This window comes from Pedobacter arcticus A12, assembly GCF_000302595.1.
Lineage (GTDB): Bacteria > Bacteroidota > Bacteroidia > Sphingobacteriales > Sphingobacteriaceae > Pseudopedobacter > Pseudopedobacter arcticus.
Genome location: NZ_JH947127.1, coordinates 230,685 through 288,355, shown reverse-complemented (window position 1 = coordinate 288,355; position 57,671 = coordinate 230,685). Strand labels below are relative to the sequence as shown.

The window sequence follows — 57,671 nt, the reverse complement described above, 5'->3', positions numbered from 1 at the left end:
AACGTTTTATAAGGAATTATTTTAAATAAACTTAGTTAAATATAAATTACATTTCGATAGTGTGTCCAATTAGATTCAATATTAGATGATTGCTTCTTTATGTTTTTGAAATCGTTTGAGTTGTTATATGCCAACTTGTAATATGTACTTTTAATATACCAACATTAAGGACGGTAAATAATCACTTCAAACGTAAGTATATCAAAGTATTATGTGTTAATTTATATTTTCCGTTTGTTATAAAATATCTACTCCAGTCTTAACTGATGATTTTTCAGGCAGTAACAACTTTGATTTTGAGAGGATTATGATGATTTTTCAGGCAGTAACAACTTTGATTTTGAGAGGATTAAATAGCGTTGTATTTCTCCACTCACTTTCAGTGGTAAATATCGAGATTTGATTATTTGAACTGCTTTATAGATTGAAAAAGATTTTCGATAGCGTCATTGATGAAAATAAAAAGACTTTTAAAAAAAATATCAAAAGATGAAGGGTTTTCTTTAATTCTTGGGAATTCCCTATTATCTGTTTTTAGCTTTCTAATTTTAATTATTCTCTCCCACAATTTGTCAATTGGTATATACGGCAAGTTAAGAGAGATATTGTTATACTCTGGGCTGATTATTCAATTTAGTACAGCGGGATTTTCTCAAACCATTTATTATTATTTAAATGTTAAAGCTTGCTTAGAAGAAAGGAAGCTAATTGTAAAGCAGGTACGTATTTTTCAAATTATTTTACTCTGTACTTCCGTCTCTATTCTAGCCTTTATATTGACTACTTATCTTTCCAACGAAAGTAAGCTTAGTTTGATAGACTGGCTATCAATTATTACTTATATTTTCTTTTCTGGTTTATCTGTTATAGACTTAAACCTTGCTTTAGTTTACGGAAAATACGTTCGTTATATTAAGTATAATATTATAATTCAAGCCGGGAGGTGTATTTTACTTTTAGTACTCACCTCTTTTTCAATGAATTTAACCTACATATTGGTTTTGAATGCAGTAATGCAAGCTATTATTGGGTTAGCTAATTGGGCAGTGTTGAAAGACGATTTTTTTGGAGCAAAAAGTTGGAATTTCGATCTTAACTTACAGAAAACACTGATTTCATATGCACTTCCTCTATTTTTTAGTTCTATTTCAAGTTTTCTAATTGCCAACACCGGTAAATTTATTGTTAGTTTGGAAAGCAATAATTTAGCAAATTTTGCTGTATTTGCAAATGTAACATTTGATGTGCCGTTTTTGGCAAATATATATATATCGTATTTTACTATTGCTTTACCTGCAATGATTATGGCGTATCAAAATAAAAATGATGGGGAAGTTATTCAATTACGGTTTAAGTATATTTTAAAAGTTGTTAATGTTATTTTTCCTGTTTCAATAGCTGTTGTTGTGTGGCATAAAGATTTTATCGGTCTTTTTTTTGGTAATAGCTATGTACAATATTCTTACTTGTTCGCTATATATTCTTTAGTCGGATTATTAAGAGTTTGTAGTCATCATGATATATTATTAGCAACCAATCGAACAAAATTTATATTTTATTTTCAATTTGCCGAACTTATTTTTCATGTTCTGCTATCTTTAGTATTGTACAAATATTTAGGAGTTTTGGGTTTAGTTTTCGCCGTGGTGATTACAAGTTATTTGTACGTGATATTAGTTAATATTTATAGCGCTCAGATACTTAATGTTAGTATATTAAAACTGTTTCCTTACTTAACTATCTTTAAAGACTTAGTGGTTTTTGGAATATCAGCATTTGCTTTGCAGCGTATATTCGATTATTTTACGCCAACGTTTTCTTTTTATATTTCGATAACTATTTGGTTCTTATTTGTGTTATTAATTAAGAAACAATCAATTGAGAAATATTTAACTGATAATAGTTAAGATATCCGGTTTTGACTTTAGTAAATGAATTTTAAAAGAATTTTTCGGGATAACTTTTTCTAACAATAGTTGCCAACTTTCAGGACTCCAGAAATGAATATGACCATCAAAAAAATCCATCCTCCCGTTAGGAACTGTAATGATAATTCTTCCATTTTCATTTAAAGAATTTGCGAAATTTGAAATTATAATCTCAGGATAACTTAAATGCTCTAAAACAGAACTACAAAAAATTAAATCAAATTTATCAAGTCTACCTGTATAAAGGTCTGTTTGTTCAAAAACAATATCGCTAAAGTTCTTATTTGCATAAGCTACGGCTACGTCTGAGTGATCGATGCCTGTGACGCTTGCTTCAGGGAACTGTTTTTTAATTAAAGTTGTTAAAAAGCCACATCCACAACCTGCGTCCAAAATTTGTAATGGTTTATTGCTTAAGTTTTTCTTTGTTATGTCTAAAATTTCTTCAAAAGCGTCGGTTCTGCTTTTACTCAGGTAATCCCTTAAATTAGTTATGGAAGAATAATATTTATCTGTATTTGTTGGTGAATTGTATTCAAAAGCATTTTGATTTCCTACCAAAGAAGATTTTCTATAAATAACAAATCCCTTTTTTTCTATGAATCTGCGTAATGCAGTTCGTAATATTTTGTTCATCTATTTTCTCAAATTAAATAGTCAAACATACTTAGAACATTATAGTTGTTATACAAAGAACTTAGAAGTATGATTAAGATAAGGAACTAAGCTAATAATTTGAATTTAATTTATTGTCTATTCTACGAAAAATCTCAAGCTAAACATTAAAGAAAGTAGATGGGCCATTTTTAAGAATGAGATTATATTTTAATCGATTTTGACTTTTTAAAAGAATAAAAAATAGCGTCTTTTAATTTGTCAATTTTTGCCCAAGTGTTTAAAGTGATAAAAGGTATTACCAATATAAACAACTCAAAAAACATCACATCAACAAAGATAAACGTTGATATATGAATAATAAGCAACGATAGAACCAAGTAGTGGTCCATTTTTTTTGTAAAAAAGCCTATTATAAAAGCCCCTTCTAGCAAGATAATCACTTTCGCTCCAATGTTAAGTATTAGCTTATGTTTAACTAAATATAAGTACAATTTGGTTAATAAATCTTCGGGATTTTGATATATATACCACGAAAGATTATCAGTAAATGCTTCATAACCGTACTCAGCCTGAAAAAAGCCTAAGTGAATAATTTTCCAAAGAAATGCCGAAAAATAGAGCCAGCAAATATAATAGCGTAAAAATTCCCAAGTTATTTTAAAGTTTTCATTGGTACTTGGCCATAGTGCAAAAGTTATTAAAATTATCCCTGAAAAGACATGAACGGAATGACTAATATTAATGTTTAATAATACGGTATAGCTAATTAGAACCAAGGTAAATAGCACCTTGTATAAGGTCTTGTCTGGTTTTGCAAAAACTATTAAAGCTGTTATAAATAATAAAATAGTTAAAATGTTAGCGCCCCAATAACTTGAGATTAGTATCTCGTTAATATCGAAGTATTGAAACATCCAGTATAGTGGGTCATAACTATAATTGTGTATAACCGGTGCTTGTAGTTGGTTTGGTAAAATATAGGAATAGCCTCGCCAACATAAATCAAATAAAATAATAACTACAATAATTCTTGTTATTAGCCGTCGAAACAAACTGATATTATTGATTATCATCAGAGCCTTAGTTTTTGTATGAGAGAATCAACTGCTTATCCTTAACAGCATAATTGCCATTTTCGTACGTTGAAGTTATTTTAAAGATTTTTAGGTCGGTTATCTTTCTGTTCTCTACCTCAGATACATAGCTTACCAGCCAGTCTGGAAATTTATTTAAGTCTGCTTTCTGATAAATTGGTGTTTTTAAAAAGAATTTCTTATACGGTTTGCTCTCCAAAGATTTTTGGGTTTTCTTTTGCTGTAACGTATAGCCACCGTTATTTCTGCACTCAACAAATTTTGGTATAGTATAAGTCAGCATAAGCTTTTGATTGGTGTTCCAAAAATATTTTTTATTAAATAATTTGTTGTGGTTGTATGTGAGGGTATAAAAAATATTCTCTTTGCGTATTTGTTGCGGTTTAGCATACATTCTCCAAACGTAAAATGGAGTTGTTTCCAATTTTGCGATATTTACTAGAAAAGTAACGCATATTATAGTTATAAATAGCCAATATAACTTTCTGTTTTTCTTCTTTACCTTTTCTAAAAAATACATACTGTTATAAATTGAATTTCTTTTGTTAAAGAAATTATGAGATTTTGACTATATAGAGCTTACTATCTTAGTAGATAAATTTTACCAATGTTATTTTTAAAAAGTTTAGAGTTCGTGGCTTGTATTTTTTTGTAAGTTTTATCTTCATTATCTCCCACCGTAACCTTATAAAAATACACTCCATTTGCAAGTCTGTCACCATACATGTCTGTGCCGTCCCATGTAAAGTCTGTTTTATTGTTCCCAATCCTTAAATTTCCAAGTTCGGTTCTGTTTATTTCCCTCACTACTTTCCCGCTTGCTGTAAATATTTGTATGTTTATCTTATCTGGTATTTTATTGCCAGTAATAGTGAAAACAAAATTCATTGAACTTACTACGGGGTTGGGGTAAGGGTAAAAATTGCTTATTGCAGACTCATTTATAATGTTAAAATCCACCAGAAAGTCTGGTTTACTATTTCCATTTCCACTATTGTCACGATACTTAATTTTCAAAGTATAAATGTCGTCAGCAAGGTTTTTAGGGGTAAAATCTAGAACGTATTTATTTGATTGCGGCGAAGCATTTTCTTTTACAGTTAGAACATTTGATGAATAGCTGATTTTTTTGAATTCGGATTCTTTCGAGCCTTTTAAATAAACATCAATCTTACTCGTGTCTTTCATTAAAAGGAATTGGTTTTCATCGGTTGCAGTAATAGAAATCAATGGCGATGAGCTTACGGTCTCACCATTTATGATGCTTCTACCATCAAACAAAACATTCAGTACTGGCTCTTTTTCATCTCGTAAGACCGTAAATCTTTTAGAAATAAAATTATTAAACTGGAAAGCATCATTAACTTTTTCATAACCACTTGTCAATCGAATGATATTTTCTCCACCCAAATTATTGGTGAATTGTGAAAGACTTACGGTAGTATTTTCAAAAGGCTTTAAACCACCTATTTTACGGACAAGTTTTAACTCCCCAGGTTTATTGTTGTTAACTATTTGATAGTAAATACCTATTGAATCTGTCTGATATTTTGATAGGTTACTTAATCCGTAATTTATTTTTAAAGAATCGCCTTCTTGTATTTCATCTTTGTAAAATTCGTTTTTTAATTGCGGATTAAAAGAAAGTTCTGGGACTGGTTGGAAAAAAACTTTTAGCTGGTTTATTAATGGTATAGTTCGCAATAAAGAATTCTCAAATGAGATTTTAATTTTAATATACGGGTAATTAGTTGCATTAATGCTAGATAGATTTTGATTGTTTGTGGTGAAATTATTTAAAAGGACAGATTCTTGATTTTTATTATCAATCCCTATTACACTGTATTTTAGGTTGTCAGAAGGTCGTTCATCAAATAAACTTTCTAAACTATTCCAAATTATAGCAGGACCTATTTTTGTGCTTTCTATTGACCCGCTAGACGCCTTGTATTGTAGATCCACGGCTTTCTTAATAATCTGTTGCCTAGGTGGAATACTTGATGAATAATCTGCAGTGACTTCAATAGCCGTTCCAGGAGCTCCTCCTTTAACAGCCCAAAACATGTAAGGTTCACCTCTTTCTAGATTTTCAAATTTAACGAGTCCTAAATTTCTTAACTCATTTTTTATATTTAAAGGTAATTCTTTGAAAGATATATTGTACCCATTGTAACATACAACATTTGAACCCAAAGGTACTTGTTTTAAGTAACTCAATAGAGAATCTAATTCAACAGCATTATTTGTATTCCAATAATATTGACCCGTATAACCAATGATAGGCCCAGTGCTGTTAGCAACATTGAAAGGACTTGGGTAGCTAAATCGTTTACCCCATACTACAGGGTCATAAGCGACTAAAGTAATTCCCTCAAAGCCTTCACTAAAATAGCCTAAACCAATCCCTCCGTATCGATATCGCTTTTCTTCCAAAGTCGAGGCATCATCTCCCCGGGTTTGTATGGTAGTTGAAAACACGTCGGGGACAAATTCGAGGTAATCGTTACTTTTTACAATGTTTTGCGAGTCAAATTCCTTTAACTGATTATACGATGAAACCATAAATCCGTCATTACTGTCTTGAACGTACGTAAACGAACTTTCAGCCCATTGGCCTCCTTTATCAATTGGTAAATTTAATCGGGCTCTCCAGTAGTAAAGTTTTCCATTCTCTAACAAAACATCGGGGCTCCAAGTAGGAAACAAGTCTGCTTTAATTATTGGAGATGTTTTTTTGAAATTAGAGTCGAAATTAGGTGAAGTGTCAATCTCAAATAAATATTCTGCATTTAGGGTAAATAAATCATCGGGTTGTGCCTTAAGTTCTACTCGTGTTGTATTTAGAATTGAGTTTTTTAAAGGATAGATTAAGTTAATACTATTCCCGGGTAGAAATATTTCTAAAGTAGCATCATTATTGGTATTTGCGTTCTCTCCGATTGTGCCTCTAGGATTGAGTTTAATGGAAATCTTATTATTTCCTGAAAGTCCTGCTAAATTATTATCTAAACTCAGGGCTAAAGTATCTGAATTAAAAACTGGTTTTATTTTGAATATTGGTAAATTAATTACGGAATTGTTAGGTAGTGTCCTGCTCACCTGTATTTCTAAACTGTCGATTACTGCTTTACCCTTATTAGAGATTATAGCATTAATTTGTAAAGTAGGATTAGTTGAGTTTTGATTTGAGACTGCGGGAAAAATTTCACTATTAGATATTGAGTAGTCCGGTTTATCAGGAGTGAGAAACTTTAAATATGGATCGCCTAAAAATATATATTGTCTTGTATGTGCTAAATTTAGTTTATCATTGGCTGATTGAAAAGTGCCTAAACCAATTTTTATCCCTTTTGATACTGATATCCCGTAGTTCTTAACAAACCAACTTTGGTAGAATTTAAGTGAAGCACTATTTAAATATGACGCAACACCTTCGCTTGAGGTCCCTATCCATCCCACCGCTCCAAAATCTTCCTGAAGTAAGAATCTTTCTCCTAAAGATTTTACGTTTGAAAAAACATTTCCCGTACTGCATCCGTTTACTAAATATATTGTAGGTTTCTCTTTATTTCCTAAAGTAGCGGGTTCTCCCATAAGTATTTCTGTGGTTATTGTACTTCCATGGCCTAAAAAAGAAATAAGTCCTAATCCTTGCTGGGTTTCCTTAACAATTACATCCGTAAAGCTTTCTGTTACCGGAACGTTAACATTTTTTTTTACGTATAGCGGGTTAGCTCCATAGAACTCTTTTTTTGCTACTTCCGCAAGGGAGTTCTGATAAGATTGGAAGCTGGAATTTTCAGAGAGTGTTCTTCCACCCGAGATAAAAAGCATTCGTTTTCTCCATAAATCATCGCCCAAGGTGTTATATGCTTTTATCTTATTTAGGTAATTGTATATATCCGCATTATTTTCTGCGGGCACTCTACCAGTTGCTAACCCCGGTTCCAGTTTACTCCCGTTTAATCCAGCGGTTAGCATATTATCACTGCCAGGAAACCCCATTGTCGGCACCAAATCACTACCAAGATAGTCTCTTGAATTCTCATATCCTTTACCCAACAACAAAAGATACTCGGGCTTTGTACTCCCTTTTTCTATCATGTAGTTACAATAGTTTCTTAAAGCCATTGGGTGATGAAAACCATAGTAAAACTCATTATATAAGTCTTCTGTGTATTCTAAAGCGGTAGGCATTCCTATACTCTCATTATACTGTTTATAAGCTAAGGCTCCATCACTCAAAGAAGTGTGAGAGATCATTAGATAGCTTTTCGACGAAGCTGGATTGGTGTTTTTGAAACTGACGTTAATTGTAGTAACTGGTTTTGAAAGCGATAAATCAGCCAGATAGTAATTCGTTGTTGTATTGGTGTTTTTTAGTGAAAATTGGAGGGAGGCTGTTGTTGAATTGGCGAAATAAATATTTGTTCCGTTTTTCTCCACAATAAAAGCTGTAGTAAGACCCGAATTGGTAAAGTTTAATAAATTGCTTTCTTTTGAGCCAGAGACGTTAAAAGTTAGGTTTTTTAGACTGTTCAAGTCCAAGTTTCTACTATAATTGAGTTGAATGTAACCAAGTGCCTGGAAATCCGTAACAGCGCCCAAATCGTCTACCGACGAAACAGAAATAGCTGTTGTTGCAGAACCTACTGTTAGTGGAACGGTTTTTCTAATTGTTGTATAACCTCTATATAGAGAGTCAAAAAGGGGACTGCCACCCGTAGAGATTCTTAAATGGTGATTTTTACTTTGACTGTTTGTCGATGAAGCATTCGATCGCCCAGCAACGTAAAAGGAAATCGTAGGTTGGAATGAAGGTGTGTTCAGAAAACCTAATGTGTTTAGTTGATAATTTTGATTCTCTCCCTTACCAAAGGTACTTCCTAAATATCCCTCGCCTTCAGTATATTCAGATAGAGACATAGCGTCTAAAATATATTCTCCCGGATAATAGCTGTTGGACAGATTGATACGTTCGTTAACAACAACAAAACTCTCTGGTGTAAGGCTAGTGTTAACTTGATTATTAACAATATACCTTAGGCCGTCGTTGGCTGTTGAGTAAGTTAAAAAGTAGTAGTTGTCATTCTCAAATAAGCTTACTTCAGAATTTGGGAGATCTGCAGGGTTTTGATATAAAACTTTATCGAGCGAGGCATTATTTTTATTTCCGTAAAAGTAAATTAAATCACCGTTATCGAAACTACCGTCAGCTGTTCCCGTAATATAAAGCGGTACCTCAACACCTTTATTAAATATTTGTAATTTAGATGGGTTTAGCTGGCCAGTTTGGAATGCGCCAGCATTTATATCACTAAGAGTTATTTTATATATACCTTCTTCGCTTACTTTTATCTTTAGATATTTCTGACTAGCGTTAATCCATTCGTTACCATACGTTTGAGCATAAGATTTTGACCAAATCAACGAAAAGAAAATCACTAGAAGTAAAAGGTGTTTTTTCATAAAAATTTATTATGCTCGAGTTCTCCTTTTGTGAATGGGATTATCGACTCTGATACAAGTTCAAATATACTTAGCAAAAATGGGAAATGCACCACTTAACGATTTGCTATACTTAAAAGGATCGAGATTATAGCAACAACAGCTCTCAAGGAATTAATTAGTAATCGATATATACGGGTAAATTGACGAAAGGGATTTAATCGTACCCTTACCCAACCCTAACCCCATTCTCAACCACCTTATCCGTTGTTAACAAAGTTACAGAATTACCTTCACCAACAGCACCTAAAATCAAACACTCGCTCATGAAATTGGCAATCTGTTTCGGCTCAAAATTTACAATAGCTGTAACTTGTTTGCCAACTAGTTGTTCCGGCAGGTAAAGTACGGTAATCTGGGCGGATGTTTTTTTAATACCAAGTTCGCCGAAATCTATCCAAATTTTGTACGCTGGTTTTTTTACCTCCTTAAAAACGACTGCTTTAATAATTGTTCCCACTCTTATATCTAAACTTTCAAATGCGCTAAAAATATTCATCCTGCTAAAGTAATAATTAGCATTATAATTGCTTTCTTTAAGCAAATCAATTTTATGCAGATACCTTATAAGCTTTTTGTTGCTTTCCTTTTAATGTTATTGCCTTTAAAAGGCATCTGTCTACAGTCTCAGAATGATATTTTAGGCAAATGGATCTCTACAAAAAAGAATGTAATTATTGAAGTTTATAAAGTTTCCAATCAGTTTCAGGCAAAAGTGTTGTGGTTTAAAGACACCGATGATCTCAGTAGGCCAATGCGGACAAGAACCGATATCCATAATCCTAATAAAGGATTGAGGGATCAGCTTATTTTGGGTATGGATGTATTGGAAGGTTTACTCTATAATTCTGATAAGCACAGGTGGGAGAAAGGAAGAATTTATGATGCTAGCAGCGGAAGGCATTGGAGTTCTGTGGTTTATTTTAATAAAGAAAACCAACTTGAAGTTAAAGGCTACTGGAAGTTTGAATTTTTATGTCAAACCCTTGCTTTTACAAGATTTAAACCTTAAATAAAATTTGGCATCATTACTGGTTATATCAATAAATATAAACCAAAATTTGATATTATGGATAAGTTAAAACAGTTTGATTTGATGGAGAAAATAAGCAGGGAGCTGGAAGATTTAAAGCACAGCCAAACTGCAGTTATCCAAAAAATTGGGAAAATTGAAGTTGATAATATGGAGCTCAACAACAAAAAATTGGAAAGTAAATTAGGAGATATGCATCAAAATGCAGCGGAGATATTAGATTCCATTGCTGCCGTATTAGAAAACTTTGACGAAGTAAAAGATAAGTTCGAAGGGAAAAATAACATCGAAGGATTAAGAGCTCAAGAAGCAATCGATAACATTAAATAAATTAATCTATCTATCGAAAACAGAGTCTCGCTATTTACTTAGCGGGACTTTTTTTTGACCATTTTTACCGCTTGGAATAAACGAGGATTCTACTGTTGAATAAGGACTTTTAAATCGATTGTAATATCTCCAAATGCTTCATCACTGCTCTAATTTCACCGTATGAAATCTCGTTTCCCATTGCTTCTTTGGTTTGGTTGATGGAAATAGGCTTCGTTTCATGGATGTAATCAGTGATTTTATCTACCTTTTCCTTTGCAATGAAATCCGAAACTGCAATTTCACCACTTTCTATATAATGGGTTAAATGTGTTTCAATTGTTGAAGCCACAAAACCTCGCTCTTTTGCGATATCTTCCACAGATTTACCCGCTTTAAACAAATCAAGGCTGAGACGTTTGGTGTCGGTTTTACTGATTTTTGAGGTAATTAAACCCTTGATAGGGGCTTGTTCTATATTGTTAGCTTCGCAATAATCAGAAATCATAATCAACAATTCGTTTCCGTATTGTTTTACTTTTACTTTACCGATGCCTTTGATACTTTCCAGTTCCTCATAGTTTGACGGAAGCTTATTGGCTAAATCTGTCAGTACTTTCTGTGGTAGAACCTGGTAAACTGGTACGCCATAGTCGTTAGCCAGATCGTCTCTCCATTTTTTGATGGTTTGGAAAAGTGGTGCATGTTTTACGCCTGCTGGCGCTGCCGTTTTTCTAGGTGTAACAACAGAAGTCTCTACTTTACGGGAATTGCTAAAATCTATCTCCGCATTAGCTTTGGTTTTTAAGTAAGAAAGTGTTTTAAAGCCTTCGCTGCATAGTTTTAAGCTACTTTGTTTAACAAAAAGTTCTTTGTTCAACGTTTCTAAAGCTTCTTCAATGTGTTTTTTTACCGATTTGTTATCCGCATCAAAATCTGTTGCCTTTAACTGTTTTTCTATCTTTTCCAAAACTTCCAAAAAGTAGGTACAGCCTTTTCTAATGCGGTTTTGAAGCTCGTCGTTTTCTTCTGGCAGCCCATTATCTTGCAGTTGCGTGTAAATCTGTCTTTTGAATTTTTCGGCAACGTCGTAAATCTTGTTATCGCCTAGTTCTCGGACTTTATTGATCTCGTCTAAAAAACCATCTGTTATGGTCTGGTGGTTTTCTTCCGATAGCTTTTTGATTTGGAATAATGCACCTTTTAAGGTTTTAAAATCAAATAAATCAAACAACAAATTTTGCTGAAAAATGATTTTGGATTGTACCAAATGGTTTTCGTCGGGTGCATTTTCTTCTGCATTTCTGGTGAAATTGGAAACTGTACCATCGGTTTTTACGCTATTGAAGCTGATCGGAGAGTGCAATACCAAGCCTTCAAAGGTTTTGCATCGGCTTAAAGCCACGTAAACCTGTCCGTGGGCAAAAGCTGCATTGGCATCAATAATGGCTTTGTCAAAAGTTAAACCCTGACTTTTGTGGATGGTAATTGCCCAAGCTAACTTTAGCGGATATTGCAGAAACGTCCCGATTATGTTTTCTTCAATCTCTTTGGTAGAAGCATTGAGCTCGTACTTAAAATTTTGCCATTCGGCTTTATTGACTATGATTTCCTGATAATCTCCAGGGCATTTTACGTAAATGGTTTCGTCTTTTATTTTTGTGATTTTTCCTATTTTTCCGTTGAAGTAAAGCTTATCTCTTGAAATGTCGTTTTTAACAAACATCACCTGCGCACCAATTTTAAAAGTTAGCTCAGCTGAGTTTGGATAAGAAAACTCTGGGAAATCGCCATAAACCTCTGCTTTAAAGGTGTATTCCTTTCCTTTCAATCCAGTTAGTTTGCCTTCGTTAATTTGATTTGCCGAAAAATTATGAGAACTTAAAGTGATGTAACCTTCATCCTCATGCGGGTTAAAATTTGGGATGTAACGGGAATTGAGTTTTTCTAAGGTTGGTGCATCAATCTTGTTTTCTCTTACAGCATTTAACAGTTTAATAAACGTATCGTCTGACTGGCGATAAATATGTTTCAGCTCGATATTGATGGGAAAAGTTTGCTTTAGTGCATTACTATTGAAAAAATAGATATTATCATAATGCGCTTTCAGCAAAGCCCATTCATCGTCTTTTACTACTGGCGAAAGCTGGTGTAAATCGCCAATCATCAACAGCTGCACACCTCCAAAAGGTTTTGTTCTATCGCGGTAACGCCTTAAAACATCGTCAATACTATCTAAAGTATCGGCCCGAACCATACTAATCTCATCGATCACCAACAAATCCAAACTTTTAATCAGGTTGATTTTTTCTCGGTTCATCCTGCGGTTTTGGTTCGCTTTTTCCGAGTTACCGGGAACGTACGGCCCAAAAGGCAATTGAAAAAAAGAATGTATGGTACTGCCACCAGCATTAATTGCAGCAACACCTGTTGGCGCCACAACAACCATGCGTTTTGGGCAGGTTTTTTTAAGCTGATGTAAAAAGGTGGTTTTTCCTGTTCCTGCTTTACCTGTTAAAAAAATATTTCGGTCTGTAAACTGTACAAATTCGGAAGCTAATTCTAACTGAGGGTTTTTTGAAAGCATTCAGTGTGTTTTTTAATGTGGATGATGTACAAATTTAAACTAATTTTTCTTTTAAGCGTTTTGCTTTCCACCATTCGTTTGTAAAAGCTAAGGCAATTAAGCAATATTCTACAATAGTTAACAATGTGCTTTGTTGGTACGGAAGACTAACATAAGTGTAATAGGTTAAACAGATAAGTGCCGACCACAATAACGCAAACCGGAAATTAAGAAAGGGGGTAAAGCAAACTAAAATAACAATATACCAAGGATGAACAACGGCGCTAAAAAGGTAATAAACCATTATAAACCAAAAACTTCCTTGTAAAATATTCGACGATTTTCTGTAAGCGAGATAAGAACCTCCAAAAGTGCAAGCCAATAAAATAATACGGGTGTATGCAATGGGATCATGACCTAATAACGTCCAACCTGCGGATTTTAACAACTGAGAAATACTTCCGTTAAACTCAAAGTTGCCGTAATAAAGCTTTATGCTGCTCAATAAATGTTGAGCCAAAGTAAGGTTGTGAATAAAAGGTAAAAACAAAATTAAAATGATAGCGCCCACAATCACTCCCGAATAAATTGTTTTTCTGAAGCCGATATGTTTGATGAAAAGCGGTAAAAAGATTAGTGGCAAAAGCTTAGCACAAACAGCAAATGCCAGAGCAAGTGAAGCTAGAATCCATCTGTTTTTTAAAAGAAACCAGAAAGAAAGCAACGTGAAAAATATCATTACCGCTTCAAAATGAAGGTTTCCGGTAAGTTCTATAATAACCAAAGGATTTAGAGCATACAGAAAAACTAAGCTTTCCTTTTTGTTAAAATTGCGTAGGAACTTTCTGATCAAGTAAATGTTACCGATATCAAAAACGATAATAATCAGTCGTAAAATTACGATGGAAGAAAGTAGATTTCCTTTTCCCGCTAAGGCAGTGAGGAAAAATGCCAGCTGATTAATTGGTGGATAAACTGAGTAATATTCGGGTGAGTTCATTTTATCAAAAAGAGAAACATCTACCCAGCTATAATTGAAAACCAACAACTCTTTGGGGGTAAAAGAAAATGGATTTATGCCATGGAAAATTTGTGCCCCATCCCAAAAAAAGCGGTATAAATCATCGCTCAGTAATGGAAATGCAAATAGTAAGACGAACCGAAGAATAGCTGCTGTTGCGTAATTTACTTTGTTAAATTGGTCCGAATCAAACTCTTTTAAAATAATGAAATAAGCAATAAATGCAATTCCAATGCCTGCCCAGTAGCTATAAATGTGGGTTCTATCTGGAATAAAATAGCCAATGAAAACCACCGCAATCACCATGATTAAAGCCAAAAAGATAAGGGATGCAGGATTTCTAAAACGTTCGGGAATGAGCATAAAATTCGATAACGTTTAAATTTACGATAAAATTGAATTTAATCATCTATTTGTGATATGCCTGCCTGCGGTAGGCGGGTCTCTCTATCGTTCGACATGAAGAAATTTTAAAATAGGAGCGCCCACAATACAAAAGCAATAACCAAAGTAGACCTCTAATTCGCCCTTGGCCTTTGCGGTAACGAATGACCAAAATAAACGCAATTCCGTTAATAGCAAAGGGCGTAGGCGAGAGTTTTTTGTTTACTTTTTTGCGGAAAAAAAGTAAATGCCTTTTGCCCGGCATGAGGGCAGGCAAGCCTGTGCGCAAAAGCAAATACATTTTAAATAAATCGAGAAACTTGAATTATAAGGTCAAAAATCAAAAACAAGCTCATGGCATATTTCTTGAATACTTTCTTCCAAATCCTAAAAAGAAATTATGAGATCTATCTGGAACGGAACAATCGGCTTTGGTTTGGTAAACATCCCTATTAAACTTTACTCTGCTATTGAAAGCAGCAATTTGGACCTAGATATGTTGGACAGTAGAGATCACCAACATATTAAATACCAACGGATCAATGAAAAGACACGAAAAGAAGTTCCTTACGAAAAGATTGTGAAGGGCTATCTGATTAAGGATGATTATGTGGTTTTAGAAGATCAGGATTTTGAGGACGCCAGTCCAGAAAAGAGTAAAAACATTGCGATAGATAATTTTGTGAAAGCAACAGACATCAACCCGATGCTTTTCGAAACTTCTTACTATGCGGAGCCAGCTAAACATGGCGAAAAGGCTTATGCACTTTTGCATAAAGCCTTAGAGAAAACCAAATTGGCTGGTTTCGGTTCATTTGTGTTAAGGCAAAAAGAAGCTTTATGTGTAATTTATCCAAAAGATGAAGCGCTGGTAATTTCGAGAATTCGTTTCGCTCAGGAGATACGTAAAACCACCGAAATAAATACGCCCGATGACGTTAATATCCCAAAAAAAGAATTAGATGTTGCCCTGGCTTTGATAAAACAGTATACTTCGGATTTTAATATCGAAGCTTATAAAGATACTTATCACGATCAGTTGCTGAAAATCATTAAAGCTAAAGCTAAAGGAAAACGCCCTACTATTAAAAAACTAAAACCGCAGAAAGCGAAAAGCGACGATTTGTACGATCAATTAATGGAAAGTTTAAGCAAGAAAGGAGCTTAGCAATGAGTTTAGATAAGTACAATAAAAAGCGAGATTTTGAATCGACTAAAGAACCTCAGAAAGGTAAAACCAAGACGACAAAAAAACTGCGTTTTGTAGTGCAAAGACATCATGCCTCGCATCTGCATTATGATTTTAGGTTAGAGCTTGACGGTGTCTTAAAAAGCTGGGCGATACCGAAAGGTCCGTCTTTAAATCCAAAAGATAAGCGTTTAGCAATGATGGTTGAAGATCATCCTTACAGTTATAAAGATTTTGAAGGGGAAATCCCGAAAGGAAATTACGGCGCAGGTACTGTTAGTGTTTTTGATGAAGGCTTTTACACTTCTTTAGCTAAAACTAGAAAAGACGATGTTAAAACTTTAGAGGAAGGTTTAAAAACGGGTAACTTAAAATTTGCTTTAAAAGGGAAGATACTACAAGGGGAATTTGCCTTGGTGAAATTGAGGAATGCAGAGCAAAACGCTTGGCTTTTGATTAAGCATGATGATGAAGGAGCAGTGCATAAAAAGTTTTCGGCTGAGGATTTAATAGATGCTAAAATTAAAAAAGCCGGAAAAGATTTTAAAAAAGCGAAAGAGCCGGTAATTGTACAACCTAAAGAAACTACAGAAAAAGCAAAACCGATAAAAGAATACAGTCCGATGTTGGCAACGCTGTCTGAAAATATTTTCGATGATGAAGATTGGATTTTTGAACGCAAATTAGATGGTTATCGCATTGTAGCCAAAGCGGGAAAAAAAGTAAAATTAACCACGCGAAACGGCAAGAATTACAGTGATAAATACCCGCTTGTTGTGAAAGAACTGGGGCATATTGAAGAAGAATGTGTTTTAGATGGTGAATTGGTTGCGCTAGATAAAAAAGGAAATGACAACTTTCAGTTGCTTCAACATTATGAAGAAAGTAAAGCGCCATTAAAGTACTTTGCTTTCGATTTATTGGCGCTTAACGGTAACGATTTAACCGAAATCCCACTTTTAAAGCGTAAAAAATTGTTAGCGCAACTGTTAAAAAAATACAGTTTAAAAGATGTGATTTATAACGATCATTTTGTTGGAGAGGGGAAAAAGGCTTCCAAGAAAGCGGAAAAAGAAAAATGGGAGGGCATCATCGCCAAAAAGAAAGATGATGAATATTATGCAGGCAAACGCAGTCAGTCCTGGTTGAAATTTAAATTCAGTAACAGTCAGGAAGCGATTATTTGCGGTTTTACAAAACCAGCCGGAAGCCGGAAATATTTTGGAGCTTTGGTTTTAGGGATCTTGGGCGACGATAAGAAATTGAAATACATCGGTAATTGTGGGACAGGTTTTACCGAAAAAGTTTTGAAAAGCCTTTTTGCGAAGATGGAACCTTTGCAGACGCAGAAAAAGCCGGTTTTAGGGAAAGTAGCACAGGAATCTGCCGTTACTTGGATAAAGCCCGAGCTGGTTTGCGAAGTAACCTATAGCGAATGCACAAACGACGAACACTTGCGTCACCCAGTTTTTAAAGGCTTAAGAGAAGATAAAGACAAAGATTCTGTAAAGGAGGAAAAAGTGAAAATTAACAAAAAAGATGAGCATAACTTTTCCGGGAAACAGGATATCACCAAAACCTACAAGTCCAAAAAAGTCAATTTAAGTAATTTAGACAAAATCTATTGGCCCAAAGAAAAAATCACTAAGGGAGATTTGTTGAATTATTACGATCAAATTGGTGAGCAGATGTTGCCTTATTTGAAGGATAAGCCGCTCTCTTTAAATCGCCATCCAAGTGGAATTACAAAACCAGGATTTTTTCAAAAAGACGTAGATACGAAACATATCCCGAAATGGGCGAAAACCACGGTGGTACATTCGGAAAGTAACGGTAAAGACATCGATTATTTAGTTTGTAATGATCAAGCGACCTTGCTTTATATGGCAAATTTAGGTTGTATTGAAATTAATCCGTGGTTAAGCACTTACAAAAAACCAGAAAACCCCGATTTTATGGTGATTGATTTGGATCCGGATGGCAATGATTTTCAGGAAGTGGTAAAACTGGCTTTGGTAGTGAAAGCTGTTTTTGACGGAATGGGAGTTACCGCTTATGTGAAAACATCAGGTTCAACCGGCATTCATATTTACACTTACATTGCTGGTGCTTACAACTATGATTTTGTGAAAGAATTTGCTCACTTCATTGCTCAAAAAGTTCATGAAGGCAGTCCGGATAATACAAGTTTAGAACGTTCACCTTCTAAAAGAAAAGGCAAAATATACATCGATTTTTTACAGAATAGGAGAGGGCAAACCATTGCAGCTCCTTACTCTGCCCGACCAAGACCTGGCGCCACCGTTTCTTTTCCGCTAAATTGGGATGAATTGGATGAAAGTTTAGACATGACGGACTATGATATTTTTAATGTTCCTGACTTAATCAAAAAAAGAAAAGACCCTTGGGCTGATCTTTTTAAGAAGAAGCAGAATTTAAAGGAAGCGCTGAAGAAGTTGAAAGTGGGAAAGTGGAAAGTTAAAAGCACCGATTTAACGTTAACAAAAAAAGGCTTCGGATAAAAATCCGAAGCCTTTAGATATAAAAATAATAATAGAATGCTTATCTATCGCCGCCTCTACGGCCACCACCACTGTATCCACCACCGCTACGACTTCCGCCGCCACCTTCTTTCTTATCATCTCTGCTTTTTCCAGAGAAATCTCTGAAACCACCACCGCTGTTTCCACCGCCAGTGCGTTCTCTGCGTTCGCCGCCACCGTAACCACCGCCACCGCCGCTTCTGCGTTCTCCGCCTCCGCCGCCGTAACCACCGCTACTTCTCTCTCTGCGTTCGCCACCGCCGCGTCTTTCGCCGCCACCGTAACCACCGCCATTGCCTCTGCGTTCCCCGCCACCACTTCTCTCTCTACGTTCGCCACCTTCTGGAGCATCTCCAGAAACTTCGATTCTTACATCACGACCGTGGAAATCAATTGGTTTAAAAGCTTCGGTAACTTTTTCTACAAATTCTGTTTCTACTTCAAAGAAAGAGAAAACACCTTTCATATCAATTTTACCTACAGATCTTCCGGTTATGCCAGTATTGTTACAAATGTAACCTAACAAATCACCGCGAGAGAAATCATCAACCGCACCTAAATTAATGAACAAACGAGTAAAACCTTCGCTAGTTCCTCTATCTCTACGTTCTCCACGCTCACCTCTTTCGCCTCTTTCTGGTCTGTCGCCATCTCTTCCTCTATCGTCTGCACTGGCGTTTAAATCTCTCGCGTTTTTGTAATAGTCTAAAAAGCGGTTAAACTCTAAAGAAACAAAACGTTTGATGATATCTTCTTTGCTTGCATCAGCAAAAGCGTCCATAATACGTGGTAAGTACTGGTCAATCTGACTGTCGTTAACCTCAACCGTATTTACTTTATGAATTAAGCCAAATAATTGTTTTTCAACAACATCAAAGCCCGTAGGTACTTCAGCCTTTGTAAATTGCTTACCAATAGTTTTCTCTATCTGACGGATTTTACCAGTTTCTCTTGAGTTGATAATCGCAATCGAAATACCAGATTTTCCTGCTCTACCAGTACGACCGCTACGGTGCGTATAGTTTGCAATCTCATCAGGTAAAGAATAGTTGATTACGTGAGTAACATCTGTAACATCAATACCACGAGCAGCTACATCTGTTGCAATTAACAACTGTAAGCTTCTATCGCGGTAACGCTTCATTACCTTATCACGCTGTTGCTGAGATAAATCTCCGTGTAAAGAATCGGCATTGTAACCGTCTTTAACCAAAGATTCAGCAATTTCTTGCGTTTCAATTTTGGTACGGCAAAATACTATACCAAAAATCTCAGGGTTGTAATCAACAATACGTTTAAAAGCAGCGTATTTATCACGGGCTTTCACCACATAATATTCATGCTCAATATTTACGTTACCTGTGTTCTTAGTTCCCATGGTCAACTCTTTGGGGTCGGTCATGTAGTTTTTTGCAATTGCCCGTACTTCACGTGGCATTGTTGCAGAAAACAACCAAGTTTTTTTAGTTTTTGGAGTAGTTGATAAAATCTCATCAATATCTTCCTGAAAACCCATATTCAACATTTCATCGGCCTCGTCTAAAACAACGTAACCAACTTCAGAGAAGTCTATGGCTTTTCTGTTCAAAATGTCTTTCATACGACCAGGAGTCGCAACAACAATGTGAACACCTCTTTTAATGTCACGCAATTGGTTTACAATATTGGCACCGCCATATACTGCTACCACACTTACGTTAGGGAGGTTTTTTGCATAATTTTTAATGTCATTGCTAATCTGCAAACAAAGTTCGCGAGTTGGGCAAAGAATTAAAGCTTGAGGGAAATTTTTCTTGTAGTCTATTAGTTCTAAAAGTGGAAGACCAAATGCGGCGGTCTTTCCGGTTCCTGTCTGGGCTAATCCGACAAAATCGTTGCTGCCTGATAACAAAATAGGAATGGCACCTTCCTGAATCGGAGTTGGGCTTTCGAAGCCTAACTCGGTTATCGCATTAACAATATCTTCACGGATCCCCAATTCATTGAATGGGTTCATGATTATTTATAAAGCCTAGCAACATTGCTAAGCAGGGCGCAAAGGTATGGTATTTATTTTAAAACCACAATATTTTTTAAGTAGTTGATTGTTAGTGGTTTTTAATGAAACAGGGATTAAAAGAGTGAATGATGGAGTGGGTGAACGTGAGAATTTTGAAGAATAATGGTTAGGTGTTTTTTTGAAAAGGTGCTGTTGTGCTTTTTAACTCCCGATAGTCCCGTTTTCCGCTATAGTCCTCACTCGCTGAAAAAGCTCGTTGTGGGCTGTCGCTTCAACCGGGTTTAGATAACTTTGGTCTTTCGGTTTTTATTTGGGTTTATTTGGGAGAATTTCGTGATTTTATTTTAATTAGTCTATTTATGTGAGTGAGTCCTACTATTGTCTCGTAATAAAGCTACCCGTACAACAGCAAACTCCAAACCTTATTGGTAACTTTCGAGTCTACATCTTAAAAAACTAAATAAATGTTTGATCAGTTTAAAAGTAGATTTCGGATCGATAATCATAAATGGAACGAATACATCAATTGCTTTAATAGACTTGAAATTCCAGCTAAAACTGTGCTTTTAAGCGAAGGCGAAACTTCAAAAAAAATGTTTCTGATTGAAAAGGGCTGTATTCGGGTATGGTTTAACAATAATGGAAAAGATATTACTTGTCAGTTTTTTTTTGAAGATGAAATGGTTTCATCCATTGAAAGCTTTAGAAAGAATATTCCCAGTCCAGTTACTGCCGAAACCATTGAGCCAAGTACCGTTTGGTGGATACATAAAAAAGACCTGGATAGAATAATAGAAGAAATTAAAGAAATTCCCCGATTTAGAGATGTGTTTATTAATACAATTTTTGAACGAACGTTCGATTATATGAAATATTTTTTTTCAGCTATCAGAGATACGCCATGCCAACGCTACCTCAACTTAATAAAAGAACGACCACAAATTGTAAAACGAGTTCCGCAACATTACATTGCTTCTTATTTGGGAGTTACTTCTGTTCACCTCAGTAGGTTGAAAAGTAAACTGGCTAAGCAGTGAAAATTTAATAACAAATGTTATCGTGAAAAATTTGAACGAGCTATAGCTTTGATGAATTGAAAAATTTTAATTTAAATAAGCGAAAAATGAAAGCAGCAGTAGTACATCACAAAGGAGAATCACCAAAATATGTAGCTGATTTTGAAGAACCAATGGCTCAAAATGAAAATGAACTATTGATTTCCGTAAAGGCTTCGGCTATCAAAAATCTTGATAAAATGCAGGCGAGTGGAAAGCATTATTCTACACAAAACGAAATATTTATAGCAAAAGTTGTTGGCGGAGATGGAGTTGGTTTTCTGAAAGATGGAACACGTGTTTATGGAATTGGTGTAAGCGGGATGATTGCCGAAAAAGCGGTAATCGAAAAAAGTAGAACTGTGAAAGTCCCTGATGGTATTGATGACGCAACCGCCGCGGCCTTGCCAAATGCCGTTATGGGTTCGGTGATGGCTATACGTTTCAGAGCTTTTTTACAAAAAGACGAAACTGTTTTGATAAATGGTGCTACTGGCGTTACCGGAAAAATTGCGGTGCAGATTGCAAAGCATTACGGAGCAAAAAAAGTGATAGCAACCAGTAGAAACAGACATGCATTAAAAGAATTATTAGCATTAGGTGCTGATGAAATTATTTTGTTAAGCCAAGATGATGAAACTTTTGTTTCTGAGATCAAAAACGTTCATAAACAAAACCCTATTGATGTTGTGATTGATTATTTATGGGGACACAGCGCAGAGTTGATTTTGTCTTCGCTAAAAGGCAATGGTAGTTTTTCTGCCCGCACTCGTTACGTAACCGTTGGTGGAATGATGGATGATGCAATTACATTATCATCCTCTATTTTACGTGGCACAGATATTCAAATTTCGGGATCTGGTTTGGGAAGCTGGACACGTACCGAAGTAGGTTTGTTGATTACCGAGATTCTTCCAGAAATGTTTCAGCTTGCTGCTGATGGAAAACTGAAAATAGAAACAGTAAAAGTTTTATTGAAGGATATAGAAAAAGTTTGGGAACAGAAAATCGACAGCGGAAAACGTTTAGTAGTCTTAATTTGACTAACTCGTCCCAACCTGTTCCTAGCGTTTAGAGAGGCTCCTCTGAGGGTTAACCCGTAGAGGCGCTTCGATTAACTCTACCGACAGAAAAGGTCTTAGGATTGGAAAATAATAAAAATTTCCAGAAAAAACCGCGAACAAGGTGTTATCCAAAGGATAATTTGAGATAGACTTGCTGTTTTTATAACCCATTAGCCTTTTAAAATAGTCTTATTCGTATTGCCATAAATCTGCTGTCAAAATGGAATAATAATTGTAATTGTCTGAATAGTCTAATAACCCGTAAATCTCAATTATGAAAAGCACAAAATCGGATAAAAAACAGAACAATAGTCAGAAATTGGAAGACCTTTCAAGTAATATGGAAGATAGCCAAAATCAAAAAATGACGACTAACCAAGGACTCAGAATCAATGATGACAATCACTCCTTAAAAGCTGGAGAACGTGGAGCTACACTTCTTGAAGACTTCATTTTAAGAGAAAAGATTACACATTTTGATCACGAACGTATTCCTGAGAGAATTGTACATGCTAGAGGTTCTGGCGCACATGGCGTATTTAAAGTTTACGACGACTCATTAAAAAAATATACCAAGGCTGCTTTCTTAATTGATCCATCGCGTGAGACACCAGTTTTTACGCGATTTTCTACTGTTGCTGGCTTCCGTGGTTCAGCAGACATCCCTCGCGATGTACGTGGTTTTGCCGTTAAATTTTACACCGAAGAAGGTAACTATGATTTAGTAGGAAATAATATGCCTGTGTTTTTTATTCAGGATGCGATTAAGTTTCCAGATTTAGTTCACGCGGTTAAACCAGAACCGCATAACGAAATTCCACAAGCTGCCTCTGCGCATAATACTTTTTGGGATTTCGTTTCGCTTTCTCCAGAAACCATGCACAACGTAATGTGGTTGATGAGTGATCGAGCGATTCCGCGAAGCTTAAGAATGATGGAAGGTTTTGGAATACATACGTTCCGTTTGATTAACGATGAAGGAAAAGCTCATTTCGTAAAATTTCATTGGAAACCACTTTTAGGTACACACTCGGTCGTTTGGGACGAAGCTCAGAAAGTTAACGGTCAAGATCCCGATTTTCATCGTCGTGATTTACATGAAGCAATTGAAGGTGGCGCATATCCCGAGTGGGAATTTGGTGTTCAGATTGTGGCGGAAGAAGATGAGCATAAATTCGATTTCGATTTATTGGATCCAACCAAACTTATTCCAGAAGAGATTGTGCCTGTACAAATAATCGGTAAAATGACTTTGAACCGTAACCCTGATAATTTCTTTGCGGAAACTGAACAGGTTGCTTTTCACCCAGGTCATTTAGTTCCAGGTATAGATTTTACCAACGATCCTTTATTGCAAGGCAGATTGTTTTCTTATACAGATACTCAATTAAGTCGTTTAGGTGGACCAAATTTCCACGAAATCCCGATCAACCGACCAATAGCGCCAATTCATAATAACCAACGTGATGGTATTGCCCGTATGGAAATAAACAAGGGTAAAACAGCTTATCACCCAAACTCCATGTCGCAAGGTTATCCAGAACAAGCAAAAGTGAGTGAAGGTGGTTTTGCAAGTTATCAAGAACGTGTTGATGCAAATAAGGTAAGAGCCAGAAGTAAAAGTTTTATGGATTTCTTTAGTCAGCCAACATTGTTTTACAATAGTTTATCAGAACCAGAACAAAACCATTTAGTCGAAGCATTTTGTTTTGAATTGGGTAAAGTGGATATTCCGGAAATTCGCCAACGCGTTGTCGGATTGATTAGTCAGGTTGATAAGGGTTTAGCGCAAAAAGTTGCCGATGGTTTAGGTTTACAGGTTAAACAGCCAGAACAACCCATTAATCACCAGTTTGGTGCCGACGCAAATCCTGATGATTATCAACCCATCAAAGTTACGCAGAAGCTTAAAAGCTCGCCTGCTCTAAGTATGGCAAATACGATAAAAGGAAATATAAAAACTCGCCAGATTGCATTTTTAGTAGCAGAAGGGGTAGATTCAAAGTCTCTTGCTGACATGAAGAACGCGTTAGAAGCAGAAGGAGCGGTGGTACGAGTAATTGCTCCACATTCAGGGTTTATAAAAGACAGTGCAGGAAAAGATGTAAAAGTGGATCACAGCTTTTTAACATTTGCATCCGTTTTGGTAGATGCTATTTATGTGCCTGCGGGCGATAAAAGTATAGATAAATTAAAAAACACACCTAAAGCAGTTCATTTTATTGACGAAGCTTTTTTGCATTGCAAAGCTATTGCCGTAGATGGTAACGCTATTGAATTGGTAAAAATTAGCTATGTAGCTAATTATTTGAATAAAAATTTGGATAAAGTGAAGGATGCGGGCTTATTAATTGGAAGTATTGCTGATCAAAACTTCAGTAAGAACTTTATCAAAGCAATAGGTAATCATCGTTTTTTTGAAAGAGAAAAACAAGGTAAAATTCCAGCTTAATTTAACTAAGGGGAGCAAGAGGTTGTTCCCCTATTTTTTAATGATATGAAACAACTAATAGACGCTGCAAGAACAGGCGACACTGATCTGATTGAATCGCTTTTAGCAGAAGAAATGGATATTAATTTTAAGGACGAAAAGGGTTATACGCCATTGATAATTGCTACCTATAATAACCAATTTGCCGCTACCCAAATGCTATTAAAAAATGGAGCTGATGTAAATGCTAAAGACAATGGTGGTAACACTGCGTTGATGGGCGTTTGTTTTAAAGGGTATTTTGAGATTGCGCAGTTATTATTGGAGAACGGAGCAGATGTAAATTTAACACACGGAAACGGTGGAACTGCGCTCATGTTTGCGAGTATGTTTGGTAAAAATGATTTAGTTAAACTTTTACTGGCTCATGGTGCAGATAAGATGATGAGGGACCATAAAGGTTTAATGGCTGTTGACCATGCAGGCATGCAGAAAAATGTGGAGGCAATTGAATTATTGGCATAAGCGTAGGCAGCGGATTTAAAAGACGCATTTAACCAATCTTCAGCTTATCCGATAGAAGAAATCTAAATTATAATTCAACAAAACCCCATCATGCTTTTAATTTTCCCTAACTTAAAGCACATCTAAAAATAAAACATCATGAGCTGGAAAGAAGAAAACAACGCACTTACACAAACCTTTAAGTTTAAAAATTTTGTAGAAGCTTGGTCGTTTATGACCAAAGTTGCTATGGTCGCAGAAAAAATGAACCATCACCCCGAGTGGAGCAATGTTTACAACACGGTAAATATTACGTTAACAACTCACGATAAGGGAAATACGGTTACAGAAAAAGACAGAGAATTAGCTAAGAAGATTGACGAACTGATCTGATCCAGTTTTAATACCGTTTGGTATTGGATGGCCTATCATCTGCTACTTTACATCGTTTAATTGCTGTAGTACGCTAATCCTATCTGTAAAAACTGTTTTCAGCTGCGGTCGTTTATCCTTCATTTTTTTTATTTAATTTGGGAGTGGCTAACCAAAAGCTACAAAACCTTACCTAAAAAAATATCAATAATGAAGCCCATCCCTGTTGTTACTGCTTTCATTTGTCTGTTTATATGTTCTTATTCAAATGCACAAAGCATAAACCCAGTCAGTTTGGTGAACCCTTTAATGGGAACGCTATCCAAACCCGATCTATCTAATGGAAACACCTATCCCGCAGTTGGCGTTCCTTGGGGGATGAACATTTGGACAGCACAAACTGGTAATATGGGAGATGGTTGGATGTACACTTACACTGCCGATAAAATTAAGGGATTTAAGCAAACGCATCAACCATCTCCTTGGATGAATGATTACGGGCAATTTTCCATCATGCCGGTAACCAAACATCTAAAATTTACAGAGACCGAGCGGGCAAGCTGGTTTTCGCATAAAGCGGAAATTGCCAAACCTTATTATTACAGCGTTTATTTAGCTGATGCAGACGTAACCACCGAACTTACACCCACAGAAAGAACGGCACAATTTAGGTTTACCTTCCCAAAAACTGACAGCTCTTTTGTGGTGATTGATGCTTTTGATAAAGGCTCTTACATCAAAATCATACCCGAAGAAAATAAGATAATTGGTTACTCAACCAGGTACAGTAGTGGAAAGCTGGAGAATTTTAAAAATTATTTCGTCATCTATTTTGATAAACCTTTTACGCTGGCACATACTTGGGCAGGCAACAAGCTTATCGATAATAACTTGGAATTAAGTGCAAACCATGCTGGTGCCGTTATCGGTTTTAAAACACAAAAAGGAGAGCAGGTTCATGTAAAAGTAGCCTCGTCGTTTATCAGTTTTGAGCAGGCAGACCTCAACTTAAAAAGAGAGCTGGGCAAAGATAGTTTTGACCAAACGGCAGAGAAAGCAAAATTTTTATGGAACGAAAAACTGGGACGTATAAAGGTAGAAGGTGGCACTACCGATCAAATGCGAACATTTTATTCTTGCTTGTACCGTACGCTGTTTTTTCCTAACAAACTTTATGAGCTAGATAAAGACAATCAAATTGTGCATTACAGTCCTTACAACGGTAAAGTAATGCCCGGTTATATGTTCGCCGGCACTGGGTTTTGGGATACATTTAGGGCGCTTTATCCATTTTTAAACTTGGTTTATCCGTCTATCAACAAAGAAATGCAGGAAGGTTTAATCAACGATTATAAAGAAGGTGGTTGGTTGCCAGAGTGGTCGAGCCCAGGTTATGCAAATATCATGATTGGAAATAATTCCGCATCGGTAGTGGCAGATGCCTATATCAAAGGTTTGCGTGGTTATGACATTGAGAAACTGTACCAAGCCTTGTTGCATGGTGCAAATAATGAAGGTCCAATTACCGCTGTAGGCAGGGCTGGCGTAAATGACTATAATCAGTTGGGCTATGTTCCTTATGATGTTAACGTGAATGAGAATGCGGCAAGAACTTTAGAATATGCTTATGATGATTTCGCAATCTATCAGTTAGGGAAAGCCTTACACAAGCCTACTTCAGATATTGAGCTTTACGCCAAAAGAAGTCAGAACTACCGTAACTTATTTGACCCTTCCATTGGATTAATGCGTCCCAAATATAAAAACGGCAAGTTTGTAACACCCTTTAACCCGTTCAAATGGGGCGATGCCTTTACGGAAGGAAACAGCTGGCATTATTCCTGGTCCGTGTTTCAGGATGTGCAGGGTTTGATTGATTTGATGGGCGGAAACCGAAAATTCACAGACAAATTAGATTCTGTTTTTTCTTTACCACCCATTTTCGATGAGAGTGCTTATGGTTTTGTAATCCATGAGATTAGAGAAATGCAGATTGCTAATCTGGGGCAATACGCACATGGCAACCAACCCATCCAGCACATGATTTACCTCTACAATTATGCTGGCAAACCTTGGAAAACCCAATATTGGGTGCGTGAAATAATGAACAGAATGTACCAAGCCACACCAGATGGTTATTGTGGCGATGAAGATAATGGACAAACCTCTGCATGGTATGTGTTTTCTGCAATGGGCTTTTATCCGGTTACGCCGGCTGTAAATCAATATGTGATTGGAGCACCGCTCTTTAAAAAAGTCACGATTTGTTTAGAGAACGGAAAGGAGGTAGTCATTGAATCGCCGAATAATAGCGAGAGCAATAAGTATATCGAAAGTATGAAACTGAATGGTAAGTTGTATAGTAGAAACTGGATCAGTCATACAGAGATGATGAAGGGGATGAAGATTGATTTTAACCTATCGACAAATCCAAACGAAAAACGCGGAATCAACGCAACAGACTTTCCTTACTCTTTTTCTACAGACTTAAGTAGAGCTAAAAAATAAGCTTGCCATTCACTGTGATATTTTATTAAGTAGTACATAATTTTGAGTAATGCTTTTAGTTTTTATATTTGTTCCATAAACCTTTCTCCGTCTACGGATTTTTAAGGTATAACCAATTATCAAGAATGGACAATTTTAATGCTTTAGGTATAGATATAGGTGGTTCTCATATCACGGTGGGTTTAATAAACTTACATCGCAAAGAAATGATAGCGCAAACCTATTTTCGAAGGACTGTAGACTCAAAAGCCCCGCTGACAGAAATCATCGCCGATTGGGCAACTACTATCAAACAGTCGTATAAAGAGGCTAATGTAGCCACAGTGCGTATCGGTATTGCCATGCCCGGTCCTTTTGATTATGAAAAAGGAGTCAGTTTAATGCAAAATCAAGACAAATACGACGCTTTGTACGGTTATAACGTGAAAGAATTATTGGCGGAAGCGCTGAATATTAAGCCAACGGCAATACAAATGAAAAATGATGCTGCTTGCTTTCTGCAAGGAGAAGTTTTTAGCGGATCGGCAATTGGTTACCAACGCGTAATCGGTTTAACACTAGGAACCGGTTTAGGTACGGCAGTTTATAAAAATGAAACAGTAGAGGAATGTGCTTTATGGAATACTCCTTTTTTAGATAGTATCGCTGAAGATTATATTGCTAGTAGGTGGTTCACAAAACGGTTTACGGAAATGTACCCGAATCATCAACCCATTAGCAATGTGAAAGAACTTTGCCAGCGTATAAAAGACCAAAGTATTTCCAATGATATTTTTGAGGAGTTTGGAGAAAATTTAGGAAATTTTCTAGTCTTCTTTTCTAAAAAAGAAAAAGCAGAAGCCATTGTGCTTGGGGGCAATATCGCAAATGCGTTTCATTGGTTTGAAGATTCTTTGAAAGCAACTTTAAAGCGGAGTGCGGTTAATATTCCAATATGTATTGCATCATTGGGTGAAAATAGTGCTTTAATAGGAGCAGCGAGTTTATGGCTTTAATTTTAAATCAAACCAGTTTTAATTAAAATGGCAAATAGGAGAAAGTTTTTACAATCAGGAGTTTTGGGTTCCGTTTTATTATTACTCAATAAAAAAGCATTTTCCTTTAATAAAAGGACCGCCACTAAGCCACTTGTAATTTCTACTTGGGATACCGGTTTGATTGCTAATAAAGCTGCTTGGACGGTGTTGAGCAAAAACGGAAATGCTTTAGATGCCGTAGAAAAAGGCGTGATGGAAATAGAAAGCTCACAGAATTGCTGTGTGGGCTTAGGTGCAAACCCAGATAGAGACGGCATTGTTACCCTAGATGCAAGCATTATGGATCACCAATACAATTGTGGGAGTGTTGCCTTTTTAGAAAGAATTAAACACCCGATTTCTGTTGCCAGAAAGGTGATGGAAAAAACGCCACACGTGATGTTGGTAGGAGAGGGTGCACAAAAGTTTGCTGTTGCCGAAGGCTTTCCTTTAGAACCACAGAAACTATCTGACGAGGCTCAAAAATCTTATCAAGATTGGTTGAAAAGGAGTAACTACCACGCTCCAAAAATAAATGTTGAAAATCAGAACGGTCATGGATCTTTTGCACCTCATAAATTAGATAATGGCGAATGGAACCATGATACGATTGGCATGTTGGCAATGGATTATCATGGAAATTTAAGTGGTAGTTGTACCACTAGTGGCGCTGGTTTTAAGATGCGAGGCAGAGTAGGCGATTCTCCAATTATTGGTGCAGGTTTATATGTAGATAATGAAGTTGGTGCCTGTACAGCAACTGGCCAGGGAGAAGATGTAATTCGGGTTGCAGGTTCGCATAGCGTTGTAGAAATGATGAGACACGGCTTTTCGCCCAGCCAAGCCTGTGAAAAAGTGATAGAACGAATTGCCAAAATAAAAGGAGAAAAAGCCAAAGATATTCAAGTCGCATTTATTGCCATAGATAAAAACGGTGAAGTAGGTTCTTTTGCTTTGCATCCCGGATTTAATTATGCTTTAAGAAATAGTGTGGAAGAAGAACTGGTAAAAGTGAACAGCTATTTTGCGTAGGCTAAATTTTTCAAACTACCTATGAATACACCTTTAATAGAAATTGCAACATCAGATTTTGCCACCACCAAAGCCGCGGTTAAAGGTGGTGCAGATCGGATTGAGCTTTGTGCGAACCTTTATGAAGGAGGCACAACAGCATCTTACGGCACCATAAAAAAATGCCGAGAGTCATTTGAGATTCCAATTTTCCCGATTATTCGTCCGCGTGGCGGAGATTTTTTGTTTAAAGAGGAAGAATTTGAAATCATGCAAAGCGATATCAAATTGTGTAAAGACTTAGCTTGCGATGGTGTAGTGATTGGAATGTTAAACACCGACGGACAAATTGACTTAGCTAAAGTTGCACAACTGATTGCACTGGCTTACCCGATGCAGGTTACTTTTCATAGAGCTTTTGATTGTTGTTTAGATCCTTTTAAGGCAATGGAACAGTTGATAGAGCTGGGATGCCAAAGAATTTTGACCTCCGGGCAATATCCCACAGCGCCAGAAGGTGTTCAGCTAATTAGCCAATTGCAACAGGCAGCAAAGGGGCGAATTATTATTATGCCGGGCAGCGGAATCAGGCGCAGCAATATTCAGTCCTTGTTTAAAATGACTGGCTGTTCTGAGTTTCATGCTTCTTTAAGAGAGAGAGAAGGAAGTAAAATGAATTTTATCCATCCTAATTTTACCAACGTAACAGATACTTACGTCAACAATACCATCCATTCAGAAGATGTGCGGATGCTAAAAATGGCAGTGCAAATTGCTGCAAATGCTAATGTAAAAGACTATTGATCTATTGAAAACCACATTATACCACGACGTACAAAACAATTGCTAAGAATAAGCAAGGTTTTGTGTCTTCAATTATATATGCTATGAAATTTATTTATACTGTTTTCTTTGTTTTATTGCTATGTTTTTCCGCGTTGGCTCAAAACCAATATGAGCTGAATGATGGATGGCTGTGTGCGCCAATTACGCAGGTAAAAGATCAGGGAGAAAATATTTCCTCTCTCAAATACACCTTAAGCAATTGGAAAAAAGCCGTCGTTCCCGGAACGGTTTTAACTACAATGCTTCAAAATAAAGAAGTTCCTGATCCTTTTTATGGGATGAACAACCAAAAAATAGCAGACATATACGATACCGGGAGTGCAACTTATACCTACTGGTTTGTTAAAGATTTTGAAGAAAACGCAAGTAACGAAGAGCAAGTTTGGCTTCACTTAAGAGGTGTTAATTACAGTTGTGATGTGTTTGTAAACGGACAAAAACTAAATTCCAAAACACATGAGGGCATGTTTTTACGTCAAACCTATAACATCACCAAGGTTTTAAATAAAAATGGCAAAAACAGATTAGCGGTAATTGTTTATCCACCAAACCCAGTGGGCAAACCTAATGGCGGGCAGGCTGGCGACGGAACAATCGCAAAAAATGTTTCGCATCAATACGTAGCTGGTTGGGATTGGATTCAGCCCATCCGCGATCGGAATACTGGGATATGGGATAAAGTCACCATTGAAAAAACGGGGATGGTTAAACTGTCCAATCCGCATGTAGTTACTTTGGTACCCGGTAAACGTAAACCAAGCGGAAATCAGGCGCCAGCCATTATTAAAGTTTCTGCCGAACTGAATAATACAGCCACTAAAGTAGTTAAAGGGGTTGTGCAATACAGCATTGCTGGGCAAACCATCTCTAAAAAGGTAAAACTAGCGCCACTTGCTACCACAACAATAAGCTTGGATGATTTTGAATTGGAAAATCCTCAATTATGGTGGCCAAGTGGGTACGGAGATGCTTTTCTGTACCCTATGGAAATCAAATTCGTAGCAAACGGAAAACCTGCATCAAGCATTCAGAAGTTACAGGTGGGCGTAAGAGAAATTCAGCATACGTGGAACAGTGAAACCAAAAGCCAGCAAGTATCAGTCAACGGACAAAAAATATTTATAAAAGGTGGTAACTGGATTATTTCTGATGCGATGTTGCGCTTTACAGATGCCCGTTATGACACGGAAGTGAGGTTTCATAAAGAGATGAACTTGAACCTGATTCGGGTGTGGGGTGGCGCTTTAATTGAACGCCCAGAGTTTTACAATGCTTGTGATAAATATGGAATGTTGGTGTTTCAAGATTTTTGGATGTCTGGCGATGCCAATGGTAGGTGGTTAGATCCTAAAAAAACAGATGATCAATATGCCCGGAGAAAATATCCCGATGATCATCAACTGTTTTTAACCTCGGCGGCAGACCAAATTAAAATGGTGCGTAACCATGCTTCTTTGGCGATTTGGTGCGGAGGAAATGAAATTATGCCTCCCGATGATATTTTAATTCCTTTAAGAGATTCCATTATCCCAAAATTAGACGGAACCCGTTGGTTTATTGATTTTTCGAACTCAAACGAAATGTCTTTAAATGAAATTGGCGGAAACGGCGACGGCCCCTATGAAATCCAACCCATTGAGCGTTTTTGGAATTACAGAACTTGGCCTTTCAACTCAGAAATAGGTTCGGTAGGCGTGGGCGATTATGAATCTTTAAAAAGGTTTATCCCCAAAGAAAATATGATTGCCCCACAGTTTGATCCAGCCACCCAAACCGAAAAGATTGATTCTGTATGGGATTATCACAAATACATTAGTTACGGCGAATTTGTAAATGCTTATGGCGCTCCACGGGATGTACAGGATTTTACAGAGAAAGCACAGCTAGTAAATTACAACCAATATAGAGCTTTAATAGAAGGGTTTAGCGCAAATATGTGGAGGTGGTACACTGGGGTAATTATTTGGAAAACGCAAAACCCATGGACTGCCTTACGCGGACAGATGTATGATTATTATTTGGATCAGAATGCTTGCTTTTATGGTTTAAAAAATGGGTCTGCATCATTACACGCTATGTATAACCCCGTTGACGGAATGATTAATTTGGTAAACAACAGCTTTGAGCAAGTTAGAAACCGAATGTTGTTGGTCAAAATTTTTGATATGGACGGAAAAGAACACCTTATCTCAAAGCTAATGGTAGAAATAGATGCGTCATCGTCCAAAAAATCCTTCGCTATCAAAAAGGAAACGGATCGGGTTTCAAAAAATAAAGGTGCTTTTCTGGTACTTCAGTTAGAAGATATGAACAAAAATGTGGTCGATCAAAACGTTTATTGGTTGCCAGATGCAAATCAGGAATATTCTGGATTACAGACTCTTGCAAATGTAAAATTGCAGGCAAAAGCAAACCGAGATGCTGAGGGGAAAATTGTTTTAAACCTAGAGAACGCTGTTGGCAACAACTTGTCGTTTTTCAATCGGATATCCTTGGTGAATGCACAAACAAAAGAAAGAGTATTGCCTGTTTTTTATACAGAGAATTACCTTACAGTGTTACCGGGCGAGCAAAAGCAAATTAAAATGGAGTATTCCGCTCAGGGCGATACAAAACTTGCTATTGAAATTAAAGGCTGGAACGGAACAGCCTATTACATAAATATCCAGCCTTAACAGATGAAAACCTTTTAAACCAACCCTATGAAAAGGAACGAATTTTTAAAAACTACCGGAATTTTAACAGGTGGGATCGTGTTGAATAAGTTTGCTTACGCAAGTGGCATGTTAGCGGGCTATACCAGTCAGCGACCACCATTAGCTAAAAGACATTTCTACAGCAAAAGTGTGGAAGCAATGATCAAAGAGTTTAAGAAAAATGTAAAAAACCCAGAATTGGGATGGCTGTTTGAAAACTGTTTCCCTAACACGCTTGATACCACGGTTTATTTTGAGATGAAGGGCAATAAGCCCGATTCTTACATCATTACCGGAGATATTGATGCCATGTGGTTACGCGATAGTAGTGCACAGGTTTGGCCTTATCTTCCCGAGATCAATAAAGACAGACCTTTAAAAGATTTGGTTGCAGGCTTAATTAACAGGCAAACGCAATATATTTTAAAAGACCCTTATGCCAATGCTTTTTATAAGGATGAAAATAAATTAGGCGAGTGGAAAACAGATGAAACCACAATGCTACCGGGAGTGCATGAGCGAAAATGGGAAATAGATTCCTTATGTTATCCAATTCGTTTAGCCTATCATTATTGGAAAACCAGTAAAGATCAAAGTCCGTTTGATGAGGAATGGGTTAAAGCCATCCGCTTAACGTTAAAAGTATTTAAAGAACAGCAACGTAAAGATAATTTAGGGCCGTATCATTTTAGACGGGAAACCTTAAAACCAACAGATACGCTACCTATGATGGGCTACGGTTTTCCGGTTAAACCCAATGGTTTAATTTGCTCCATGTTTCGTCCTAGTGATGATGCTACTATTTACCCTTTCTTAATTCCGTCGAACTTTTTTGCGGTAGTAAGTTTAAAACAGGCGGCGATCATGCTTAAAGAAATTCATCAGCAAAATTCTCTTGCACAAGAACTTAATGATTTAGCCAGCGAAGTAGCATCGGCGATACAAGAACATGCCATTGTAAAGCATCCCAAATATGGAGAAATGTATGCTTTTGAAATAAACGGTATGGGAAGCTACAATTTAATGGACGATGCAAATGTACCTAGTTTGGTTTCTTTACCTTATTTAGATGCTGTTGAACCAAGTGACCCAATCTATATCAACACCAGAAACTATTGTTTATCAGAAGATAATCCGTTCTATTTTAAAGGTAAAGCTGCAGCCGGTGTTGGCGGTCCGCATGTGGGACAAGATATGGTATGGCCCTTGGGTATTATCATGCGTGGTTTAACCAGTACCAATGATCAGGAGATTAAAGAAAGTATACAGCTGTTGATGAAAACACATGCGGATACAGGCTTTGTGCATGAATCTTTTCATAAGGATGATGCTACTAATTTTACCAGAAAGTGGTTTGCTTGGGCCAATACCATCTTCGGAGAGTTTTTATGGAAGATTTATCAAGAGAAACCACATTTATTGAAGGTTTAATAACCGGAGTTTTACTTATTTCAGCTTAAGGATGAATTTACAGAATATAAGTGCGTTAACGATAGAAGCGGTATCCTTTTTGGCTTTTTCTGACAAAAAGATATAGCGGATAGCGTGTTAAAACGCCCAAATCAATTTTAAATTCGCCATTAATAATCCTCATGTTAATACAACTAATGACGTACACTCCATAAACGGATTGAAGAAATGATAAATATGAAAAAAATGATATTTAGAAATTGCAGAGCTACTGTTGTTTTAACCCTGATTGCTGGACTGTTTGTAGGTAGTTGCGCAAGTCGCCATCAGAAAACAAAACTTCCCGATTCAATTAATTTAACAAAATATGTGGACAGCTATATTGGCACAGCCGAACATGGCCATGTGTTTTTAGGTGCAAATGTACCCTTCGGTGCGGTACAATTGGGTCCAAAAAACATTCCCGAGGGGTGGGATTGGTGCAGCGGATATCATTACAGTAGCAATACCATTTTAGGTTTTACCCATACACATTTAAGCGGTACAGGTATTGGCGATTTAAATGATATTTTGATTTTGCCCACTACAGGAGAACTACAGTTAAAACCAGGGACAAAAGGAAAACCCTACAGTGGTTACTTATCTACTTTTAGTCATGATAATGAAGTGGCAAAAGCAGGTTATTATAGCGTTTGGCTAGATAGATACAAAATTAAGGCAGAACTAACAGCAAGTGAACGCGTAGGTTTTCATAAATATACCTTCAGCGAAAACGAGCAGTCAAATATTATTATTGATTTAGCAGACGGTGTGGGATGGGATAGCCCGGTAAAAACCTACATCAAACAGTTAGATAAAAACACTTTGGTTGGTTACAGATGGTCTAAAGGTTGGGCTACAGATCAACGCGTATATTTCGCAATTAAAATCTCTACCGCTATTGATGAGTTTAGTGTGTACGACTCGGTGAGTTTAAAAAACGGGACAGAAGCTAAAGGACTAAAAATTAAAGGAGTTGCCCGCCTTGATGTAAAAAAAGGAGAACCTGTTTATTTGAAAGTGGGTATTTCGCCGGTAAGTAGCGGCAATGCTTTAGCAAATATCAACGCAGAGATACCCAACTGGGATTTTGAAAAGGTAATAACTGATGCGGACAACAGCTGGAATAAAGAACTCAACAAGATTAAGATTACTGCCGATGAGAAAACCAAAACAGTTTTTTATACTGCATTGTACCATACCATGTTTGCGCCTTCTTTATTTAATGATGCCAATGGCGATTATTTAGGGACAGATAAAAAGGTGTACACCAAGCCCGGATTTAACAATTACACTACTTTTTCTTTGTGGGATACCTACCGGGCATTTCATCCGCTATATACCATTTTGCATCCCGATAAGGTAAATGACATTATCAAATCTTTTTTAGCCATTTATGATCAACAAGGAAAGCTACCCGTATGGCATTTAATGGGAAACGAGACCAACACCATGATTGGTTATCATGCCATCCCTGTGATTGTTGATGCCTATTTAAAAGGTTTCAGGTCCTATGATGTTGAGAAAGTTTATGCAGCCATGAAACACTCGGCTATGCAAAAAACTGATGGGATAGATTACGCTCAGGAATTAAAATATATCCCCTCGGATAAGGTTATCGAATCGGTAGCTAAAGGGTTAGAATACGCTATTGATGATTGGTGTATTGCAGCCATGGCTAAATCGTTGGGTAAAACGGAAGATTATAACTACTTCAGCAAAAGGGCAAAACTTTACCAGTTTTATTTTGATAAACACACCAATTTTATGCGTGGAAAAACCAGCGCTGGCGAATGGCGTACACCTTTTAACCCTGTTTCGTCTGTCCATAGGCAAGATGATTATACAGAGGGAAATGCGTGGCAATACACTTGGTTGGTGCCACAGGATGTAGAAGGTTTGATTCAGCTTTTTGGAGGAGATGAGCCTTTTACGCTTAAACTGGACACGCTTTTCAATACCAAAGAGAAATTACCTGAAGGTAGTTCTCCGGACATCAGTGGTTTAATTGGACAGTATGCCCAAGGAAACGAACCCAATCATCATATCCCTTATTTATTTTCATTTGCGGGGAAACCTTATAAAACCGCCGAAAGGGTTAGGCAGATTATGGATTTGTTTTACACCGATAAACCAAATGGTTTGTGCGGAAATGAAGATTTAGGTCAAATGTCGGCATGGTATATTTATTCTGCTTTAGGGTTTTACCCAGTAAACCCAGCAAATGGCATGTACGTTTTTGGGAGCCCCATAGTTGACGATGCTGTTTTAGATTTAGGTAATGGAAAGCAATTCCACCTGGTGGTTAAAAATAACAATGCTAAAAATATTTATATCAATAAGGTAAGCTTAAACGGAAAACCCTACCAGAAATCCTATATCCTTCATCAGGATATTGTAAATGGTGGGGAAATGCTGATTGAAATGAGCGATAAACCTTCTGCTACGTGGGGTGTTGTCACGAGAGACAGGCCGTATAGTAAGTAAGATTTTCTTTACTAAAGATATTTATGGAAAGCTTATTTGCCTCTACTTTTAAACAGGTCAACAATTACTGCTAAAATAAATCTGAGGAGATTTAACTAAAAAAGCGATGCTAGGTGTTAAACCCAGCATCGCTTTTTACTATTGAATAAGCTTGCCTATTTTATAGGAATAATGTCGATAATAACTGTTCTGTTGTAAAAACGTTCTTCTGGAAGACTGTTTTCAAACATGGTTCTGTTTGGATCCTCTCCAAACCCAACCGTTTCAAATTTCACATTACTTATACCTGCCAAAGCAATGGCTTTCTCTAAAATGTTTTGCGTTTCGATAGCTCGGTCAGCAGACAGTTTTTGATTATACACTTCTTCGCCAATGATATCGGTGTAACCATTTATTCTTACGGTAGCACCTGATGTGATTTTAGCTGAAACAATATCTGTGAGGAATTTACGGTAAGCCGCAACAGCATCTGACTGGTTAAAATTGAACAGAATGCTATAACGGAAGCTTTTTTCCAAGCCTTCTTGTTCGCGAATCAAATTAACTTTACTTTCTTTTCGCAATACTCGTCCGTCATTGGTTTGTCCAACCATTTCCACTTTATAGCTACCAGATGCATCGTTACCCAAAACAGATGCTCCCGCAATAGTTTCTTGGTCTTTATAGAACGGACCGTAATGTTTCACTACGCCTTTGTCGTTTGTTAAATCTACCGACCATGATTTAAGGTTTTTTGTAGCACCATCAACATTTAATACCACGCAACTGTCTAAAGGATCAATTTGCGTAGAGGTAATTTGCAATGGTTTCATCATGCTCCCACCAACTTCCATCAATAATTCTGGCGAAGTACTGGTAATATCAGCTCTTGTATCGCCTTCTCTAAGCAATGCTAGCTCTTTTGTTCCACCTGGTTGTTCTGATGGGATTACGGGTTTTATCCTACCTTCAACAGCAATTCTTGAGGGGTTGATTCCGAATGTGTTTACTAAGTATTGTTGAATAGTTTCGGCAAATTGCTTTCCTTCTTTAGCGCCATTTTCTGATGCTCCACTTACCGAAATGCTACTAGAGGTATTTGCCCGCATGCGGTCTCCAATAATATTCAGGATATTGTGGTAAGCGTATAACTGCCTAGATGAACGACCGTTCATTCCGCTAGATTGTGCGTTTTCTAAAGAACTTTCTTTAAAGCTTTTAGCATCTTCTTTATTCAATAAAACATAACGCTCTGGAATTGCCACTGAACCCTTGTTAAAGAAAACAGCATTAAGTAGAGGTAGGGTTTCGCTTACCATTCGTGTTGTGCGGATATTCTTAGGCTCACGAACGCTGAAAGTAACGTCGTTTAGTGGAGTTTCATCGTCGGGAATAATTACTTTTTTTCCGGCTTTACCGAATTTCAAAGCAATACCAGCCCTAACTGTAGATACCGACCAGCTTTCTATATCGCGGGCATCTTGTCCAAAGTAAGGGTGATAAGATATAAAAGGAGACAAGGAAACCTTAGTCATGCTTTTTGCTGAAGAAAGTGGTATTTCGTAACCGATACCAACCTGACCAGAAAAAATAGTTGAATTCATATCGCTAAAATCACCATCGGTATTCGGTTGGGTTAGTTGCGTATAATTAAATTCTTTCTGCATGCCAAACGCAATTCTTGGACCGGCAAATAAATAGATGTTTGTGGTAGGTACGGCAAAACGCAAGCTAGGTTCTACAGTAATATAGTCTAAATTGGTTTTTAATGTGGCTGGGCAATTACAGGGCGCAATAACATCATCAAATTTTCCACCTCGACCGTCGTAACCAACATTCAGCATAAAGCCAAATACGCTGGCAGGGCGGTATTCTAATAAAACAGATCCGTACGGGCGAACACCATTTCCGTTGTGGAAAGCCGTTGGCGCTACTAACGAGTTGTTTAAACGCTGAGTGGTTCCAGTGTAAAAGTTCATATTTGCCGCACTTGATACACCAAACCACCATGTTGGCGCAGTTTGGGCTTGTAAAACATTGTTTGTAAAGATCATCAGCGTACAGACGATGAGACTTTTTATGGATTTATTTAAAGTTAACATATTCTATCTTTTTAAAATCGTTGTTAAAACAATATCCCCGCTTGTTGGCGGGGATAAATTAATTATGGTTGTATAACAGTACTTCCGATTAGGGTTACAGCAGTTTGAGCTAATAACCTACCGTTTACTACAGCGCCGTTGTTTAATGAAATAAGTTCTTTGGAGAGGATATTTCCATTAAAATTTGCCTGTGTACCAAGCATAGCTTTTATAGCAACCACCCATATAATGTTTTTAGCTTGCGCACCACCCGCCAATTGTACTTTTGCATTATTGCTCACGGTTAAGTCACCTGCTATTTGAAGTACCCAAGTATCATTTGCACCACCTGTTAAGGTAACGGTTGTATTTGGATCTATTAGAACTCCCGTACTCCATTTATATAAGCCTGGCGCTAAGTTTAGTCCAGAAATATTTCCTGCACCTAAACCAACAACAGGCGCTGGTGTAACCAGGTTGTTTGCCGTGGTATAAGCCGTTTCCATATTGCTAATTGCAGTGGTAAGATTTGAAGGTGTAGGAGCGGCATAGTTTGAAGCATACACGTTTCCGACAACAAGTGGCGTACGAGAAAACTCTCCACTAGCATCCATAATTAATCCAAAGCCTGTGATTGCAGTTGCCGCCGCTGGACTAACGCCAATGTTACCAGTAATTAGCGTTACGCCAGTTGTAGATATACCCGATTTTGTAAGTACTGAATAATTAGCAGCACCGCCTAAACTGGGTAACAATGGGCCAACAGCTGTACCAATTACAGGGCCGCCAGAAGCAAAGTTTGCTCTAATGTTTACGTTAGCACTAATTGCAAAAGTGTATGGATTTACTGTAGTGATAATATCTTGCGTAAAGCCAGTAAACGAATAAGTGCTATTTGCAAATGCTCTGATCGTTACAGCGCTTCCATTAGTATAACTTCCAGAGCCAGTTGTAGTACCACCTAAAACAGATGGTGAACCATTTAGGTATGGGGTAATAATTACCGTACGGACAGAAGCTAAAGGCGCAAAATTAGCTACCAAGTCTACATTTCCGTCCATTTTAAATAAGTAATTAGCATCAGTTGAAACTGAAAGACCTGCTTTGCTCCAATTGGTAAATGCAAAACCTGGGTTTGCAACTGCATTTACAGTAACATTTGAACCTTGATTAAAATCGCCAGCACCAGTAACTATTCCTGAAACAGCTGGTGCCAAAGGATTCACTGATAGCGTAATACGTGGCATTGTTTTAAAACTCCAAACATAATCTTCTACCATAAAGCTTCGCAAGGTATCTTGCACATCTTTTTTTACTGTACCTGTATAAGTGGTAGAAGGTTGTAAAGGGGTAGTAGGTGTAAATGTATATGTTTTAGAATCACCAGTAGGGCTCAATGTTCCTGTTACAACGGCGGTGCCTTGTTTTAGGCTTATATTAGCACTGTTGATGGTAGCCCCTTTCATAGGTGTATTAAATGTTAGCCCAATTACTTTATTGACAGCAACATCTACTGCTGCGTTTAAAGGGTCAGAGGTTACGGTCGGGCAAACACCGGAAACTTCGCCGGTATAATCGTCTTTCTTGCAACTATTAAGCACAAGTGCAAGCCCGATAAAGGTTAGAAAGAGAAAAGCGTTAAGTTTTAAATAGCCCCGGCCAATAAAGGCGGCAGTACTATTCCCTGATGAGGAAAGTTTATTGTTCATAATAGAAAAGTTTAATGATGGTTATTTATCTTCTGAGAAGAAGATTTTGAGATCGCATTTGCCTGTTTTCTTTTATAGCAAATGGTAAAAGAGAGAAATCACATACCTCCAGGCCAACTGACCATTAGATGAAGTTTTTGGGAGAGTGATGCTCCCTAAGCTATGTGAAGTAGTTGTAATCTTCTTTAATAGTTCAGCGTATACGCTTGATTATTTAAAGGTTTTTATCCTGAGGTTTTACACCTAGACTTTATTGCCACCCTGCGAATAAAGATTTTTTTTGTTTATCTGTATAATGTACTATGACAAAGCAGGTGCCGCAATAAGTTGTTGTATGAGAACCCTTGGTGTTATGGAATGAGGGTGAAAAGAGAGAAATATTGTAAGTTATCTACTTTATAGGAAATATTATTATGTATTATTTAAACTAATTACGAACCTTTTTTAGGTCGTATTTATAGAAGAAAATCAGAATAGGTTTTTACTAATAACTGGAAAAAGGATTGCTAACCTCCATTTACGGAAGCGATATGTGTGCTGTGTGTGATTGTTTTTTAAAACTATTCTTCAATGTCTCTAAACTGCAAATCTAAACGTTCTAAATCAGCGATCATTTCCTCAAACTTTTCGTTTTCTGTTGCTACATACTTTTTAAGAAAGTAGAAATAATAAATAGAGAACCAAAAAAGCGTAATTACGCCGGCAAGTAGAACGTATACGGTGCCTAAGTGATATGCTAATTCAATAAAGTATAATGCCGTACCTAAAGTTAACGTTGCCGAATAAATTTTATAGTTTGTAGTATGCTGGGTATGCCTTTGCGCTCTAAATTTTTTGATAAACCTGATATGGTCTTGTGGTTTATCAAAAAGCGTATTACTGTGAGCAATTCTTTTTAAATTGATCATTTGAATAGTAATAAAATAAACTCCACAGCTAAAGATAATTAACAAGCCAAGTTGCGACGTCCACAAGCTAAACTCAACTTTTAAAGCTAGGTAGGCAATTATTGCCATAGCAATTGCCATAGCTAAAAGTTCTCTGGTAATTTTAATACTCAACTTATTCCGGCTTGTTTTATATTGAGTAATGATCTCTTTATAATCAAGCTTGGGAGTAGTCTTTTGTGCGTTCCAGATGCCAACTAATGAATCAAAGTCTTTCATGCTGATTATATAATTCGGTAAGCTTGTGTTTAATTCTGTGTATTTTAACCCTTAAATTTCCTTCTGATATTCCCGAAACTTCTGCAATTTCTGGGTAGGGAATTTCATCCATCACCATGGTAATGATGATTCTTTCATTCTCGTCAAGTTGGGCAATACATTTATACAATGTTTCTACCTGTTCATTTTTCTCGGAGACCTCTTCAGCTCTGTTTTCGATGATGTTTGGTGTAAGCTCATCTTTGCCAGCTCTTTTCTCTTTTTTAAGGTAGGTAAGGCAGGTATTTACGGCAATTCTGTAAATCCAGGTAGAAATCATGGATTGGTTTCTGAATTTATCCAAGTTTTGCCAAACCTTTAAAAAAGTTTCCTGCAACAGGTCATTAGCCACGTCGCTATCGCATGTATAACCTAAACATAAGTGATATATCTTTTTAGAATTAGCCTTGAAAATCTCCTGAAAGGCTTGCTCTTTTTCCGACATTGACGCTGTAATTTTAGGTTTAGATGATGGATAGGTGAAATTGTTACAGGTTACTGCAGATCTCTTTCCGAGAAATCTTTCCGTTTTTGTTTCAACAGCTCAATCAAACCATCAAACTCCTTTTGGTAATCAAACTGAAAATCATCTTCCAGTTTAGGAATTACTCTGTTAAGGCGTTTTAGCTGACTAATCAAAATCGCGATGGTTGCTTTTTGGTTGATCGTAATAATTGGATGGGTGATAAATTCCTTGCAAAAAGCCAATGCAAGCTCGGCTTCTAAATGCTTGGTGGCTATAAATTTAATATGTTTATTTGTTAGCCTAAGCAGTTTCCTGATTTGTTTGGTTGCTAAGTAAATGCTGGGGTGCAGGTTGTTAAATTCGTTGATTATCAATGTTTTAACCTCTTCCATATAAGCCTCTTTTTTATCAGGATAAAACAACAAAAAATTTAATAACTCTTTGTTCTCTGTTTTATGTTTGGCCAATCTTAAACACAGTTCTTTAAGTTCTGCCGCCTGCAGATGGTTAAGTTCTTTTTTTAATTCGGCTAATTTCGGGCTATTAATCATTTGGTCAAACAGTAAAATATTTACTTTTGTTATAGCTTGTTTAAATATATATTGCAACCCAATTTACAAATATCCTTTTTCGATTTACAATCGGGAAATTATACGCCAATTATGATATCAATATATACAGGAGTTCATAAAATTTGAAACTAAATTAATGAAATTTAAGGCAATCCCCCTCATCACGCTGATTACTATTTTTATAGCAGCGCTATTGACCATTAGCAATCATTACCAAATAATCACCATTGCAGAACCTGTTTTGCTTATAGTCAGATGGTTGGCTATTGCATCCCTAATCGCATTTGGCTTCACTAAAAAAACATTGACCGCTTGGATTTTAATTTCCATGGTCATTGGTGCCGAGATCGGGAACGATTTTCCTGCCATAGCCATTAACTTACAGGTGTTGAGTAAAATCTTTTTAAAGATGATTAAAACCATTGTTGCGCCTTTACTCTTTGGTACTTTGGTTTATGGTATTGCAGGGCACTCCGACTTGAAACAGGTAGGTAGAATGGGTTGGAAATCATTGGTTTATTTTGAAGTAGTAACCACCCTTGCACTTTTTATAGGTTTGGCAGCAATTAATATCTCCAAAGCAGGAGTAGGGATTAATCCGCCTCCAGCGATCAACGAAACTTTAGAGTCTGTGCCAGCGCAAAGTGCTACAGAAGTTATACTCCATGCTTTCCCAGAAAACATTGCTAAATCTATGGCCGAAGGGCAGGTTTTACAAGTGGTGGTTTTTAGTATTGTATTTGGTATTGCCCTAGCCATGGTACGCGAAGATAAACGCCGGCCCATGCTAAAAGCGGCAGAAAGCCTCTCGGAAGTGATGTTTAAGTTTACCAACATTGTTATGTATTTTGCGCCAATTGGTGTTGGTGCAGCCATTGCTTTTACAGTAGGGCACATGGGCTTGGGCATTTTGGTCAATCTTTTTCAGTTGCTGGCAACACTGTATGTTGCACTTATAGCTTTTGTGTTGCTAGTTCTGTTTCCAATTGCGTTATTCTTTGGCGTACCTATTAAAAAGTTTTTAAAGGCAGTGGCCGAACCCGTTTCTATTGCCTTTGCCACTACAAGTTCCGAGGCAGCTTTACCACGGGCAATGGAAGCTATGGAGCGCATTGGCGTACCTCGTAAAATTGTGGCTTTTGTAATACCCACGGGTTATAGTTTTAATTTAGACGGAACCACGCTTTATTTATCTTTAGCTGCTATCTTTGTGGCCCAAGCAGCTGGTATCGAAATGACTTTTGGGCATCAATTGGTTATTGTTTTTACTTTGATGTTGACCAGCAAAGGCGTTGCCGGAGTTCCAAGGGCATCTTTAGTGATCCTTTTAGGAACGGCTGCATCATTTGATTTGCCGGTTTGGCCAATTTTTATCATTCTAGGTATTGATGAACTGATGGACATGGCCCGTACATCTGTAAATGTGTTGGGGAACTGCTTAGCAACTGTAGTAATTGCAAAGTGGGAGAAAGAATTTGATGAAAATGCAAACCATAACGAATTATTAGAATTATAACATGAGCGACAAAGGCAAGAAGATTTTTTTGATTATATGTATTACTGTTCCTTTTTTACTGTACTGCGTTTATTATTATTCTATCATGATTAAAAACGCACCGTTCAAGTTTGCAGAGTTTGAAAACATTACCATAAAAGCAGGATCTGGCGGGTATTTCGATAAAATATTTTCCTCTAAAACTGGAGATTATGAGTATATCAATAATCAGGATTCTTTGGTTAAACAAAAGGTAAAGCTTTCTAAAGATGATTTGCTTTACCTACACCGTAAAGCCGTTGATTTAGGCTTTTGGAACATGTCTAAAGATATGATTGCAGATACAAGTGGTAAATCTCCACGCTATTTTATTGAGTATGATTACCAAAGGAAAAAGAAAATTGTAGAAATTGATGCGGCCTATAACGGAGATATGAAAGTTAAAGGCGCTGCTTTAGAGCTTATTGAAACCATCAATAAAACAATTAATATTGCTGCGGATAAAAACAAGTAATTTTCAATTGATGATATAAATTCAAAGCCTCCTGTTTCACTGAAACAGGAGGCTTTGATGTTTTAGTGAAGATTTTTAATTGATTAATTTAATGCTGATAGCTTGATCTTTAGCCAAGTAAATATCACAATCGTTAAATTTTGGTTTAGAGAACTTAGGCTTAAAATTATTTGAAAAAGCATAGGGTTCTATTGGAATTCCCAAGAAATTTAAATTGCAAGTATTGTCGGTATTTACATCCTGAAAAAGAGAAATAGCATAAGCGCCTTTAGGTAAGTCTGTTAGTGTAAGGATTACTTCATTGTCCGTTACTTTTTTTGATACAGATTTGTACTCTTTGCCCGCTATTAAAAAAGAATTTTCAGTATTGAAAATACCGAGTTTAATATTGCCTTTCAGCTTTTTAATATTGGTTACTGTGATTTTTAAATCGTGAGTGTTAGGGTTCTGTGCATAAATATGCAAAGCCAAAAAACTGAATAATATAGAGAGGGTAAGTTTCATGATTTTAGTTTTTTTCAAAGAAGAAATCGGTTAACTGCTTGTTCTTGTTTTTATAAGCTTCCAAAGGTTCTGATTGTTTAAGTAGGTAACTCTTAATAGGAACCCGGAGTATTGTTGTAGCTACTTTCTGTAAAGTAGATACCTTCTGTTTTTCCTTTTCAAAATAGTCATCTAAATCATTTCTTCTGAACTTTAAGATATTTTCCAATATATCGCCATCGCTGTAATAACCACAATGGAAATTTTTCTCTGCAAAACTCTTTGGCGGGAATGCTAGCTTTCCTAAACCATAAATATCAAATGATTTAGCCAAGAAATCTTCGTATTTGATTCTGCAGTTTTTGCCTCCGCCAAGGTCAAATATTTTACCTGCTAGCATTTCTTGCTTTTCAATAGCGTTTACAAATGCTCTGGCTGTATCCTCTGGCGTTGCTATTTCCAAACTAGTGGCTAATGGCTGGTGAAACATGAGTTTAGAAATTTTATGTCCGCCCATTATAGCGCATAACCTAAAAATGCTCCAACTTAGCATGCTTGAAGTAATTAGTTGCTCCGCCTGGATTTTGGTCTCCGCATATTTATCACCTTCACTTGGTTTTAATTCGTCGCTAGTTTTAATTAAAGGGTTGTGCAACCGATCGCCGTAAACAGAGATAGAAGAACTGTATAAAAAGAAGCAATTCGGTGAATATTTCTCTAAGCAATTCACCAAAATCTTTGTGCCTAAAGTGTTCACCCGATAGGTGAGTTCTGGTTGCTCGTCTGCCAAAGGAGGGATAATAGAAGCTAAATGGATTACTACGTCTTTATCGCTAGCTATCTTTATAACGTCATTCTCGTTGCTGATATCCCCGTAAACAATCTCAATTTTATTTTTATACTTTGCAAAAATACTTTTCGATTTTTTACTCTCGATATCAAAAACCGTAATTGCATATGTGTTTTTAGCGAATAGCTGTTTGAGTACCTCTGCACCAACAGTTCCCGAAGCACCTGTTAATAGTACGTTTTTTTTGTTTCTCATGTTAAATTATACTAAAGTAGACAACAGAGAAACGCTTTAAGCCTCGATTAGTTGTGTATTTGCTTTATAGATTACTTAAAAAGTGCGAGGGATTGCTATAGACTTTTGAATCTCTACGAGTATGGATAGATTTAAGATAGTTTAGCTAAATTGTTGTTCTTTAAACAGGTATAAGCTTATTAGATCGGTTTTTAATGCGAATTAAAATGCTTAATTTATTGCCCAACATATTTACTTCTTCGTTCAAATAAAATGATATTGTGCCAAACGCCATCTAAAGCTCCTAATTTTTCACGGTAACCTATTCTTCTGAAACCGGATTTTTCATGCAAGCGTATTGTAGCTTTGTTTTCTTCAAAAATTTGCGCTTGCAGGGTCCAAATACCATTTTCTTCACTGTGTCTAATTAAGTGCTCCATTAATACATAACCTAATCCTAAACCTTTGGATGCCGGGTGTCCATAAATACTGATTTCCGCCACGCCATTTTCAATTCCCTCATTGTTAACTGGTCGTAGCGCAACCCAAGCGGCAACTCGTTCATCCATTTGGCAAATTAAGCGGGAGTGAGGCAAATGTTTGGCATTCCATTCTTCCCAATCCGGTGCTTCAGTTTCAAATGTTGCTGTTTTTGTGGCAATTCCTAATTCGTATATTTTTTTAACTGCTTCCCAGTGCTGTTGTTCTAATGGCTTTACAAGCATAATTATTGTCTTTTGATGATGGTATAAAGTTTGATAAAATAAATCACCTAAAAAGTGAGCTAAAACTCGTAATTAAATAATCTCCGTTATTATTTCCTTTAAAGCAGGTAAAACATCTTGCTTAAACCAAGGGTTTTTAGCTTGCCAGATGTTATTTCTTCCGGATGGGTGTGGTAATGGAAAATATAAGGGAAGGTAGGTTGCATAATTTTTAACAGTTTCTGTCAAATTCTCTTTAACTGATTTTCCCAGATAATATTTTTGAGCGTATTGCCCAACCAGGAGAAAAATCTTTCGCTCGGGCATCAAATCTGTCAGTTTTTGGTGCCAAGTGGGCGCACATTCTTTTCTTGGTGGAAAATCTCCATTTTTTCCTGTTCCGGGATAACAAAACCCCATTGGCATTAATGCAAAATAGTCGGTATCGTAAAAAAGTTCTTTATCCACACCTAGCCAAAGACGTAAATTGTCCCCGCTTTTATCATTCCACGGAATATGAGTTTCATGCACTTTTCTGCCAGGCGCTTGGCCCACAATAATGATTTTGCTTTTTTCGCCAGCAAGCATAACCGGATTTGCGCCAAATGGTAAATATTGTTCGCAGAGTCTACAAGCTTTAATCTGATTTAACAGTTCTTTCATGTTGATGGTTAAACTTAATAAATATTTAATCTCCCTAGAGCTATTTACAAGGCATAACTGATTTGATGATATTTACCAGACAAAAACCTATCCATTCAAGGCATCGTTAAGGCACATTTGACCATCCTCAAACATTTGAATCTGTTTTTTGATTTAGCTTTGCACCATGGTAAAAAGAAAATTGGAAATTATCTACGTTTATGATGCACTTTGTGGCTGGTGTTACGGCTTTAGCGGAGTAATGTCGAAACTTTATCAGCAATATAAGAATGAGTTTGATTTTGAGGTTCTTTCTGGTGGGATGATTTTAGGCGATAGGGAAGGGCCAATTTCTGATTCGGCCGAACTGATTAAAACACATACGCCCAGATTACAAGAGACAACAGGCGTTGTGTTTGGAGAGGGGTTTTGGAAAGTTTTGGAAGAAGGAACTCAGTTTCAAAGCTCTGAAAAACCAGCTATCGCGTTAGCTGTATTCAAGTCGTTTTTTCCAGAACAAGCAGTGCTTTTTGCAGCAGATTTACAAAAAGCTAAGTATACAAATGGTGTTGATTTATCGCTCGATGAATCGTATTTGCCGATCATCGAACAATACGGAATAGCCACTGAGGATTTCTTACAGAAATTGAATAGCGAAGAATTTAAAAAAGCGGCTTATTATGAGTTTGCACTTGCAAAGCAATTACAGGTAAGCGGTTATCCTGCTGCTTTTATAAAAGTGGATGATCGAAATTTTCATATGATTGCTAAAGGCTATGCAGATTATGAGACAATGGAACTGAGGATTTCAAATGTTTTAAAGGAAGTATCATAATGAAAAACATCGCAGTTATTGGTGCTACGGGATTGCTAGGAAAACCAGTTACCCATCAGCTGATTGCCGATGGGTTTAATGTTACGGTAATTACCAGAAATGTTAAAAAAGCCAAAACTATTTTTCCGAACGCTCCGGTTCTTTACGGCGATTTAGCAGATAAAGCATCCTTAATAAAAGCATTACAAGGGCAAGAAATTGTATATCTAAATCTGCATATCAACCCAAGTGTTGGCTGCAAAGATTTTATACCCGAAACAGATGGATTGATGAATTTTTTGGAAGTTGCCCATCAGGTGGGGATTAAGCGGATTGCATACCTATCATCTATGGTTAAGGACTACCAATGCGAAAGCTTATTTAAATGGTGGGTTTTTGATGCGAAGTTTAAAGCTGTACAGTTGATTAAGGGAGCAGGTTTGCCATATACCATTTTTGTTTCCACCAGTTTTATGGAAAATTTTACTAAAGATGGGGGCTTTATGAATGCCAACAACCTAAATATGGTGGGTAAATCAAACGTAAAGCTGTATTGGATTAGTGCAACTGATTATGCCAAGCAGGTTAGTAAATCTTTCGAACTATTAACAGACGAAAATCGGGAGTATTTTATACAAGGACCACAGAGCCACACTACCGAAGAGGCACTGAATATTTTTAGAAAGCATTACCATTTAAAAAAACTCAATATTGTAAAAATACCGGCGCTTGGACTGTTTTTAATGAGTAGATTTTCTTCCAAACTTAACTACGCCTACCGATTACTGAAAGCAAAAAATAATTACGACGAAAAGTTTAAAGCACAGTTTACTTGGGATGAGCTTGGAAAACCTACGGAATCTATCGAAGCGTTTACGTTAAGAATCCAAAATCAGAAGCAATCTTAGTTTTAGAATTGTTCTATATTAAAGCTATTCCTTTTTCAACGAGCAAATTTTGGTAGTTTCGATGTAAAATCCATTAAGATGTCTAAAACAAAAATTACAGTAAATAGCAACGGATCGTTAAAAGTGCAAGGCGATTTTGAAGTAGTTGATAAAGAAGGAAATGTATATAATCTACAAGGAAGAGATATTATTTCTTTTTGCCGATGCGGATTATCACAAAATAAACCATTTTGCGATGGTGCACACAAAAACCATTTTGAGCATGAAGCAATCGCTTTTGATTTGCCTCCAAAAAAAGTTTAAGTAATTCAAGACTTGCGGTATTTTAATGTCGCAAGTCTTTTTACAATTTACTCCAGATATTAAAGTTCTCCCAATATTTTTTTCATCACAGCTAAACCTTCATCAATATGATGGTTTTCTATAATCAACGCGGGCCTAAACCTTATGCTTCGCGTTCCACAACCTAAAAACATCACATTTTGTTCCATTCCTTTTTTAAGGAAATCGTTGCGTAACTCGCTCGTTGAGAAATCAAAAGCACTTAAAAGCCCAAGTCCTCTAACATTTTCAATTCTGCTGTCTTCTTTAGCGATTTTATGTAATTGTTGCTGCAAATAACCGCCTACTTGTGAAGCATTGTCGCATAGTTTGTCTTCGGTAATAATCTCCAATATCTTGCTTGAACGCACCATATCTACCAGATTACCACCCCAAGTTGAGTTGATACGGGAGGGAACAGTAAAAACGTTTTCGGCAATTTCGTCCAACTTTCTACCAGCCAAAATACCACAGACCTGCATTTTTTTACCAAAAGCAATAATATCCGGGCGGGCGTTTTCTCCAAAATGCTCGTGACACCAAAATTTACCTGTTAAACCTACACCGGTTTGTACTTCGTCATAAATCAATAAAGCTTCGTTTTCGTCGCAAATTTTTCTCAGCTGTTCTAAAAACTCTTTTCTTACATGGTTGTCGCCACCCTCAGATTGGATAGGTTCAATAATAATCGCACAGATTTCGTCTTTATTGGTAGCAAAAGCATTTTTGATTTGTTTGATAGATAGTGCTTCTCTTGTAATAACATCTTTAAGGTTTTCGCCTTCTAGCGGAAATTTTATTTTTGGGATACTTACCCTAGGCCAGTCAAACTTTGCAAACCATTTTGTTTTATTGGGTAAAGTGTTGGTTAGGCTCAATGTGTAGCCTGTTCTACCATGAAAAGCTTGTTCAAAATGCAAAACCTGTGTTCCTTTTTCTTGTTGGTAGCCTTGGGCGAAGTTTTTCTGCACTTTCCAATCCATTGCGGCTTTTAAAGCATTTTCTATCGCTAAACCGCCACCAGCTACAAAAAAAGCATGGGGCAAATAATCTGGAATGCCAATTTTAGAAAACGTATCAACAAACTGAGCGTATTGCGTGGTATAAATATCGGAGTTGGACGGATTGGCGATTGCGGCTAAAAGAAGGTTCTTTTTGAAGGTTTCATCTTCCATCATTTTCGGATGATTATAGCCTAATGGTACAGAAGCAAAACAGGTGAAAAAATCAAGTAAAGAGCGCTTGTATTTAGAATCATACATCCGTACACCTTGGCTTTTCTCTAAATCGAAAGTTAAATCGTAACCGTCTGTTAATAAGTGTTTACTTAAAGTTTCTTTAACCTGATCTGGCGTTACCGATAAATTATACATAAATTTTACTTTGGTCAAAGCTATCAAAAAACGCTTGTATTGACAAATTGATGCGTTTTGGACAAAAGCCGTAGCTTCGGTTTGACGGAAATTAGTTCAATTTATCTGAATTTTTCCAACATTCCTAAAATGCCAAATAAGCCTCCTGTATGTATCATCAGAATTTTTGATTGGGGTTTGAAATAGTTTTGATTAGCTAAGTCGTTAATTGCAAATAAAACCTTTCCGGTATAAACGGGGTCTAATAAAATGCCTGTTTTCTGGCTAAAATCTTTAATAAAATCAATTAGTGCAGGTTTGGTTTTTGCATAACCGCCAAAGTGATATTCGGTATGTAAATTGTAGGGATGAGGAGTAATCAGCAATTTATCGATCTCTGGTTTTAAAAAATCGCCTCCTTTTAAAGCAGGTACGATGTTTATTTCTGTATTGACGTTAGTTGTGTTAGCACCATTTATTATCCCTGCAGCAGTTGCCCCAGTGCCAGCAGCACAAAACAAATAATCGTAGCTGTTTTCTAATTCTGATATAATTTCCCGACAACCTTTTTCGGCATCTTCACCGTAACCGCCTTCGTCGATAAAAAACGTCTGACTTTCGTTTTTAAAATATTGTTGGTATAAACGCTCTTTGTTTTTATACGCTTCTCTACTCACAAAAATCAAATGCATTCCAAAAATTCGGCATAAACCCAATATTTGGTTATCGGCTTCTTCGCCTCTGATCAAGGCTGTTGTTTTAAAATTGAACTTTGCGCCAGCGGCCGCAGTTGCCAAAATATGGTTAGAGAAAGCGCCCCCAAAGGTTACCAAATGTGTTTTTTTAGCAGCCTTTGCTTTGAGTAAGTTGTATTTTAGTTTACGCCATTTATTGCCCGAGATAAAAGGATGAATCAAATCATCTCGTTTAAAAAACAACGTTAACTGGTGTTTATTGATTGGTTCAAAATCAACTTCTTCCTCCGGGCTATTAAAAACTAAATCAATCATCATAAATAAAAAAAAATCCTGACCAATAAAGTTAGTCAGGATTTACAAATGTTTAAATAAGCTTATTTACCTATTCCAAAGCCGATACCAGCTGTAACAGCTTGGTATTCGCCAATGCTGTAGGCACCATATAGTCTAAAAAATGCTAGGTGTAAAGAGAATCCAAGATTAGCTCTCATACCATCTATATCTTTCTGGTTTATTTTGACTGGATCTGTAATGTTTTCATATTTCGGACTGGTTAAATCTGGAGTAGTAGTACCTGGTACATTATTGTAACCCGATTTAAAGTTATAGGTACCTAAAATGCCCAGTTCAGTTTTTGCAGTATTATATCCAACAGAAATAAAAGGTGTGAAAACAGCAAATTTCTTTGAAAATATAGCGTCAAATGTATAGCCAGATAGGTTTACAGCAACTCTTTGTTTTAAATCGGTCCCAGGGTTTTGGTCATTTAGCTGGTCAGCAACTTTTACGTTATAATCGTATTTTAAATGGTTGTAACCAAATGCAACTGCTAAATCGAAAGGAATTATTTTAGCTGTTTTCCCTGGGAAAAGATATTTGGTGATTTCATGTTTTACACCGAAACCTAAAACCTGTACAGAACCAAAATCTTCGTTTTTTATTTTTGGAGTATACCTAAGGGTAACATCAGTATTTTTTATTAAGCCAACGGTAAGCTCAATTTGTGGCGAAGGAACAACGCTGAAACCAAGTCCGTTAGGCATGTTGAATTCGCTTAGTTTATTGCCATCGTCATCGTATAATTTTACCAATGCACCAGTTTCATCTTTACCAAAAAGGGTTGGTGTGGTAGCTCCCGCATCATATTTTACGTTTGAGGAAAGTCCTAAACTGCTTAGCGTTATCGATCGATCTTTGGTTGGCACCAAGGCGCCAGAAAATTGTATTTTAAGATCAAATTTGCCTAGATTTTTAGCTTTAGCAGAGTTGTACCACCCGCTATTCATACCAAATCCAAATCCTTTGAAAGCGGGAGAGAAGTATGCTTGAGCTAATTTAGTTGCGTCCTCAGGACCTGATTTAATCAGTTCGGAGACGTCTTGCGCATGTAGGCTTAAACTACTAGAAACCAATAAGGTTGCACATGTTAAAAAGGATAAGCGTAATTTTTTTTTCATTTTCTTTGAGAATAAATTATTCTCGAAAGTAAATCTTTCTAATCAGAAACGGAAAAAAATTTAATACAATGGTCAGGTTTTTAGTAAAGTCTTTCATCGGTAATGCTATTGTTGTTATTAATAGTACGCGTATTGAATCAAAAATGATACCAAGGGCTTTATTATGATTGACTTTTATATAAAAGGTTTAATTTTGCCAAATGGATTTTGAAAACAGCGTGGAAGAGCAGGAGGACAACGATTTATTTGAGCATTTTAAGATTGTTGTAGATAAAGGACAGTCTTTATTACGGATTGATAAATTTCTGATGCTTCGGATAGAAAATGCTTCACGCAACAGAATTCAGAACGCCATAGATGCAGAAAATGTGTTGGTTAACAAAAAGCCAATAAAATCTAGCTATAAGGTAAAGCCTTTTGATGAAATAAGTATTGTATTGCCACACCCGCCTAGAGATACGGAGGTTTATGCAGAAGATATTCCTTTAAACATCACTTATGAGGATGATGATGTTGTTCTGGTGAATAAAGAAGCGGGTATGGTGGTGCATCCGGGTTATGGGAATTGGAATGGCACCTTGGTAAATGCATTGGTTTTTCATTTTAAACAGTTGCCACAATTGCCAGGTAATGATGGCCGTCCTGGTTTGGTACATCGTATAGATAAAGACACATCGGGTTTATTGCTCATCAGTAAAAACGAACGGGCAATGACGTATTTAGCGAAACAGTTTTACGACCACAGTATTACTCGCCAATATTTAGCATTGGTTTGGGGTGATTTGGAGAACGATGGGACTATTGAAGGTTATATCGGTAGAAGCGCAAAAGACCGTAAGGTAATGGATGTTTATGATGATCCCGAAAAAGGAAAATGGTCTATAACACATTATAAGGTGATTGAAAGGTTTAATTATGTAACGCTGGTGCAGTGTGAATTGGAAACCGGACGAACCCATCAGATTAGGGCGCACATGAAACACATTGGACATCCATTGTTTAGTGATGCTGCTTATGGTGGTGATAAAATCCGTAAAGGAACACTATTTGCTAAATATAAAAGTTTTGTAGAAAACTGTTTTGCGATTATACCTAGGCAGGCTTTACACGCCAGAACCTTGGGCTTTATGCATCCCACAAAAAAAGAACACGTTCACTTTGAGGCTCCGTTGCCCGAAGATTTTGTTGCAGTTTTGGATAAGTGGAGAAATTATGTAAATAATCAGGTTTAACAGTAGAAAAAGAAATCCAAAGCTTAAATTTGTGCCTTATGCAAAAAAACTTTATCAATTTTAACGGAGAGATTTTAGAAGAGGACGATAAGATTTTTACAATTGCCAATCGTGGTTTTAAGTACGGTGACGGTCTGTTTGAAACAATGCGTGTTGCAAACGGGCGGTTGAATTTTGCCGATTTACATGCCGACAGACTTCAGTTAGGTATGAAGACTTTAAAGCTGGAAGGATATTCGAATTTCGATAGCTATTTTTTACGTGAAAAGGTAGACGAAATCTGTAAAAGGAATAAGAATTTAAAAAATGCCCGCATACGATTTAACGTTTTTCGCGATTCGGACGGTTTATACACACCAACCCAAAACAAAAGCGCCTATACCATAGAACTTGTTGCTTTAGATTCTCCGTTTTACGAGATCAACGGTAAAGGATTGATTATGGATATTTACGAGGATATTCCAAAATCCGTAAACAAACTTTCGAACATAAAAACCTGTAATGCTTTGCCTTACGTAATGGCAGGTATTTATAAACAACAGATGCGTTTAGATGAGGTGTTTATTTTAAACCAGAATGGGTTTTTATGCGAAACCATTAGCGCAAATGTATTTCTGGTTTACAAAGGGCAAATTTACACACCCGCACTAAGCGAAGGTTGTGTTGCTGGTGTAATGCGCAATGTGGTTATGCAATTGGCCACAGACAACAATTTAAATATGATTGAGGCTCAAATAAACTCAGAAATTTTAGATGAGGTGGAAGAAGTGTTTATTACCAATGCTGCAATGGGCATACAGTGGGTAATGGGTTTTAACCGTAAACGCTATTTTAATGAAGTTTCGAGGCTTTTGATTGATAAGCTGAACAAGAAGGTTAAGGGCTAGGATTATATCGCATAGTTCGTTTTTACTTTTAATTAGCAGAACACAATAGGTATTTAAAGTACTCTGCTAAATAATGTCGTGTTTTAATTCTTTTTCTCTTTTGATAAAACACTCACCAACACATATTTTACAGCATAAGGCTCAGCCGTGGTTGTCTTTTTTACGTTTAGTGTATATGTAAAACCTGCTTCAAAGTCAAACCCCTCTATAGTTTTAAGCGCCATCCAGTTATTGGTATTTACTTCGTTTACACGCAGTGCATTATAAATCTTTAGGCTTCCATCGCTTTCTAACTCTTTTGGAAATTTCGGGGTAAACTTTACAGTTTCTGGCGATACCAAAAGTTGTATGTTTTTTTCGCTATCTGTTATAATTACTTTTGTTTTTGAAAGTTGTTTGATAAAAATGTACTTAATGGACGATACATCCTGTGGAGGATTCTTCAACCAAATCTTTTTTACTTTATATTTATACTCGTAGCCTCTTTCATAATCGAAATCAAAGTTTTCGATAATTATACTACTTAAATTAGATTTTTGAGGGTCATCAGAATCTGAAAACACCAATGGTTCGGTCCAGATATCACTCATAATCGATGCTCCATGCCCTGTTTCTGGGTAAATGGTCATCTCCACAATTTTCTCCTTGTCGCCCTGATTTTTAGTACAGCTCAATAATAGTACGCTAATAACAGCGATGCTTAGGAATAGGCTTAGTTTCTTCATTTAAATGATTTTTTGGTTTTTAGTTATATACGACCAGGATTTGTAATCTGATACAGCTATATCTTTTACCCTTTAACCATCAGAAGGTTTCTACATCCTAATACCGCGTAAAAAATCTCCTATTAGCATTTTCTTTTTGCCTTCTTGCTGAATTTCCTTAACGGATATAAAACCATTTTGCGTGGCAAATTTTAAAAACGTTTTGCCGTCGCTCACGAATTCACCAGCAGTAATCTCAGGTTTAGTATTCTCCTGTTCGGCGATATAAATCTTTAGTCCTTTATCTAAAAAAGTAGTATAGGCCGAAGGATAAGGGCTTAAACCTCTAATCAAATTATAAACCTGTTCGTTGCTGTTGTTCCAATCAATTTTACAATCTTCTTTAAATATTTTAGGTGCGTGTTTTAACGTTTTTTCATTAAAAGTAGCTTGTGGTTTTTCTTGGTATTCGTTTTTAGCAATCGCTGAAACAGTTTTTGTTAACAAGCCTGCGCCTGTTTCCATTAATGCGTCGTGTAAATCTCCAGCAGTCATCTCCTGCGTAATGCTCACTTTTTCAGAAAGCAGTACATCACCAGTATCAATTTCGTGTTTTAAAAAAAATGTAGTCACACCGCTTTCTTTTTCGCCATTGATAATTGCCCAATTAATAGGAGCGGCGCCACGGTATTGTGGCAATAACGAAGCATGTAAATTGATGGTTCCGTATTTCGGCATCGCCCAAACTACCTCAGGTAACATTCTAAAAGCTACTACCACTTGTAAATCCGCT

47 protein-coding genes (2 of these 47 cut by a window edge) are annotated in these 57,671 nt (G+C 36.7%); 25 read left to right on the top strand and 22 right to left on the bottom strand.

Translation table 11 applies throughout. From position 1 onward, the window contains the following. Positions 1-29, top strand: partial view of a hypothetical protein gene (locus tag B176_RS0112830; RefSeq protein ID WP_017259224.1) — the 3' portion only. 919 nt of this gene lie to the left of the window's left edge; 29 of the gene's 948 nt are visible here — the last part of the coding sequence; the start codon falls outside the window, past its left edge; its stop codon occupies positions 27-29. Positions 30-452: 423 nt separating this feature from the next. Then, entirely contained in the window at positions 453-1,907 is a 1,455-nt protein-coding gene (locus tag B176_RS0112825) for an MATE family efflux transporter (protein WP_017259223.1), read from the top strand. On the opposite strand, the gene B176_RS0112820 is transcribed toward B176_RS0112825, so the two are convergent. From B176_RS0112820 to B176_RS0112800, 5 genes are all read right to left on the bottom strand, one after another. After that, positions 1,890-2,564 carry a class I SAM-dependent methyltransferase gene (locus B176_RS0112820; RefSeq protein WP_017259222.1) on the bottom strand — a complete coding sequence of 225 codons (675 nt, stop codon included), beginning with the start codon at positions 2,562-2,564 and terminating at the stop codon, positions 1,890-1,892. The genes B176_RS0112825 and B176_RS0112820 overlap by 18 nt on opposite strands. A 182-nt stretch (positions 2,565-2,746) precedes the next feature. Further along, the gene (locus B176_RS0112815; RefSeq protein WP_017259221.1) at positions 2,747-3,460 is read right to left on the bottom strand and encodes a hypothetical protein; all 714 of its coding nucleotides are present in this window, start codon (positions 3,458-3,460) and stop codon (positions 2,747-2,749) included. Between the two features lie 166 nt (positions 3,461-3,626). After that, entirely contained in the window at positions 3,627-3,923 is a 297-nt protein-coding gene (locus B176_RS20990; protein ID WP_154647982.1) for a hypothetical protein, read from the bottom strand. A gap of 299 nt (positions 3,924-4,222) precedes the next feature. Further along, on the bottom strand, positions 4,223-9,109 hold the full coding sequence (porU2, locus tag B176_RS0112805; protein WP_017259219.1) for a putative type IX secretion system sortase PorU2: 4,887 nt from the start codon (positions 9,107-9,109) through the stop codon (positions 4,223-4,225). Between the two features lie 208 nt (positions 9,110-9,317). Then, the gene (locus B176_RS0112800; protein WP_017259218.1) at positions 9,318-9,647 is read right to left on the bottom strand and encodes a tRNA-binding protein; all 330 of its coding nucleotides are present in this window, start codon (positions 9,645-9,647) and stop codon (positions 9,318-9,320) included. Positions 9,648-9,701: 54 nt separating this feature from the next. Between B176_RS0112800 and B176_RS0112795 the strand changes: the two genes are divergently transcribed. Continuing rightward, positions 9,702-10,160, top strand: a complete 459-nt coding sequence (locus B176_RS0112795; RefSeq protein WP_017259217.1) for a DUF2147 domain-containing protein — start codon at positions 9,702-9,704, stop codon at positions 10,158-10,160. Between the two features lie 57 nt (positions 10,161-10,217). Next, positions 10,218-10,511, top strand: a complete 294-nt coding sequence (locus B176_RS0112790; RefSeq protein WP_017259216.1) for a hypothetical protein — start codon at positions 10,218-10,220, stop codon at positions 10,509-10,511. A gap of 109 nt (positions 10,512-10,620) precedes the next feature. On the opposite strand, the gene B176_RS21505 is transcribed toward B176_RS0112790, so the two are convergent. Further along, a complete protein-coding gene (locus B176_RS21505; protein WP_017259215.1) occupies positions 10,621-13,077 on the bottom strand; it encodes a helix-turn-helix domain-containing protein in 2,457 nt (818 codons plus the stop codon). A gap of 34 nt (positions 13,078-13,111) precedes the next feature. Next, positions 13,112-14,440, bottom strand: a complete 1,329-nt coding sequence (mptB, locus tag B176_RS19565) for a polyprenol phosphomannose-dependent alpha 1,6 mannosyltransferase MptB (RefSeq protein WP_017259214.1) — start codon at positions 14,438-14,440, stop codon at positions 13,112-13,114. Between the two features lie 421 nt (positions 14,441-14,861). Between mptB and ku the strand changes: the two genes are divergently transcribed. Then, the gene (gene ku, locus B176_RS0112770; protein WP_017259212.1) at positions 14,862-15,629 is read left to right on the top strand and encodes a non-homologous end joining protein Ku; all 768 of its coding nucleotides are present in this window, start codon (positions 14,862-14,864) and stop codon (positions 15,627-15,629) included. 2 nt (positions 15,630-15,631) lie between these two features. Next, a complete protein-coding gene (gene ligD / locus B176_RS0112765; protein WP_017259211.1) occupies positions 15,632-18,172 on the top strand; it encodes a DNA ligase D in 2,541 nt (846 codons plus the stop codon). A 40-nt stretch (positions 18,173-18,212) separates the two neighbouring features. Here the strand turns inward: ligD and B176_RS0112760 are convergent, their stop codons facing one another. Continuing rightward, positions 18,213-20,189: a DEAD/DEAH box helicase gene (locus tag B176_RS0112760; protein ID WP_017259210.1), complete on the bottom strand. Its 1,977-nt coding sequence runs from the start codon at positions 20,187-20,189 to the stop codon at positions 18,213-18,215. 467 nt (positions 20,190-20,656) lie between these two features. Here B176_RS0112760 and B176_RS0112755 point away from each other — a divergent pair, with 467 nt between their 5' ends. The 12 genes from B176_RS0112755 to B176_RS0112700 all read left to right on the top strand — a co-directional run bounded on the left by B176_RS0112755 (position 20,657) and on the right by B176_RS0112700 (position 37,631). Then, positions 20,657-21,229: a Crp/Fnr family transcriptional regulator gene (locus B176_RS0112755; RefSeq protein ID WP_017259209.1), complete on the top strand. Its 573-nt coding sequence runs from the start codon at positions 20,657-20,659 to the stop codon at positions 21,227-21,229. An 86-nt stretch (positions 21,230-21,315) separates the two neighbouring features. Further along, positions 21,316-22,290, top strand: a complete 975-nt coding sequence (locus B176_RS0112750) for a quinone oxidoreductase family protein (protein ID WP_017259208.1) — start codon at positions 21,316-21,318, stop codon at positions 22,288-22,290. Between the two features lie 295 nt (positions 22,291-22,585). Beyond that, the gene (gene katE, locus B176_RS0112745; protein ID WP_017259207.1) at positions 22,586-24,763 is read left to right on the top strand and encodes a catalase HPII; all 2,178 of its coding nucleotides are present in this window, start codon (positions 22,586-22,588) and stop codon (positions 24,761-24,763) included. 45 nt (positions 24,764-24,808) lie between these two features. Next, positions 24,809-25,267, top strand: coding sequence for an ankyrin repeat domain-containing protein (locus tag B176_RS0112740; RefSeq protein ID WP_017259206.1), 459 nt, complete (start codon positions 24,809-24,811; stop codon positions 25,265-25,267). 138 nt (positions 25,268-25,405) lie between these two features. Then, positions 25,406-25,639, top strand: a complete 234-nt coding sequence (locus B176_RS0112735) for a 4a-hydroxytetrahydrobiopterin dehydratase (RefSeq protein WP_017259205.1) — start codon at positions 25,406-25,408, stop codon at positions 25,637-25,639. A 189-nt stretch (positions 25,640-25,828) separates the two neighbouring features. Further along, positions 25,829-28,126, top strand: a complete 2,298-nt coding sequence (locus B176_RS0112730) for a GH92 family glycosyl hydrolase (protein WP_017259204.1) — start codon at positions 25,829-25,831, stop codon at positions 28,124-28,126. Positions 28,127-28,251: 125 nt separating this feature from the next. After that, positions 28,252-29,121, top strand: coding sequence for an ROK family protein (locus B176_RS0112725; RefSeq protein ID WP_017259203.1), 870 nt, complete (start codon positions 28,252-28,254; stop codon positions 29,119-29,121). A gap of 27 nt (positions 29,122-29,148) precedes the next feature. After that, entirely contained in the window at positions 29,149-30,174 is a 1,026-nt protein-coding gene (locus B176_RS0112720; RefSeq protein WP_017259202.1) for a N(4)-(beta-N-acetylglucosaminyl)-L-asparaginase, read from the top strand. Positions 30,175-30,195: 21 nt separating this feature from the next. Then, positions 30,196-30,957, top strand: coding sequence for a copper homeostasis protein CutC (locus tag B176_RS0112715; protein ID WP_017259201.1), 762 nt, complete (start codon positions 30,196-30,198; stop codon positions 30,955-30,957). 83 nt (positions 30,958-31,040) lie between these two features. Next, positions 31,041-33,674, top strand: a complete 2,634-nt coding sequence (locus B176_RS0112710; RefSeq protein ID WP_017259200.1) for a glycoside hydrolase family 2 protein — start codon at positions 31,041-31,043, stop codon at positions 33,672-33,674. Between the two features lie 27 nt (positions 33,675-33,701). Continuing rightward, complete coding sequence (locus B176_RS0112705) at positions 33,702-35,126, top strand: glycoside hydrolase family 125 protein (protein WP_017259199.1); 1,425 nt, start codon at positions 33,702-33,704, stop codon at positions 35,124-35,126. 225 nt (positions 35,127-35,351) lie between these two features. Continuing rightward, the gene (locus B176_RS0112700; protein ID WP_202803356.1) at positions 35,352-37,631 is read left to right on the top strand and encodes a GH92 family glycosyl hydrolase; all 2,280 of its coding nucleotides are present in this window, start codon (positions 35,352-35,354) and stop codon (positions 37,629-37,631) included. A 155-nt stretch (positions 37,632-37,786) separates the two neighbouring features. Here B176_RS0112700 and B176_RS0112695 read toward each other — a convergent pair whose 3' ends face one another. From B176_RS0112695 to B176_RS19560, 5 genes are all read right to left on the bottom strand, one after another. Continuing rightward, the gene (locus tag B176_RS0112695) at positions 37,787-39,712 is read right to left on the bottom strand and encodes an OmpA family protein (RefSeq protein ID WP_026063320.1); all 1,926 of its coding nucleotides are present in this window, start codon (positions 39,710-39,712) and stop codon (positions 37,787-37,789) included. 62 nt (positions 39,713-39,774) lie between these two features. Next, positions 39,775-41,400, bottom strand: coding sequence for an ice-binding family protein (locus tag B176_RS20330; protein WP_017259195.1), 1,626 nt, complete (start codon positions 41,398-41,400; stop codon positions 39,775-39,777). A 560-nt stretch (positions 41,401-41,960) separates the two neighbouring features. Beyond that, positions 41,961-42,566: a hypothetical protein gene (locus B176_RS0112680; protein WP_017259194.1), complete on the bottom strand. Its 606-nt coding sequence runs from the start codon at positions 42,564-42,566 to the stop codon at positions 41,961-41,963. Further along, a complete protein-coding gene (locus tag B176_RS0112675; RefSeq protein WP_017259193.1) occupies positions 42,553-43,050 on the bottom strand; it encodes an RNA polymerase sigma factor in 498 nt (165 codons plus the stop codon). Before B176_RS0112675 ends, B176_RS0112680 begins: the two co-directional genes overlap by 14 nt. 50 nt (positions 43,051-43,100) lie before the next feature. After that, a complete protein-coding gene (locus B176_RS19560) occupies positions 43,101-43,622 on the bottom strand; it encodes a hypothetical protein (protein WP_154647981.1) in 522 nt (173 codons plus the stop codon). 157 nt (positions 43,623-43,779) lie between these two features. On the opposite strand from B176_RS19560, the gene B176_RS0112665 reads away from it, so the two are divergent. Further along, positions 43,780-45,159 carry a dicarboxylate/amino acid:cation symporter gene (locus B176_RS0112665; protein WP_017259191.1) on the top strand — a complete coding sequence of 460 codons (1,380 nt, stop codon included), beginning with the start codon at positions 43,780-43,782 and terminating at the stop codon, positions 45,157-45,159. 85 nt (positions 45,160-45,244) lie between these two features. Continuing rightward, positions 45,245-45,652: a hypothetical protein gene (locus tag B176_RS0112660; protein WP_017259190.1), complete on the top strand. Its 408-nt coding sequence runs from the start codon at positions 45,245-45,247 to the stop codon at positions 45,650-45,652. A 75-nt stretch (positions 45,653-45,727) separates the two neighbouring features. On the opposite strand, the gene B176_RS0112655 is transcribed toward B176_RS0112660, so the two are convergent. From B176_RS0112655 to B176_RS0112640, 4 genes are all read right to left on the bottom strand, one after another. Beyond that, positions 45,728-46,156, bottom strand: a complete 429-nt coding sequence (locus tag B176_RS0112655) for a DUF2141 domain-containing protein (protein WP_026063317.1) — start codon at positions 46,154-46,156, stop codon at positions 45,728-45,730. Positions 46,157-46,160: 4 nt separating this feature from the next. After that, positions 46,161-47,180: an NAD-dependent epimerase/dehydratase family protein gene (locus B176_RS0112650; RefSeq protein WP_017259188.1), complete on the bottom strand. Its 1,020-nt coding sequence runs from the start codon at positions 47,178-47,180 to the stop codon at positions 46,161-46,163. Positions 47,181-47,395: 215 nt separating this feature from the next. Further along, a complete protein-coding gene (locus B176_RS0112645; protein ID WP_017259187.1) occupies positions 47,396-47,884 on the bottom strand; it encodes a GNAT family N-acetyltransferase in 489 nt (162 codons plus the stop codon). Between the two features lie 72 nt (positions 47,885-47,956). Continuing rightward, positions 47,957-48,526: a uracil-DNA glycosylase family protein gene (locus B176_RS0112640; protein ID WP_017259186.1), complete on the bottom strand. Its 570-nt coding sequence runs from the start codon at positions 48,524-48,526 to the stop codon at positions 47,957-47,959. 166 nt (positions 48,527-48,692) lie between these two features. On the opposite strand from B176_RS0112640, the gene B176_RS0112635 reads away from it, so the two are divergent. From B176_RS0112635 to B176_RS0112625, 3 genes are all read left to right on the top strand, one after another. After that, positions 48,693-49,340: a DsbA family protein gene (locus B176_RS0112635; RefSeq protein ID WP_017259185.1), complete on the top strand. Its 648-nt coding sequence runs from the start codon at positions 48,693-48,695 to the stop codon at positions 49,338-49,340. Then, complete coding sequence (locus tag B176_RS0112630; protein ID WP_017259184.1) at positions 49,340-50,227, top strand: SDR family oxidoreductase; 888 nt, start codon at positions 49,340-49,342, stop codon at positions 50,225-50,227. Before B176_RS0112635 ends, B176_RS0112630 begins: the two co-directional genes overlap by 1 nt. 78 nt (positions 50,228-50,305) lie before the next feature. Next, complete coding sequence (locus B176_RS0112625) at positions 50,306-50,530, top strand: CDGSH iron-sulfur domain-containing protein (protein WP_017259183.1); 225 nt, start codon at positions 50,306-50,308, stop codon at positions 50,528-50,530. A gap of 59 nt (positions 50,531-50,589) precedes the next feature. Here the strand turns inward: B176_RS0112625 and lat are convergent, their stop codons facing one another. From lat to B176_RS0112610, 3 genes are all read right to left on the bottom strand, one after another. Further along, positions 50,590-51,921 (bottom strand): L-lysine 6-transaminase, encoded by a 1,332-nt coding sequence (lat, locus tag B176_RS0112620; protein WP_017259182.1) that lies wholly within the window; start codon positions 51,919-51,921, stop codon positions 50,590-50,592. A gap of 101 nt (positions 51,922-52,022) precedes the next feature. Further along, positions 52,023-52,913, bottom strand: coding sequence for a 1-aminocyclopropane-1-carboxylate deaminase/D-cysteine desulfhydrase (locus tag B176_RS0112615; RefSeq protein WP_017259181.1), 891 nt, complete (start codon positions 52,911-52,913; stop codon positions 52,023-52,025). A gap of 59 nt (positions 52,914-52,972) precedes the next feature. Beyond that, complete coding sequence (locus tag B176_RS0112610; RefSeq protein ID WP_017259180.1) at positions 52,973-54,055, bottom strand: DUF6588 family protein; 1,083 nt, start codon at positions 54,053-54,055, stop codon at positions 52,973-52,975. Between the two features lie 200 nt (positions 54,056-54,255). On the opposite strand from B176_RS0112610, the gene B176_RS0112605 reads away from it, so the two are divergent. Beyond that, positions 54,256-55,287 carry an RluA family pseudouridine synthase gene (locus B176_RS0112605; protein WP_017259179.1) on the top strand — a complete coding sequence of 344 codons (1,032 nt, stop codon included), beginning with the start codon at positions 54,256-54,258 and terminating at the stop codon, positions 55,285-55,287. 38 nt (positions 55,288-55,325) lie between these two features. Next, complete coding sequence (locus B176_RS0112600) at positions 55,326-56,174, top strand: aminotransferase class IV (protein WP_017259178.1); 849 nt, start codon at positions 55,326-55,328, stop codon at positions 56,172-56,174. A gap of 83 nt (positions 56,175-56,257) precedes the next feature. Here the strand turns inward: B176_RS0112600 and B176_RS0112595 are convergent, their stop codons facing one another. Then, the gene (locus B176_RS0112595; protein WP_026063315.1) at positions 56,258-56,899 is read right to left on the bottom strand and encodes a DUF4377 domain-containing protein; all 642 of its coding nucleotides are present in this window, start codon (positions 56,897-56,899) and stop codon (positions 56,258-56,260) included. 90 nt (positions 56,900-56,989) lie between these two features. Then, positions 56,990-57,671, bottom strand: partial view of a methionyl-tRNA formyltransferase gene (gene fmt / locus B176_RS0112590; RefSeq protein ID WP_202803350.1) — the 3' portion only. It continues 233 nt past the right edge of the window; only the last 682 of its 915 coding nucleotides appear in the window; its start codon lies off the right edge, out of view; it ends in the stop codon at positions 56,990-56,992.

What these genes read in the sequence shown, in the direction of transcription:
- B176_RS0112825 (WP_017259223.1), top strand. Translation starts at nt 453, where the DNA reads ATGAAAATAAAAAGACTTTTAAAAAAAATATCAAAAGATGAAGGGTTT.
- B176_RS0112820 (WP_017259222.1), bottom strand. Translation starts at nt 2,564, where the DNA reads ATGAACAAAATATTACGAACTGCATTACGCAGATTCATAGAAAAAAAG.
- B176_RS0112815 (WP_017259221.1), bottom strand. Translation starts at nt 3,460, where the DNA reads ATGTTTCAATACTTCGATATTAACGAGATACTAATCTCAAGTTATTGG.
- B176_RS20990 (WP_154647982.1), bottom strand. Translation starts at nt 3,923, where the DNA reads ATGCTGACTTATACTATACCAAAATTTGTTGAGTGCAGAAATAACGGT.
- porU2 (WP_017259219.1), bottom strand. Translation starts at nt 9,109, where the DNA reads ATGAAAAAACACCTTTTACTTCTAGTGATTTTCTTTTCGTTGATTTGG.
- B176_RS0112800 (WP_017259218.1), bottom strand. Translation starts at nt 9,647, where the DNA reads ATGAATATTTTTAGCGCATTTGAAAGTTTAGATATAAGAGTGGGAACA.
- B176_RS0112795 (WP_017259217.1), top strand. Translation starts at nt 9,702, where the DNA reads ATGCAGATACCTTATAAGCTTTTTGTTGCTTTCCTTTTAATGTTATTG.
- B176_RS0112790 (WP_017259216.1), top strand. Translation starts at nt 10,218, where the DNA reads ATGGATAAGTTAAAACAGTTTGATTTGATGGAGAAAATAAGCAGGGAG.
- B176_RS21505 (WP_017259215.1), bottom strand. Translation starts at nt 13,077, where the DNA reads ATGCTTTCAAAAAACCCTCAGTTAGAATTAGCTTCCGAATTTGTACAG.
- mptB (WP_017259214.1), bottom strand. Translation starts at nt 14,440, where the DNA reads ATGCTCATTCCCGAACGTTTTAGAAATCCTGCATCCCTTATCTTTTTG.
- ku (WP_017259212.1), top strand. Translation starts at nt 14,862, where the DNA reads ATGAGATCTATCTGGAACGGAACAATCGGCTTTGGTTTGGTAAACATC.
- ligD (WP_017259211.1), top strand. Translation starts at nt 15,632, where the DNA reads ATGAGTTTAGATAAGTACAATAAAAAGCGAGATTTTGAATCGACTAAA.
- B176_RS0112760 (WP_017259210.1), bottom strand. Translation starts at nt 20,189, where the DNA reads ATGAACCCATTCAATGAATTGGGGATCCGTGAAGATATTGTTAATGCG.
- B176_RS0112755 (WP_017259209.1), top strand. Translation starts at nt 20,657, where the DNA reads ATGTTTGATCAGTTTAAAAGTAGATTTCGGATCGATAATCATAAATGG.
- B176_RS0112750 (WP_017259208.1), top strand. Translation starts at nt 21,316, where the DNA reads ATGAAAGCAGCAGTAGTACATCACAAAGGAGAATCACCAAAATATGTA.
- katE (WP_017259207.1), top strand. Translation starts at nt 22,586, where the DNA reads ATGAAAAGCACAAAATCGGATAAAAAACAGAACAATAGTCAGAAATTG.
- B176_RS0112740 (WP_017259206.1), top strand. Translation starts at nt 24,809, where the DNA reads ATGAAACAACTAATAGACGCTGCAAGAACAGGCGACACTGATCTGATT.
- B176_RS0112735 (WP_017259205.1), top strand. Translation starts at nt 25,406, where the DNA reads ATGAGCTGGAAAGAAGAAAACAACGCACTTACACAAACCTTTAAGTTT.
- B176_RS0112730 (WP_017259204.1), top strand. Translation starts at nt 25,829, where the DNA reads ATGAAGCCCATCCCTGTTGTTACTGCTTTCATTTGTCTGTTTATATGT.
- B176_RS0112725 (WP_017259203.1), top strand. Translation starts at nt 28,252, where the DNA reads ATGGACAATTTTAATGCTTTAGGTATAGATATAGGTGGTTCTCATATC.
- B176_RS0112720 (WP_017259202.1), top strand. Translation starts at nt 29,149, where the DNA reads ATGGCAAATAGGAGAAAGTTTTTACAATCAGGAGTTTTGGGTTCCGTT.
- B176_RS0112715 (WP_017259201.1), top strand. Translation starts at nt 30,196, where the DNA reads ATGAATACACCTTTAATAGAAATTGCAACATCAGATTTTGCCACCACC.
- B176_RS0112710 (WP_017259200.1), top strand. Translation starts at nt 31,041, where the DNA reads ATGAAATTTATTTATACTGTTTTCTTTGTTTTATTGCTATGTTTTTCC.
- B176_RS0112705 (WP_017259199.1), top strand. Translation starts at nt 33,702, where the DNA reads ATGAAAAGGAACGAATTTTTAAAAACTACCGGAATTTTAACAGGTGGG.
- B176_RS0112700 (WP_202803356.1), top strand. Translation starts at nt 35,352, where the DNA reads ATGATATTTAGAAATTGCAGAGCTACTGTTGTTTTAACCCTGATTGCT.
- B176_RS0112695 (WP_026063320.1), bottom strand. Translation starts at nt 39,712, where the DNA reads ATGTTAACTTTAAATAAATCCATAAAAAGTCTCATCGTCTGTACGCTG.
- B176_RS20330 (WP_017259195.1), bottom strand. Translation starts at nt 41,400, where the DNA reads ATGAACAATAAACTTTCCTCATCAGGGAATAGTACTGCCGCCTTTATT.
- B176_RS0112680 (WP_017259194.1), bottom strand. Translation starts at nt 42,566, where the DNA reads ATGAAAGACTTTGATTCATTAGTTGGCATCTGGAACGCACAAAAGACT.
- B176_RS0112675 (WP_017259193.1), bottom strand. Translation starts at nt 43,050, where the DNA reads ATGTCGGAAAAAGAGCAAGCCTTTCAGGAGATTTTCAAGGCTAATTCT.
- B176_RS19560 (WP_154647981.1), bottom strand. Translation starts at nt 43,622, where the DNA reads ATGATTAATAGCCCGAAATTAGCCGAATTAAAAAAAGAACTTAACCAT.
- B176_RS0112665 (WP_017259191.1), top strand. Translation starts at nt 43,780, where the DNA reads ATGAAATTTAAGGCAATCCCCCTCATCACGCTGATTACTATTTTTATA.
- B176_RS0112660 (WP_017259190.1), top strand. Translation starts at nt 45,245, where the DNA reads ATGATTAAAAACGCACCGTTCAAGTTTGCAGAGTTTGAAAACATTACC.
- B176_RS0112655 (WP_026063317.1), bottom strand. Translation starts at nt 46,156, where the DNA reads ATGAAACTTACCCTCTCTATATTATTCAGTTTTTTGGCTTTGCATATT.
- B176_RS0112650 (WP_017259188.1), bottom strand. Translation starts at nt 47,180, where the DNA reads ATGAGAAACAAAAAAAACGTACTATTAACAGGTGCTTCGGGAACTGTT.
- B176_RS0112645 (WP_017259187.1), bottom strand. Translation starts at nt 47,884, where the DNA reads ATGCTTGTAAAGCCATTAGAACAACAGCACTGGGAAGCAGTTAAAAAA.
- B176_RS0112640 (WP_017259186.1), bottom strand. Translation starts at nt 48,526, where the DNA reads ATGAAAGAACTGTTAAATCAGATTAAAGCTTGTAGACTCTGCGAACAA.
- B176_RS0112635 (WP_017259185.1), top strand. Translation starts at nt 48,693, where the DNA reads ATGGTAAAAAGAAAATTGGAAATTATCTACGTTTATGATGCACTTTGT.
- B176_RS0112630 (WP_017259184.1), top strand. Translation starts at nt 49,340, where the DNA reads ATGAAAAACATCGCAGTTATTGGTGCTACGGGATTGCTAGGAAAACCA.
- B176_RS0112625 (WP_017259183.1), top strand. Translation starts at nt 50,306, where the DNA reads ATGTCTAAAACAAAAATTACAGTAAATAGCAACGGATCGTTAAAAGTG.
- lat (WP_017259182.1), bottom strand. Translation starts at nt 51,921, where the DNA reads ATGTATAATTTATCGGTAACGCCAGATCAGGTTAAAGAAACTTTAAGT.
- B176_RS0112615 (WP_017259181.1), bottom strand. Translation starts at nt 52,913, where the DNA reads ATGATGATTGATTTAGTTTTTAATAGCCCGGAGGAAGAAGTTGATTTT.
- B176_RS0112610 (WP_017259180.1), bottom strand. Translation starts at nt 54,055, where the DNA reads ATGAAAAAAAAATTACGCTTATCCTTTTTAACATGTGCAACCTTATTG.
- B176_RS0112605 (WP_017259179.1), top strand. Translation starts at nt 54,256, where the DNA reads ATGGATTTTGAAAACAGCGTGGAAGAGCAGGAGGACAACGATTTATTT.
- B176_RS0112600 (WP_017259178.1), top strand. Translation starts at nt 55,326, where the DNA reads ATGCAAAAAAACTTTATCAATTTTAACGGAGAGATTTTAGAAGAGGAC.
- B176_RS0112595 (WP_026063315.1), bottom strand. Translation starts at nt 56,899, where the DNA reads ATGAAGAAACTAAGCCTATTCCTAAGCATCGCTGTTATTAGCGTACTA.